Origin of the sequence: Sphingomonas sp., from assembly GCF_050725575.1 — a bacterium.
GTDB lineage: Bacteria > Pseudomonadota > Alphaproteobacteria > Sphingomonadales > Sphingomonadaceae > Sphingomonas.
The window spans coordinates 1-56,613 of sequence record NZ_JBOHHW010000030.1 but is presented as its reverse complement, the minus strand read 5'-3'; the positions used below and the strand labels follow the sequence as shown (position 1 = coordinate 56,613).

The window sequence follows — 56,613 nt, the reverse complement described above, 5'->3', positions numbered from 1 at the left end:
CTCTTTCGAGCGCGCGATAGAGGAGATCGGCGTCGATGCGCCGCTCTATCTCTCGCAGAATGACGGGACCTTGATTTCCGCAGCGCGCGCAGCCGCCTATCCGGTGCTGACCATCGGGTCGGGACCGACCAACTCGATGCGCGGCGCCGCCTTCCTCACCGGAGTGCGTGACGCGATCGTGCTCGACGTGGGTGGCACCACCACCGATCTGGGCGTACTCGCCAGCGGGTTCCCGCGCGAATCCTCGGTCGCGGTCGATATTGGCGGGGTGCGGATCAATTTTCGGATGCCCGATATCCTCGCGCTCGGCTTGGGCGGGGGCACACGCATCCATCTCGATCCGGCACGCTATGCGGCGGAGGGGATCGCTGAAGACGAACTTCGCATCGGGCCGGACTCGGTCGGGTTCCGCATCACCGAACAGGCGCGCCTGTTCGGCGGCGACACCCTTACCGCGAGCGATGTCGCCGTCGCCGCTGGGCGCGTTCGCTTCGGCGATCCGACCAAGCTACCGGCGCTCTCAGAGCCCGTGCGCGATGCGGTGTGGGCGCGGATGCAGGCAATGCTCGAGGAAGCGGTCGACCGGATGAAGACCAGCCGCGGCGACGTGGTGCTGCTCGCGGTCGGCGGCGGCAATTTCCTGGTGCCCGACACATTGCGCGGCGCCGCCCGGGTCGTGCGCCCGCCGCACGCCGCCGTCGCCAATGCCGTGGGTGCAGCGATTGCTCAGGTCGGTGCGCAGGTCGAGCAGGTCGTATCGTATGAGCGCGAGCCGCGAGAGGAAGCGCTCGATCGCCTCCGTGGTGAAGCGCGCGACCAGGCTATCGCGGCTGGCGGCATCGCCGGAAGCGTCGAAATCGTGGAGATGGACGAAGTGTATCTGAGTTATCTGCCCGGCCGCGCGGCGCAGATCCGCGTCCGCGCGGTCGCTGACCTTGCCGGCACCGCTGCCTTGGCCGCCCATGCGCATTGATCGCCAGGCACTGCTCGACCTCGCCACCGGCGCCGCCTTCCTCGGCTCGGGCGGCGGCGGCGATCCCTATTATTCGCAACTCCTCGGCGAGGCCGAGATCGCACGGCGTGGCTCGTTCGAACTGATTGCACTCGACGCGCTCGCCGACGATGCGCTGATCGCCCCGTGCGGCTGGATCGGTGCGCCCACCGTCTCGGCGGAGAAACTGCCCAATGGCCAGGAAGCGCTGCAGGGTCTGCGCGAATTGGAGCGGATATTGGGGCGCCAGATCGATGCGGTGATGGCAATCGAGATCGGCGGCGGTAACGGCCTGGCTCCACTGCTCGCCGCAGCCAAACTCGGCATCCCGGTGGTCGATGCCGACGGCATGGGCCGCGCCTTTCCCGAATCGCAAATGACCGTCTTCAGCATCGATGGGCTGTCCGCCTGCCCCTCGGTCGTCACCTCGGCCGGCGGTGCGCTGCGCCTGATCGAAGCCGTCGATAATCTCGAGCATGAGCGTCGGGCGCGCGCACTGTCGATCGAGTTCGGCGGCAACGCGCACATGGTCGAATATCCGTTGAGCGGCGCGGCAGCGAAGCGCCATGCAATCGGCGGCAGCGTCTCGGCCGCAATTGCGATCGGCGCGGCGATACGAATCGCGCGAGCCGAAGGCGAGGATCCCTTCGAGGCGCTCCATGCAGCGCTCAGAGCCAGCGGGCTCTATCCCTTTGCCGGCACGCTGTTCGACGGCAAGGTCGTCGATGTCGAGCGCGAGACCCGTGGGGGCTTCTCGGTCGGGCGCGTCGTGATCGAGGGCTTCGGCGGCGAAGGGCGGATGGACCTGGAATTCCAGAACGAGAACCTTATCGCCCGTGTCGGTGGTCAGGTCCGTGCGATGGTGCCCGATCTGATCACCGTGATGGACCGCGAGACCGCCGACAGCATCACCACTGAGCGGCTGAAATTCGGCCAGCGCGTCAAGGTGGTCGGCGCGGCCGCCCCCGCGATGCTGCGCACCGAGCGGGCGCTCACATTTGTCGGGCCCGCCGCCTTCGGTTTTACCAATACCTATCGTCCGATCGAGGATCTCAACGGCTGGAACCGCAGATGAGCAACGAAGCCGACGATGCCTATGCCCATTCACCCGTGCCCGAGGGGGTCACAGTCCCCGGCTGGCGCGTCGGGCTGATCGTCGCGAGCTTCTCGATCGGCCTGCCGGACTTCCTGAACGGATCGCACAATGCGCTGGCGCTGGGCTTTTCCGGCGCAGTGATCGCCGCGCTGCTCGCCGGGTTGATCCTGTGCGCTGGCGGATCGATGACTGCGATCGTCAGCGTACGCACGCGGCTTTCCACCTATCTCCTCGTCCGCCGCTCGTTCGGCACCGGCGGTGCGGCGCTGATCAACACGGTAATCGCGCTTATCCACTTCTGCTGGTTCGGCGTGAACGCGTCCTTCTTCGGCGAGGCGATGGTCGAAGCAGCCAGGGCGAACGGGTTACCCGGGAATTTCGCGGCGTTCGTGGTGCTGGGCTCCATCCTGATGATGGGCTCGACCGTGATCGGCTTCCGCGCGCTCGACCGGCTGGCGCTGGTCGCGGTGCCACTGCTCGCGGCGATCCTGCTCGCGGTGGTGGTGGTAACGCTGGAAACGCACGGCTTCGTCACCGCGCCTGATTCCAATCCACCCGAGCCGATGACACTCGGCATCGCGGTCTCGGCGCTGATCGGCGCTTATATGCTCGCGGTGGCGACGATGCCGGATCTGTCGCGCTATACCAGCAGCCAGCGCGGGGCGATCGCCAGCATGGCGCTCTCCTTCCCGATCGCGACGCCGCTGATGATGACCGCCGCCGCGATTCCTGCGCTGGCGACGCACGAAACCAGCGTGATGAAGCTGGTCACGGCGTACGGTTTCGGTACGCCGGTGCTGTTCCTGCTCGTGCTGCCGACCTGGACGGTCAACGCGCTCAACCTTTACTCGTCGAGCCTGTCGCTCGGCAGCACCTTTCCCAAGGTGCGCCAATTGGTGTTCACGCTCGCCGGCGGCACGATCGGTACGATCCTGGCACTGATGGGAATCCTCGAGGCGTTCATCCCCTTCGTGCTCTTCCTGGGGCTGATCATTCCGCCGATCGCCGCGATCTATGTGATCGACGCCTGGACGCGCTATCGCCGCGCCGACGCAGCGGAATCGCTACGCGGCCTGCCGCGCTTCGACTGGCGGGCGATCGCGACTTGGGCAATCTCGGTCGTGGTGGCGGTGCTGGGGACGTACAAGGGCTGGACAATCACGACCGTGCCAGCCCTTGATGCGACAATCATAGCCGGGCTGATCTACGCGGCACTCAGGGCCAGGTGAAAGCGAAGCGCAGCGTCGAGGTCACCGAACGACTCGGCACGGTGATGTGGACTTCGTCGGCATAGGCTTCGGAGCGCGTCCGCAATCCGAAAGCCGAAAGCGGTTCCATCCGCCTGACGAACGTCTCGGCATCCCAGCGCTCGAGCATGGTATCCTCGCGCTCGCCCCACACGACCATCAACCGGCTCACCTTCTGGATCCTGCCGGCCTGCAAGCCGGCTGCGAAGTCGCGCTCCTCCGTCTGCATCTCCCGGTCATGCCAGAACAATGAAGGGCTGGCGGCAATCAGAGCATGGAAGGCGGTGGGCCGCGTGAACAATGCATGGACTGCGAACAGGCCACCGAGCGAATGGCCGTACAGCGCCTGACGATCGCGATTGATCGTGTAGCGCCGGTCGAGTTCGGACCGCAGCTTGCCCGTCAGGAAATCGAGAAACTTGTCCCAGCCGCCGTTCGGCACCTTGCCGAGTTGGACATCCCAGGGCGGCGGCGGCGGCCCACCCGTGAGATCGAAGATGCGGCGGATGTCATAGGCCTTGTCCGTCCTGTAGCCGACGCCGACCACGATCGCCTTGCCGCTATCCGCCTTCATATATTCGTGCATGCGCCGCGTCTCGGCGAAACCGGCGAACATCGCATTGCCGTCGAGCACGGTGAGCACCGGATAGCCGCCTTCGGGCGCCGGCCCGGCCGGCCTGGAGACGAAGATTTGATAAGGATAGCCATCTTCGCCCTTGAGTTCCCAGGTTTCGGTATTGGGCAGCACATAGCCGGGCGCGGCGGGGGGTTGCGTCTGGGCGAACGCGGGCGATGCGCCCAGCAGGCAAAGCGCGAGCGCGCTGGTAGCAAGCAATCTGGACATTCTATCCTCTCCCGACGGCAAGGTGCGATTGAGCATTGTCCCGTGCGACCGCGCCATGCGGCCGGCGGGTAAGCTATGGGGATTTTCGGGTAGCTACGCGGCGACCACACCCGCCACGATGAGCGCATCGATCGCGGCATCGTCACAGCCAAAGTCTCGAAGTACCGCGCGGCTGTCCGCGCCGAGCGCATGTGGAGGCTGGTCCGGCATCTGGTCGATCCCGGTGAACAGCACCGGCTGCGGAATCGCGCGCTCCACACCCTCCGGGAAGCCTTCAGGCACATCGAAGAAGCCAATCTCGATCAGGTGCGGATCGCTGAGGATTTCCACCAGCGTCGCCACGCGCGAGCACGGCACGTCAATTGCCTCCAGTGCTTCGATCCACGTATCGGTACTGTGCGCTTCCAGACTTGCGGCGACGATCGCATAGAGCTCACCGATATGCGCCTGGCGCCGGGCGGGAGACCGGAACCACGCCGTCTCGCACACCTCACTCCGGTCGATCGCACTAAGGAAGCGCCGCCACTGCGCCTCGGTATAGGGCAGCACCGCGATCCATCCGTCGGCGGTGCGGAAAGGCCGGCGATCGGGCGACAGCAGGCGCGGATAGCCGGGCGCACCATCCGCAGCGAAGGTTGCGGCGGAGAGATGCTCGTTCATTGTGAAAGCGACCATCGCCTCGAACATCGGCGCTTCGACGCGGAACGGCCCGGCCCGCCCACGTTCGCGCGCGAACAGGGCTGCGAGAATGCCGTATACCGCGTGGAGCGCGGCCACCTTGTCCGCGACGATCGTCGGACCGAATTGCGGGATCCCATTTTGAAGCGCGGCGAGGCCGGCGAGGCCGCTTGCCGCCTGGATGATGTCGTCGAAAGCAGGACGGTCGCGATACTGCCCGCTGCGCCCGAAGCCGGTCGCCGCGCAATGGACAATGTTCGGGTTGATCGCCGCAACCTGCTCGAAGCCAAGCCCCAGCCGATCGGCAGCATCGAGCCGCATATTGTGGAACAGCACATCCGCGCCTTTCACCAGCTTCGCAAACGCCCCGCGCCCCTCCGGCCTTTTGAGATCGAGCGCCAGCATCCGCTTGTTGCGATTATTGTTCACAAACAGCGCGCCACCACCTGTTCCCTGGGGGTGCGCATGGCGGGCGATGTCACCTTCGAGCGGCTCGACCTTGATCACCTCGGCACCGAGATCGGCGAGAATCTGCCCTGCATAGGGTCCGAGCACCACCGCGCCGACTTCGATCACACGCACGCCTTTGAGCAACGGCAGCATCGCATTCCTCCATAAAATCCGTTGACTTCGATTTCCATATAGAGACAAGTTAGTCTAGCATAAGAAATCTAAGAGGCCGCTATGGATTATTGTTTCGACCGTCTCTTCATCGGCGGCGACTGGGTCGAGCCAATCGACGGGGGCGTTCGCGACAGTATCGATCCGGCTACCGGCAAGCCTTGGGGCGAGGTCGCTTTTGGCGGTGCCAAGGACGTGGATCGCGCCGTGACTGCAGCCCGCGAGGCCTTTGAAGGGCCGTGGCGCAAGATGGCACCTTGGGAGCGCGCGGCACTGATGCGGCGCTTCGCTGATCTCTACGCGACGCAGGTCGATACGCTCGCCCGCATCGAATCGCAGGACAATGGCCGCGCCATCCGCGAGTCGCGCGGCGACATCGGCATGCACGCTCAATATTATCACTGGTTCGCCTCGCTGGCGGACAAGCTGGGCGGCCGGACGATCCCGATGGGCGACAGTGTCCATGCCTTCACCACGCGATCGGCGGTGGGCGTGGTCGGCACGATCACCCCGTGGAACGTGCCGTTGATGGCCGCGGCGTGGAAGCTCGGGCCGGCGCTTGCCGCGGGCTGCACCGTCGTCCTCAAACCCGCCGAGCAGACCCCGGCTTCTTCGCTGGCGCTCGCCAAGCTGTTCGAGAAAGCGGGTTTCCCACCCGGCGTGGTCAATGTCGTACCGGGGGATGGCCCGGTCGCCGGCGCGCATCTCGTCTCGCATCCCGGCGTCGACAAGATCGCCTTCACCGGAGAGGGTGCGACCGCCAAGACGATTCTCAAGACCGGCGCGGATACGCTCAAGCGCTTCTCGTTCGAGTTGGGCGGCAAGGCGCCACACATCCTCTTCGCCGATTGCGACGTGGAGAATGCGCTCAACGCTGCGACCGGCTCAGCCTGGGCGCTGTGCGGCCAGAGCTGCGCGCTGGGCAGCCGCATCCTGGTCGAGCGACCGATCTACGATCAGGTGGTCGAGGGCTTCCGCCGCAACGCCGGGCGCGTCCGCGTCGGCAACCCGCTCGACCCCGCCACGCATATGGGCCCGCAGGCGCACCAGCAGCAGCTCGACAAGACGCTCTCCTATATCGCGATCGGCCGGGACGAAGGCGCCGAACTGGTGACCGGCGGCACACGGCTCGACGGCCCAAGTCTGGCAGCGGGCTATTTCGTCGAGCCCACCGTGTTCGCCGGCGTCGCGCCGGAGATGCGGATCGCGCAGGAAGAGATATTCGGCCCCGTCGCCTCGATCATCCAGTTCGATGGCGAGGAGGAGGCGATCGCGATCGCCAATGGCACGCCGTACGGTTTGGCCGCGGGCCTGTGGACCGGCGATGTCGGCCGCGCTCACCGTGTTGCCAGCCGGATCGAGGCGGGCATCGTCTGGGTCAACACCTACCGCTACATCCGCTGGTCCACGCCCTATGGCGGCGTGAAGACCAGCGGCTGGGGTCGAGAGAACGGGATCGAGGCGCTCGATTCCTATCTTGAGACCAAGACCACCGTGATCTCCACCACCGGCACGTTCGCCGATCCCTTCGCCAATTGAGGACCATCACCATGCGTTTGCAGGGCAAGCTTGCCATCGTCACCGCCGCCGCATCAGGCATGGGCCGCGCCGGTGTGGAGCGCTTCGTGCGCGAAGGTGCGCGCGTCGCCGCGATCGACATCAGCTCGGAGGCGCTGAACGCGCTGGTCACCGAGTTCGGGTCGGACAAGGTGACCCCGATCGTTGCCGATCTGCTTACGCCCGAAGGCGCGCGCTGCAGCATCGACCAGGCGGTGGAGGCGCTGGGCGGCGCCGACATCCTCTGGGCGCATGCCGGCATGCCCGGTCCCGCCTCAGTCGAGAATCTCGACATGGACGCGTATCGCAAGACGATAGATCTCAACATCACTTCCGCCGCACTCGGCGCCGGCCAGGTCGCGCCGCACATGCGGGTACGCGGCGGCGGCTCGATCATCTTCACGTCCTCGATCTCCGGGCTGGTCGGCTCGATGATGAGCCCGATCTACTCGGCAGCGAAATGGGGCGTGGTCGGTCTCGGCAAATCGCTGGCGTTGGCGCTGGCCGGCGACAATATCCGCGTCAACGTGGTATGCCCGGGACTTGCCGACACGCCGATGAAGATCGGCTTCACCGGGCGCAGCGGCGATCCGGCCGAGGCGGCGGCGAACGAGGCCAAAGTGGTCGGCGCGGTGCCGATGGGCCGGCTGGTCAAGCCCGGCGAAGTCGCCGATGCAGCCTTATGGCTCGCGTCGGACGAAGCCAGCTTCGTCACCGGCGTGGCGCTTCCGGTCGATGGCGGCTTCACGGCGCGCTGACCGTGGCATATCGCTTGTTCTCCTTCCCTTCAGCAGACGATGGCGATCATGATCGTGCGGCAAGCGGCGAACACGCTCCAGATCCTCGAATATTTCGCCGAGCGACGGCGGCCGGCGAGCGCGGCAGACGTGGCCGACGATCTCGGCTGGCCACGCTCCAGCACATTCAAGCTGCTGGGGACACTGGCGACGCTCGGCTACCTCTACGAGCCGCAGGGGCGTGGCGCCTATTATCCGAGTCCGCGCTGGCTGGAGCTGGCCGAACAGGTGGCGCAGGCCGATCCGCTGCCGCCCGAAGTGCAGCGGCTGCTGCAGTACGTGACCGCGGAAACCGGCGAGACCACGGCGATCTCGGCGCTCGCGGGGACTTTTGCGATGTTCGTCGCCGTGAAGGAATCGCGCCATGCGGTGCGCTACTTCGCGCAGGTGGGCGATCGCGTGCCGATCCATGCCAGTTCGGCGGGCCGCGCGCTGCTCGCGCAGATGCCGGTGGAGGAGCGTCAGGCGCTGTACCGCAAGATCGACTTCACCAGCTACTCAACCACCACGCCGATGAGTCCCGAGCGGATCGAGGCCGATCTGGCGGAAGCAGGGGCGCGCGGCTGGCACCAGAGCAATGCCGAATATACGCCGGACCTGGCGGGCGTCGCGCTTCCGCTGCCCTTGGGCGGCCGGCGGTTGTCGATCGTGGTGGTCGGCCCGGTTTCGCGCTGCCTCGGGCGGCGCCCGGAAATGGCGGCGGTGCTCAGAAAACAGACGAACAAGTTCGTCTAAGCCATCCGGCCGCAAGAGCCGGGCACGTTCAGAGAGAGGAATGTCGTGACGCACGATCCCCGCGCGGCGATCGCCGCTGAACCCATGCGCCTGGCGCAGATCGCCGTGGTCGCGGTCTGCATTAGCCTGAACGCGCTTGACGGCTTCGACGTGCTGGCAATCAGCTTCGCCGCGCCCGGTATCGCCAAGGAGTGGGGCGTCGACAAGGCTATGCTGGGCATTGTGCTCTCTATGGAATTGATCGGCATGGCGGCCGGCTCGGTGCTGCTCGGCAATCTCGCCGATCGGATCGGGCGGCGCCCGACAATCCTTGCCTGTCTGTGCGTGATGGCGGTGGGCATGTTCGCCGCTTCGCATGCGACGGGCGTCGGGATGCTGTCGGCGATCCGCCTGTTCACCGGGCTCGGCATCGGCGGCATGCTCTCGGCCACCAGTGCGATGGTCGCGGAATTCTCGAACAGCCGCCGCCGAGGACTGAACACGGTGCTCAACATCGCCGGCTATTCGACCGGCGCGATCCTCGGTGGGCTGGTCGCCTCCTCCTTGCTCGCAGGAAGCGGCGACTGGCGCACGGTCTTCCTGTTCGGCGGCATAATGACGCTGATCGCGCTGCCCCTCGCCTTCTTCCTGCTGCCGGAATCGATCGAGTCGCTGCTGGCCCGCCGCCCGGAGAACGCGCTCGCCGCGATCAACCGCACCCTCACCCGCCTGCGCAGCGCCCCAATCGAGGCGCTGCCGCCAATCGAGGTCGAGCTTACTCGTCCCTCGATCCTCGCCCTGTTCTTGCCTTGCTATCGCGCCACCACGATCCTGTTGACGACCGCCTATTTCGCCCAGATCACCTTCTTCTACTACATCCAGAAATGGGTACCGAAGATCGTCGTCGACATGGGATTCGATGCGGCGCAGGCGGGGCGCGTGCTGGTCGCGGCGAATGTCGGTAATTTGCTTGGCGCGCTGGCGATCGGACTTGCGACCCAGCGCCTGCCGCTCAGGTCGCTGATCTGCGGGGCGATGCTGGCCGGCGTGGTCGCGATCGGCGTGTTCGGGCTGGGCTTCCGCGACCTCGCCCTGCTCTCGCTGAGCGTCGCTGTGGCCGCCTTCTTCATCAATGCCGGCGTCGTCGGCATCTACCCGCTGCTTGCCCGCGTCTATCCGGCCGAACTGCGCGCGAGCGGCACGGGCTTCGTCATCGGGGTCGGACGTGGCGGGTCGGCACTCGGCCCCCTGCTCGCTGGCACGCTGTTCGCGAGCGGCTATGGGCTGCTTACCGTTTCGCTGGTGATGGGCCTGGGCGGCATCATCGCGGCGGCGGCGATCTATCTACTGAGACCGCTGGACTAAGCCTATTGCATCAGGCGGAGACTGGGGCTTTTTAATCTCATTAAGCATCTGATATATAATGTTTTTATGAAAGATTCTCGGCGAAGTTGTCGGCTGAGATACGCGACAGATCGGTGTCCCATATCTCAATCTTCCCGCGGAGACGGCCGCCTGAAATATGCGACATTCCGGTGTCCCATATCTGGTGAGCCAGTCCGATGGCCATTGGCGCGCCGCCGGCCGCAACACGGCGGCGAACATCACCAAAGATTCCCCGGCATGTTTCGTTCAAGATTGCGGTCAAGCGTATCGGCATCGAGGCCGCCCTTGAGATGGTCCGCCCAGATACGGCCCGCCGAGGTAAGCGTGCCCTTTTCGGGCCAACTATCGGGCTTCCAGAGCTGCGACCGCATCAGCGCCTTGGCACAATGCAGGAACATCTCCTCGACCCGGATCAGCAATCCGGTCTTGGGCAGCTTGCCATCCACGCCGTGCTTTCCGAGCAGTGCCGGATCACAGGTGATTCGCGCCATGCCGTTTACGCGCAAGGTCTGGCGGATCGACGGAACCAGGAACAGCAGGCCGATCGTCGGGCAGGCGAGGATGTTGACCAGACTATCCAGCCGGTTGTTGCCAGGTCGGTCGGGCAGCAACAAATGATGATCGTCGATCACTTCCACAAAGCCCGGAAAATCCCCGCGTGGCGAGCAATCCGTATTTCCACGCCCGTCATGGCTCGCCATGATCAGAAAGGGAGAAGCCGCGATGAAGGCGCGCGCGTGCCGATCGAGACGATCGAGGCATTTGCGTACGGCGAAATCTTCCGCCGCGCCATAGATCGCACGAAGCTGATCTTCATTCTCGATGAAATGCTCCAGGCCGGTCGACACTGTTGCCGTCATCCCTCCTCCTCCGAACGCTTCGCTGCGATGGGCGCGGTACCGGCCATCAGAACGCAACATGCCGTACGCGATCACCCACGCTGACTCCGAGCCGCTCCGCCGCCCCAGCATCGATCGCCAGTTCATGCCCGGCCGCGACGACATCGCCCCGTGTGCAGCGAAAGGCCCCACCCTCGCCGGTCGTCAGCAGATGGCCGCCGCCGCCCGGCGGCAGATCCGTCGCGGTGAGCAGGCCGACCCGGCTCTCACGCACACCGCGCAGCAGGTCGATGCCAATGGAGACCTGCGGACCACCGTCGAAAATGTCGATATAGCCTTCGTCGAGAAACCCTTCGGCAAGCAGCATCTCATAGGCCGCGCGACTATCATCATGTGGCTTGCCAAGTGCGCCTCGCGCCGCCGATGGCAGCATATCGGCGTAGATCGGATAGCGCGGCCCAAGCTCGGCGATGAACTGATTGCCATGGCGTCCGCCGAAGCGGTCGGCCATATCGAAATCCATGCCGTAAAAAGGGCGACCAATCCCTTCCCAGACCGGCGAGCGTCCCTTGCCATCCAGCCATCCGCGCAGCTCGGCCATGACTCGCGTTGGAAACCAGCTGCGGTGCTCGGCCATGAACAGATAACGACCCCGCGCGGCAATTCGCCCGGCCCGCATGCCGCGCGCCTGCGGTAACACGATCAGACCACCGACCTCCGCCGCGCCGTTGAAATCATTGTTGAGCGTCAGCGTCTCGATCGTCACCGACCGGTCGAGCGCCACCGACACGTTGACCAGCCGGTTGCGCTGATAGCTGTAGAACGGCCAGGTCATACCGACACTCGGGAAAATGGCGGCGGTGCCGATCACAGCGGCGTCCGCGATGAGCAGGAACCATAATGGCGTCGCGTTCAGCGCATCGCCGCCCTTCAGCAGCCGCGCCTCACTCGCCGCCAGCATGGCGCCGAGCGCGTCGCGGTCGGGCTGGAGATTGGTCATCCCCGGTCCGGCGGCACGCGCCATGGCCATCACGGCATCGACATCGTCCGGGCGTGCGGGCCGGAGCCATGGAAAAGCGGATGTCATTGTCTAGCTCTCGAAGCCGCGCAGCACGTTGACGACGAGCGCGCCGATATCGTCGATCGCATAACCACCCTCGAACAGCAGCACTGTCGGCAGGCCGATGCGCCCGAGTGCTGCGCCGATCCGGACATAGTCTTCCGCCTGCAGCCGGAAATGCGAAAGGGAATCGCGCTCGAACCCATCCAGCCCGAGCGAAACGATCAGCGCATCGGCGCCGAACGTCCGGACCGTGGCGATCGCGGCATCGAGCGCCGCGCTATAGGCTCTCCAGCCAATGCCTTGTGGCAGGGGCAGATTATGGTTGAACCCCTCCCCCGCCCCCTGTCCGCGCTCATCGGCATAACCGAGAAAATAGGGAAAATCGGTCGCCGGATCGGCATGGATCGACACGTACAGGACATCGGCGCGGTCGTAGAATATCTGCTGCGTGCCATTGCCGTGATGATAGTCGATATCAAGGATGGCGACCCGCGCTGCCCCCGCATCGCGCAGATATTGCGCGGCGATCGCTGCATTGTTGATGAAGCAATACCCGCCAAAGAAATCGATCCCGGCATGATGCCCGGGCGGGCGGCAAAGGCTGAAGACGGCACGATCATGCCCATCGGCGATCATTTGCGCGCCGGTCAGGGCGACATCGGCGGTGCGGCGGACTGCCGTCCAGGTGCCGGCGGTAATCGGCGTCGAGATGTCGAAGCTGTAATAGGAAAGGCGGCCGTCGAGCGATGCAGGAATGCGATCGCTACGGAAGCCCCGGATCGGCGAAGCGAGCGGAATCGCGTCGCCGGCGCGGCCCGCCGCCGCCCATTCGCCATGCGCGCGTGTGAGAAAATCGACATAATGTTCGGGATGAATCCGCAGAATCGCAGCGCGCGGAAAGGCCGCTGCGTCGTCGATCGGGCCGCACTTGGCGGCACGCACCGCATCGATCACGCCGGTCGCACGGCGCGGGCATTCATAGGGCGGCACGAGCGCACCGCGATTGATCTCGCCCAGCGGATCGTGAAGCAGCTGGTCCGGCGAATAGATCGTCCTCATGAGGCTTGCCCGCCGACGCTCATGTGCTTAGCCCATCAAGCAGGGCGCGGAATTCTGCATCGGGCAGCATGGCGCCGCCAGTGGTCCAGGCGATATGGGTCGCATCCGACGCGCCAGGCAGAATGCCGGTCGCTTCCGCCATGAAGGGCGCCACCGCCGCCAGCCCGGCCGCGCCGGAAAGTTCGAGCCGCAGGCCTGCCTCGCGCCAGGCGCGCCAGACCCATTGCCGCATCGTCGAGCGCCGCGACCGCGTGGAACCGGTCATGGGCTAACGCAAGAACGAGATTCGAGGCGCAGGGGACGGCCATGCCGTCCGCTTCGGTCAGGCCGGTAAGGCCAAAGGCCTGGACCGGAACGGGGCGACGGCCGATCATCGCCGCGATGATGCCGGGCGACGCGACCGGCTGAACCCAGACGCAAGACACGGCGTCGCCGAATATCTCGCTCAGCCCATAGCTGATCCCGCCCGGCGCACCGCCGACTCCGCAGGGAATATAGACGATGAGCGGTCGGTCCCGCGATACCGTCACGCCTTCGGCAACCAGCTGGTCCGCCAGTTCGCGCGCCGCGCCGACATAGCCCGCAAACAATGCCGGGGAATTCTCGTCGTCGACGAAATACGCAGCCCGTTCGGTTGCCGCTCGCCTGGCACGGGCGACCGTCTCGCTATAATCTGCCTGATGCTCCACCACGGTCGCGCCCAGCGCGCGCAACCTGGTCTTTTTCCAGTCTTTGGCATCCACCGACATATGGATTTCCGCCTGGAAGCCGAGCGCACGGGCAACCAGACCAACGCTGAAGCCGAGGTTGCCGGTGCTGGCGACCATGATCATGGTGTCCGAAAACAACGCTCGCGCCGCGTCATTCGCCAGAGCCGCGCAGGATTCGGCATCCTTGCCGATCAGGCCATGGGCGATCGCCAGGCGTTCGGCGACGCACAATATCTCGTACACGCCGCCGCGCGCCTTGACCGATCCAGTCATCGGCAGATCATGATCGCATTTGACATAGAGGCGATCGACCGGCGCGGTTGCCGGATAGCGGATCAGTGCCGAGCGCACATGGCCGTCCCACCCGTCCGCCGGAAACAGCGCCGCGAGCAACGGCGCCATGCGCCGCCAGCGCCGCGCCGCCGCCATGGTATCGACTGACGTCGGGATCGGTCCCGGCCATGCCGTTCGTCGGTCGTTGAACCATATCAGGCTTTCGCCGCGCGCGAGCCTTTCCAGCGCGCGGCCATCGGCGGGCGTCAGTGTTACTGCGTCGGCCATGTCAGGATCGGGAATCACTCGCACCGCCGTGATGGGGTGCGTGAGCGGAGAGCGCGAAGCGCGGCTCGACCCGACGCGTGCGGGTCACGAGATCGGCGACGTGACGGCCAACCGCCGGGCCATGTTTGAAGCCATGGCCGCTACCGCCGCCGACGATCCAGCCATTGCTCCATTGCGGGTGCCGGTCGATCAGCAGGTCGCCATTATCGCTGTTCTCATACTGGCAGAACCGCCCCTCGGCGAGCGGGCGGCGCGCCAGTGCGGGAAAGCGCCGCGTGAGATAGGCACGGACATCGGCCAGCGCCTGATCGGAGATGCGGCGGTCAGCGGTGTCGGGATCGATCAGCGGCCCATGCGCGTCGAGTGCGATCTTGAACCCGCGCGATTCGATATCCGGAAAACCATAATGAAAATCCTTGCTGCTCATATCGACCCAGGCGGGCATATGCGCACCCTCGAATCGGGTGTCGCCGGCTTGCGGCGCGAAGAAGAACACGTCCTGCCGGGTGGGCACGATCCGGGCGCCGATCACGTCCGAAAACAGCTTGGGCAGCCAGGGACCGCAGGCGAAGACATAATGTCCGGCACGCAGTTCCTCGCCATCGCCGGTACGCACCGCGTCAAGCGAAGCACCGCCCGATCGTGGCGGATCGATCGCGCATTGCCGATAGACGCCGCCGGCCGCCACGAACTCGCCGACCAGCGTCTGCACGCTCCGCCGCGCCATCAACGCGCCCATGGTGGGTTGCAGCACACCGACAGCGATGCCGTCGAAATCGATCTGCGGCCAGCGCCGCGCCATATCGGGCACGGTCAGCGTCTCGATCGGAATGCCGAGCGAACGCTGCAGAGCAACGCTGCGATCGATATCGGGCCCGGTTTCGGGATAGATGTAGAGAGCACCGACCTGATGAAAAATCGGATCATCGTGCCGCTGCGACAGTGCGCGCCATTCGACCAGCGAATCCCACGCCATGCGCGTATAGAGTGGGTCCCCGCCATACTCGGTGCGGATCAGCCGCGTCTCCCCGCCCGACGAAGCACGGTTATGCGCCGGCCCCCAGGCATCGACCAGCAGCACGCTGGCGCCACGACGGCGCAACGTCCAGGCGATCCAGGCGCCGAAGACACCGGCCCCGACCACGATATGATCCCAATGTCGGCCGGCCGGCATGGCCGCGGATGCCGCCGCGGCGACGGAAGCGCTCCCAGCCGCCGCCAATCCGCCCAACCCCATCCCGCCCAATACTGTCCGCCGGGACAGGTTGATATCATCTCCGATCATCGTGCGATTTCCTGCGAAAGATGTGGAACGGGCGTGGTCGGTGCCGGCCTGACCGGCCGACGGACGGCCGCGACAAGGACAATGAATGCGGTCAGCGCCAGCCCCGACCAGAGCTGCGGCCGAAGATCAGGCTGAAAAGCCATGGACAGCAGGATCGCGACGATTGCGGCCAGCACCGCATAGCTGCTCCACGGAAACAACCAGACGCGGAAGGTCAGACGATCGGGCGCACCGCGCTCGATCGCGCGGCGGTGGCGGATTTGCGCAAGCCCGAGCATCAGATAGATGATCAGCATGACCACACCCGATGCGTTGACCAGAAAGGAGAAAACCGCTTCGGGAAAGCCGATAGATCCAACCAGCGCACCGCAGGCAACCGTGCTGCCAACCAGTACCGCCCGGCTCGGCACGCCGCGCCCGTCGACGCGGACCATCCAGCCCGGCGCATCCCCTTTTGCCGCCAGCGCGAACAGCACTCGCGACGACACGTAGAAACCGGCGTTGAGGCAGGACAGCACCGCAACAAGCACAATCGCATTCATAATCTGCGCGACACCCGGAATGCCAATCCGCACCAGCGCCAACCCGAAGGGGGAGGTGCCGGGGCGAATCTCGGTCCACGGCACGATCGCCACCACGATCAGCATCGAGAGGATGAAGAACAGACTGAGCCGCACCACCAGAGTCGTGGTGAGCCGGGCGATCGCCCGAGCCGGCTCGCGCGATTCGACCGCCGCGACGGTGACGATTTCGGCGCCGACCAGCGCGAAGACAACGGTCGTGATGCCGGCGAATATCGCGCTGATCCCGAAGGGGGCGAACCCGCCATGACCGGACAACACATCGAGCGGTGCAGCGCCCGCTCCGGTTAGTCCGGTGAGGTAGGCACCGCCGAGCAGAATGAAGACAACCAGCGCCAACACCTTGACCGTCGACAACCAGAACTCCGCCTCGCCAAATGCCCGGGCCGAAAAGAGGTTGACCGCGGTCAGCAGGAACAGCAGCGCAAAGCCGATCTGCCAGGCCGGAAGATCGATCCACAAGCGCAGGATCGCCGCGCCGGACAGCGCCTCGAGCGCCAGCGCCAGGACCCAGAAATACCAATAGAGCCAGCCGGCGACGCACCCGGCTCGGTCGCCGAGACCAAGCCGGATATATTCAGTGAAGGAACCCGCCTCCGGCGAAGCCGCTGCCATTTCCGCCAGCATTCGCATCACAAAAAGAACCAGGACACCAGCGAGCACATAGCTGACGATGATCGCCGGTCCGACCGCGGCGATCGCCGCGCTGCTGCCGACGAATAACCCCGACCCGATGATCCCACCAATCGAGATCATCATTATATGACGCGATTCCAGATCTTTACGTAGCCTCAAATGATCCTGACTGCCGGTGTCGCCCATCGTCATGCCCCCATGCACGCGTGTCGAATTTGGCCGGATTAGAAGTGAATTTTCGTCGATCGTCAATGTGGAAAATATTTCTTATTGACGAATAATGTGGATTAATGTCGTATATCAAACATTCTCCATCTCACAATTGATTCACATAAAAGATGATAATCCTACATTTGATGGAGAGGCTGCAGGACGGGGTGGCGGGACCACGCACGCCAGGGGGCGTGGTGATCACCAAGAGGGGTAGAGAAGATGCGCATTTCCAGCCGGAGGATTCTCCGATCGACCACAGCGGCGGGCTTCGCCGCACTCATCGCCACTGCGGCGCACGCACAGACAGAGAGTCAGCAATCGGAGGCTCGAGCGCAGGAGGCCGGGCCATCGGGCGACGATATTGTCGTAACCGCCACCAAGCAGGGAGCAGTGCGACTGGGCGACGTACCGGTCAGCATCACCGCGATTGACCAGAAAATGATCGAACGCGCGGGCATGGATAGCTTCCTCGATTATGTCCGTCGCGTTCCGGGCCTCGGTTTCCAGTCGCTGTCGGCAGCGGGCGCTCGGGACGACATTCGTGGCGGCCGCCGCGTCAACCTGCGCGGTATCGAATCCGGTTTCGACGGCGTTCCGACCGTCGCCTATTATATCGATGACGCGCCCATTCCGGTGATGGACCCCAAGCTGTTCGATATCGCGCGCATCGAAGTGCTGCGTGGTCCGCAGGGCACGCTTTACGGCGCCAATTCGATGGGCGGGGCGATCCGCCTGGTGATGAACCGGCCGGAACAAAATCTGTTCGACTATCGCGGCGACGCGACGCTGAAAGTCACCGAACATGGCCAGGAAGGCTATGAGCTGAATTCGGTTGTCAACATTCCTGTCGTCAAGGATCTGCTGGCGGTCCGCGCCGTCGGTTATTACCGGTTCGAGGGCGGTTATATCGACAATATCCGTGCGCCGGACGCCTCGGGAAAATCGCAGCGCGACCGAGACATCAATGACGAGCGCAGTTGGGGCGTGCGCGTCGCGGCGGAGTTCACGCCGACGCCGGAGCTGACCATCACCCCGAGCGTCTTCCACCAGAACACCAAAATCCCTTTCGGCAGCGGCTATGACAGCGCCTATGGCGATCTGGTCGTCTACGACCGCAAGGTCGGCACGCCCGAGCGCAACCATTTCACGCTCTACAGCGGCGAAATCCGCTGGACGGACGACAATTGGGAAATCTTCTCCTCAACCGCCTATTTCAGGGCGAAATTCTCGTCGATCGAAGACAATACCAACAGCTATTATCATTATGGAGAAATCGAGGCCGGGCAGACCCAGCTCGCCTTGCAGGATATCAACAGCAAGCGCTTCTCCGAGGAATTCCGCGTTTCCTACAAAACGGATCGCTGGAGCGGTGTGGTAGGCGCCTTTTATCTCAAGGAAGATCGATTCTTCTGGCAGGATTTCCCGCGCGCCGACGGCGATCCCGATTTGCCTTCATTCTTCAACGGCACCCAGGCCAATACGGAGCAGCAGTTCGCGGTTTTCGGTGAAGGCACGTTCAACTTCACTGACACGCTCTCCGCTACTGCAGGGGTACGCTGGTTCACCGGCAAGCAGACCCAGGACACGCAATTCTATTATGACGGCGTGCTCGACCCGGTCGTGGGTAAGGGTTCCGCCTCCGCCCTCTCACCCAAGCTTCAGATTAGCTACAAGCCCGACAAGGAAAAGCTGTTCTACGTCTCTGCGACCAAGGGCTTCCGCCCCGGCGGCCCGGCGGGCGCAATCCCGACGCCCTTATGTTCGCCCGATCTGGCCGAACTGGGCCTGACCGCCGCACCGACCGAATTCCAGCCGGACAAGCTGTGGAGCTATGAAGCGGGCGCGAAAATGTCGTTCGGCCGCCGCGCCAGCGTGAATCTCGCCGCGTATCGGATCGACTGGACCAATGTGCAGCAGACCGTGTTGCTCGATCAATGCGGTTTCACCTTTATCGGCAATGTCGGCAAGGCGCGGAGCCAGGGCGTCGAGGCGGAACTCACCCTCAACCCCACCGACCGGCTGAGCCTGACTGGATCGCTCGGTTATACCGATGCCAAATTCACCCGCTCCAACCCGGACATTGGCGTACTCGCTGGTGATCGGCTGCCGCTAGTGCCCAGATGGACCCTGTCAGCGAGCGCGCAGTATAGCTTCCCGCTTCCTACCGGCCATGACGGCTATGTGCTGGCCGATTACTCGTTTCGCGACCGCTCGCTCAACGGATTCTCGAGCCATGAGCAAAAGTCCTATTCGCTCGTCAATGCCCGATTCGGCGCAAAGATGAGCGACAAGGTCGAAGTCGTCCTGTTCGTCGAGAACGTCTTCGATACGCGCGGGCAGCTCTATTATTATCGCATCGAGGACGAGGGCAATCTGCCGCCCAGCCTGCGCGACAACACCATCGCCACCCGACCTCGCACCTTTGGCCTCACATTGCGCTACGGGCTCTGAAATCATGCCCGTGGGCGGCTTCATCATCGCCGGCGCGCATCGGCGCCGGCACCCCCTCATTCGGAGAGATCATGCCTGAAGCTGCCCGCCGGCCGGCCTCATCAACGGACTGGCCCGATCCTGTCGAGTTGCTCAACATGACCGGCACATCGCCGATCGTGCTGATCTGCGAACATGCGTCACGCCATATTCCCGTCGAATATGCCGGATTGGGCCTGGGGCCGGCCGATCTTGAGCGTCACATCGCATGGGATATCGGGGCCGCCGCCCTCACCCGCCGGCTGTCAGCACTGCTCGACGCGCCGGCCTTTCTTGCCACCTATTCACGGCTGCTGATCGACCTCAATCGCCCGGTGGATGTGGCGAGCTCGATACCCGTGCTTTCGGAAGATACCGATATCCCGGGCAATCACGACTTGCCGCCGGCCGAGCGGGCGCGCCGGATCCAACGCATCTTCACGCCCTTTCACGATCGGATCGCCGCGTATCTCGATCAGCGCATGTCGATCGGGCAACCGACCCTGTTGCTCACCATCCATAGTTTCACGCCCGTCTATCTGGGCAAGGCGCGGCCCTGGCCTGCTGGCATATTGTTCGATGGCGCACGCGTGATCGGAGAACGGCTCGTCCAACGGCTGGAAGCCGACGGCGTGCCGGACGTGGGAACGAACGAGCCCTATCGTGTGAGCAAGCAAGCCGATTATGCCATACCGGTCCATGGCGACCAACGGGACATTCCCGCCATTCTGGTCGAGATCCGCAATAACGGCCTCGGCAGCGCCGACGATATCGCAGCTTGGGCCGACCGGCTTGTCCGGGTGATCGCACCGGAGACAGCGGAGATTGCATCGGGACTAGCACCGTGCTGCGATGCAAGGTTGACAAGCGGGGGGATAGCATGATGACCGACCGGCACACGCGGACATGGCGGATGCTGGCAGTCATCGCCGGCATGGTCGCATCGACCAGCGCACTGGCGGCCGGTGGTGACGGACTGGAGCGCCTGCCGGCCGATACCCGTCCCATCCACTATGCGATTTCGGTGACACCCGATCCCGCACGCGATACATTCGCAGCGCGGGGCACGCTCGATTTCGAGGTGCTGCAACCGACCCGCGAGGTTGTGCTCAACGCGGACGGCCTGGACGTCGGCAGTGCCCGGATTGAAGGAGGCGTGCGAGCGCGGGTCCGCTACGATCGGGTGCGACAGCGTGTTATCCTCGGTTTTGCCGCATCCTTGAAAAAAGGGACGCATCGGATCGCCCTGACATGGACCGGTGGCATCTCCCGCAATGTCGAAGGGCTGTACAAGGTCGATTATCCGACCCCGTCGGGCGAGACCAAGCAGATGCTGTTCACGCATCTCTGCTGCATTGCGACCGCGCGCAAATTCGCGCCGCTCTGGGATCAGCCTGACCTAAAGGCGACGTTCGCGATCGACCTGACCACAACCGGCGCCGTCGGTGCGGTGTCCAACATGCCGGTTTCCCGGCGGGAAGCACTGCCCGGCGGCCGGACGCGCGTCTCCTTCGCGCCGACGCCGAAGATGAGTTCCTATCTGCTGTTCTTCAGCGTTGGAGAGTTCGATCGGATCACTCGCCAAGCGGGGTCGACCGAACTCGGCATGATGCTTCAGCGCGGCAAAGCGGAAAAAGGGCGTTTTGCTCTCGACGCCTCGGCAGACGCGTTGAGTTATTACAATGACTATTTCGGCATTCCCTATCCGCTGCCCAAGCTGGATAGCGTCGTCATGCCCGGCGCCGGCAATTTTGGCGCGATGGAAAATTGGGGCGCGATCTTCTATTTCGAACCTTACATCGCGATCGACCCCGTCTTTTCCACCGAGCGCGATCGCCAGGTCGTCTATGAGATCGTCCTGCATGAAGTCGCCCATCAATGGTTCGGCAACCTGGTCACCATGCGTTGGTGGGACGATTTGTGGCTGAACGAAGGCTTTGCCTCATGGATGGCGAGCAAGACGGAGAATCACTTCCATCCCGAATGGCAGCCCTGGCTGCTCGCCGCGGACAGTCGGGGACGCGCCTTCCAGCTTGATGCCCGCAAAACCACTCACCCGATCGTCCGCCAGGTACACACGCTGGAGGAAGCCGAGCTCGCCTTCGACGAGATCACCTATGAAAAGGGCAGCCAGGTCATCCGCATGCTCGAGGCGTGGGTCGGCGAGGAGGCGTTTCGCACGGCGATCCGCGCCCATGTTCGCGACCATGCCTATGACAATGCGGTCACCGCCGATCTCTGGCGCGCGCTCGACGCCGCGTCGGATCTTCCCGTCACCCAGATCGCGCGCGACTTCACTGAACAAGGCGGGGTTCCGCTGATCGACGTGGTGTCGACGCACTGCGCACCGGGGTCCGGAACGACCCAGGTGACGCTGCGCCAGGATCGCTTCGGCCTCGATGTCCCATCCAGGAAGCCGCAACTGTGGCATGTCCCGGTCACCGCCAGCGTGATGGGGAGCGGCAGGATCACGCGCCAAATCGTGCACGGTCCGGCACCGGCTGTGATGGAGGTTGCCGGATGCGGCCCGGTAAAGGTCAATGTCGGTGAGACCGCCTATTTCCGCACACGGTACGATCCCGCCTCGCTGGCCGCGCTCAAACAGCGTTTCGCCGAACTGCCCGCCGCCGATCAGCTCGGCCTGCTCGACGACAGCTATGGGCTGGCGGAGGGCGGCTATCTTCCCTTTGCCGACTATCTCGACCTTGCCCGCCGTGTCGGCGCCACATCCGATCCGCTGGTGCTGCTGCGAAAGATCAACAATGCCCGGTCGCTCGACCGGCTCTATACGGGCTTGCCGGGTCAAACCCGCTTCCGAGCTTTCGTCCGAGCCGAGTTCGCCCCGCATTTGGCCAGGATCGGATGGTCTGCCCGGCCTGGCGAGCCGGCCAATACCGGCGTGCTGCGCGACGCACTGATCGAACTGCTGTCCGAAACCGACGACACGGCAACGATCGCCGAGGCCAGGCGACGTTTCCACGGCGCGGCGGCCGATCCAGCTCTCCTGCCCGGCGCTGTACGCAAGGCGGTGCTGATGGCGGTCGGTGCGGGTGCCGATGCGACGGTCTTCACCGAGCTTGCCGACCTCGCGGCCAAATCCAGGGACAGCGGCGAGCGGCGGCTCTATCTGCTTGCGCTGGCCAATGCCAATGACCCGGCGATCGTGGCGCGCGCGCTCGAACTCGCGCCGACCGATGCCGTACCGGCACAGATATTCACGACATTGCTCGTTACGATCGCCGAGCGGCACCCGGCGCAGGTATTCGATTTCGTCACCGAACGCTTCGACGCGCTCACGCCGAAATTCGGCTCGTACGAGCGCAGCGGCCTGGTATCGATGATTGCAGAGAAGGGCGCGGATGCCGCGCTCGCAGATCGCCTCGCCGCGTTCGTCGCCGCCAGGATCGGCGCGCCCGGCAAGGAAAGCGCGGCCCGGGCACGCTCGCTGATCCTCCACAGGGACGAAGTGCGCCGCACGGGGCTATCCCAGGTCGATACCTGGCTGGCTGGTGTAAAAACACAATGAGCGGGTCATCATTGTTCGAACGCGACGCGCGCGTCATCGCCAATATCGGCCGGCTGCGTTTCTCGCCGGTCACGGTGGCACGCGGTGAGGGATGCCGGTTGTTCGAGGAGGATGGCCGCGCCCTGCTCGACCTTTCCGCCTCGTGCGGCCCGGCAATCGCCGGATATGGCCATCCCGAGATCGTCGAGGCGGTTACCCGCGCCACTCGCGACATGGCGGGGGCAAGCCTGCTGGCCTATCCCAATGAGGAAGCCGTCTCGTTGGCCGAGGAGTTGCTGCGGATCACGCCAGGCACCGGCGAGCGTCGCGTGTGGTTCGGCCATTCGGGTTCGGACGCCAATGACTGTGCGGTACGCGTGCTTGCCGCCGCGACGAAGCGGCCGCGCTTCATCTCCTTCATCGGTTCCTATCACGGCAATATTTCTGGCTCGATGGGGATCAGCGGCCATACCGCAATGACTCACACGCTGCCGCGACCCGGCCTGGTCTTGCTGCCGTACCCCGATCCCTATCGACCGGACTTCACGCCCGATCAGGTGCTTGCGCTGCTCGATTATCAGTTCGCCACGACCTGTCCGCCGGAACAGGTGGCCGCGGTCTTCATCGAGCCGCTGATGTCCGATGGCGGATTGATCGTACCGCCGCCGGGTTTCCTCAAGGCGCTGCAGGATCGCTGCCGAGCGCATGACATCAAGATCGTGGTGGATGAAGTGAAGGTCGGCCTTGGGCGCAGCGGCCGGTTGCATTGCTTCGAACATGAGGGGCTGGAGCCCGATCTGGTCATCTTCGGCAAAGCACTGGGCGGCGGTCTGCCTCTGTCCGCAGTGGTCGGCCCGGCCGAGTTGATGGACCATGCCCCGGCCTTCGCGCTACAGACCACGGCAGGCAATCCAGTGGCGACCGCCGCCGGCCGCGCGGTGCTGCGGCTGATCGACCGCGAAGCACTGCCCGCACGGGCGACGCATGTCGGCGGCATCCTGCGGACAGCGCTCACGGCGCTCGCGGCGCGCCACGAGATGATCGGAGACGTGCGCGGTCGCGGGCTCGCCATCGGGATCGAGCTGGTGACGGATCGCGCGGCCAGGACCCCGGTGCCCGTCTCCACCACGGCCAAGGTGATCTACCGCGCGTGGCAATTGGGTGCGCTGTTCCTCTATGTCGGATTGAAGGGCAATGTCCTTGAACTGACGCCGCCGCTCACCTTGTCCGAAGAGGAATCGCGCGAGGGTGTGGCGATCATCGATCAGGCGCTCGCCGATGTCGCGGACGGTCGTGTGTCCGATGCCGCGGTCGCCCCGTTCATGATGTGGTGATCCGATGACCGGCAAGCCTCTGCTCATCCTCGAATGCGACGACCTGGCGACCGGTCAGCCGGATCTTCATGCCGTGCGGGGCGGCATGGCCGATTTCTTCATCCGTGCGGCCGGGCAGGTGTTCGACCCGGATTCGCTTGTCGTGACTCGCGTCTGGGATGGAGAAGCGCCGCCTGACCCCGGAAATATTGGCGGTGTCATCATCACCGGAGCGGCGGCGATGGTCGCCGATCCGGAACCGTGGATCGACGCGACACGCGACTGGCTGCGGCGTGCCGCCGATCACGGCCTGCCGATATTGGGTGTGTGCTTTGGCCATCAGCTCCTTGCCGACCTGTTCGGCGGCATCGTCGCATCCACGCCCGGCGGTCCCGAATATGGCACGATCGCAGTCCAGCTCACGCCGGCGGGTCTGGACGATCCGCTGACCGCTCAATTGCCGGCTAATTTCACCGCGCAATCGGCGCATTTCGAGAGCGTCGTGCGGGCGCCGGAGGGCGCCCTTATCCTGGCCGAAAGCAAGCTGGCGATTCAGGCGATACGCTATACCCCCACCATCTGGGGCGTTCAGTTCCACCCCGAATTCGAGGCCGATGACGTCGCCATGATCGCCCGTTCGATCGCACCGAGCCTGTTGGCTGCCGGCTGCGAGGTCTCGTCGCTTCTTGCCGGCCTGGAACCCGCTCCAGCATCGGCCTCGCTCATCCAGCGCTTCATAACACTCGTCGAGAAGGAACCAGTCGCATGAGGACAGGATCGACATTGATGGCGCTGGGGCTGCTGCTTATCGGCTCAGGGTTGCTGGCCGCCCCGGCGGCGGCGCAACAATCGCTGCCAAGCGAAATACCGGCCCATTTCGCGCCCAAGGCCGACCTGTTCGATTATGAGAAGCAGGAAGTGATGATTCCGATGCGGGACGGCGTGAAGCTGTTCACCGTCATCTGGCGGCCGAAACATGCCGCCGGGCCAATGCCGATCGTGCTCACCCGCACCCCGTATGACGCGGCCAATCGCCCCGCCTGGACGCAGCGCCCCAACAGCCCGAACGGCGCGGCGGCAGTGCCGCTGCCCGACGCGCCGCTGATCGAGCATGGCTATGTCCGCGTCTATCAGGACGTGCGCGGCAAATATGGTTCCGAAGGCAATTATGTGATGAGCCTGCCGCCGCGCGGTCCGCTCAATCCCGGCCCGGTCGACCAGACGACCGACGCCTGGGATACGATCGACTGGCTGGTCAAGAACGTGCCGGGCAATAATGGCCGCGTCGGCATCATCGGCGTGTCCTATGAAGGCTGGACCAGCCTGATGGCGCTATTGGAGCCGCATCCCGCGCTCAAGGCCGCGATCCCGATGAACGCGATGGTCGATGGCTGGATCGGCGACGATTGGTATCACAATGGCGCGTTCCGCCAGTTCAGCCTCGAATATGTCTATCGCCAGACGACCGTGAAAGGCGCGAGCGAATTCCCCTTCGGATCGCGCGATGCCTATTCCGCCTATCTGAAGGCGGGATCGGCGAATGCGATGGCCGCCTCGCGCGGGATGGATCAGCTGCCCGCCTGGAAAAAGCTGATCGACAATCCCGCCTATACCGAATTCTGGCAGGAACAGGCGGTCGACAAACTGCTGGCGCGCAAAGCCATGTCGGTGCCCACGCTCACCGTCCATGGCCTGTTCGATCAGGAGGATATTTACGGCCCGACCGCCAGCTATCGCGCGATGGAAGCACAGGACCGTGCCAATGACCGCAACTATCTGATCATCGGCCCCTGGTTCCACGGCCAGCAGGACCCCTGGTTCCATGGCGATAGCGGATCACATCTCGGGCCGATCCAATGGGGATCGGACACCACCCGCTATTTCCTCGACCAGGTGATGCTGCCTTTCTTCGATCGCTATCTCAAGGATATCGCACCGGCCCAGCCGATCCCGCCGGTGCGCGCATTCGAAACCGGCAGCAATGTCTGGCGGACCTATGACGCCTGGCCGGCCCCGAGCGCCAAGGCCAAGCGGCTGTATCTGACCGGCAATGCCGGCCTGGCCTTTGGCGACACGCCGGGCGATCGCGGCTTCGATCAATATAACTCCGATCCGGCCAAGCCCGTGCCCTATCGCGTGCCGCCGATCGTTCCCAATGACGCGCCGGATACGAGCTGGAAGCGCTGGCTGATCGATGATCAGCGGCCCTTTACCTCGCGCCCCGACGTGCTGAGCTACACCAGCGCGCCGCTCACCGCGCCAGTCACCGTCTCGGGCGAAGTCATCGCCCACCTCGTTGCATCGACGACGGGCAGCGACAGCGACTGGGTGGTCAAGCTGATCGACGTCTATCCGGACGAATATCCGATGCAGCCCGATCTCGGCGGCTATGAGCTGATGGTCTCCGCCGACATCTTCCGCGGCCGCTACCGCGAAAGCTTCGAGCTCGCCAAGCCGATCCTATCGGGCAAGCCCCTGCCCTATCGAATCCGTATGCCCAACGCGAACCATGTCTTCCAGCCCGGCCATCGCATCATGGTGCAAGTCCAGTCGAGCTGGTTCCCGCTTTATGACCGCAACCCGCAAAGCTTCGTGCCGAACATCGCCTATGCCCCGGCCCAGGCCTATCGCCCGGCGACGCAACGCATCTACCACGACAGCTATATCGAGCTGCCGATCCAATGAAGACCTGCAAGGAGAGGGCATGCCCATGACAGCCGATGGAAAAAGCGCGGCACCAGGTTCGGTACGCGAAATCCTGGGCAGCGCCGAGAATACGCTGACACCATCGGAATCGAAGATCGTCCAGGTGTTGCTGGCGGATTATCCCGGCGCCGGTCTCGGCAGCGCCTCCGGCCTCGCCCGGCGCGCCGGGGTCAGCGACCCAACCGTCGTGCGGCTGGTCAACAAGCTGGGGTTCGACAGCTTTCCCGCCTTTCAGGCGCGCCTGCTCGAGGAAGTCGAGGAGCGGTTGCGCTCGCCGCTGATGATGCTCGAAACGCGTGCATCCGGCGGGGGCGGCAGCGTGGTCGCCGATTATCTGATGTCGGTGACGCACCGGTTGCGCGACGCAACGGAAGCGGCCGTCGCCGAACCCTATGAACGCGCGGTCGATCTGGTGATGGGCGCACGCGGCAGGGTGCAGATCGTCGGCGGGCGCTTCAGCCGGCACGTCGCCGGCATGCTGGCGGGTTATCTGCTGCAATTCCGCCAGGGTGTCGGACTGTTGGGTCCGCTCTCGGCGGAAAGCGTCGATGGGCTGCTCGACATGGGGCGCAAAGACGTGCTGATCGTCTTTGATTATCGCCGCTACCAAACCGACGTGGTCGATTTCGTGCGGCAGGCGGCGGCACGCGGCGTGCGCATCATCCTGTTCACCGACCCCTGGCTGTCGCCACTCGCCGACGTTGCAGAGGTCGTGTTCATCGCCTCTGTCGAGGTCGACTCTCCTTATGATTCACTCGCGCCCGCGGTTGCCCAGATGGAGGCGTTGGTCGCCCATCTGGTCGCACGGGAGAAGGAGGTGATGGAGCATCGTGTCGCCGGCCTGGAGAAGCTGCGTGATCACAATGCCGTGACGATCGACACGCCCGGCCCCGCTCCATTGCCCGGCCGCCCCGGCCCCGGAAAATCCTGATGGCCGTGATACCCTCCCGCGACGCGCCCTTCCCGCCCGGTGGCACTGCGCTGCTGCTGGTCGATATGCAGCGTATCTGGCTCGAACCTGGCCGCAATCCGGGCCATCCCGACTGGACCGCCGAGCATTATTTCCATCGCGAGACGCGCGAGCGCGCCATCCCCAACCAGCAGCGCATGATCGAGGCGGCGCGATCCGCCGGCGTGGAGGTGATCCACACCATCATCCGCAGCCTGACGCGCGACGGGCGCGACCGTTCGCTGGATCACAAGCTGACCCCGATCCATGTCGCACCCGACGATCCGCTGGCCTTGCCGGTGCCCGCGCTCACGTCCGGCCCCGATGAGATGCTGTTGCCCAAGACATCGTCGGGCGTGTTCAATTCGACCAATATCGATTATTTGTTGCGCAACATCGGCATCAGCCATGTGGTGGTCGCCGGCATCATGACCGATCAATGTATCGACATGGCGATCCGCGACGGCGCGGACCGCGGTTTCGCCATGACCTGCGTCGCCGACGCCTGTGCCGCGACCACGCCGGATCGCCACACCAATGCATTGGCGGCCTTTGGCGGCTATTGCTGGACCACCGACACCGATACCGTGGTCGATCGGTTCCGCGCGATGGGCTCCGCCGCATGACCGTCGCCCCCTATCCGTTGACCGCGATCGTCACCACCGACCTTGCCGGGATCACCCGCGGCCGCTTCGTCATTGCCGACCGGATCGAACAACACATGCAGACCGGCATTGGCTGGCTGCCGGCCAATCTGGCGCTGACCGCTTTCGGGACCATCGCCGAGGCCAACCCCTGGGGTTCGGCCGGCGACTTGCGCCTGCTGCCCGATCCGGCGGCGCGTTACCGGACCGACGCGACCGGCGCGGCGACACCGTTCGACATGGTGATCGGCGACATTGTCGAACTGGACGGCACGCCCTGGTCCTGTTGCCCGCGCACCATCCTGAAAGCGGCGGTGGCCGAGTTGAAAGCGGCAACCGGATTGTCGTTGCGCGTCGCGTTCGAGCAGGAATTCCAGGTCTTCGGCGCGGATTTCCCCGCCGCCCATCCGCTGTCGGTGGGCGCGCTGCGCCGGGCCGATCCGTTTGCGCCGCGCCTCGCCGCCGCACTGGATGAGGCCGGGGTCGAACCCGAGGTGCTGATCGCGGAATTCGGTGCCGACCAGTTCGAACTGACCTGTGCCCCGGCCGATCCGCTACGGGCGGCCGACCGCGCCGTCGCGATCCGCGAGATCGTCCGCGAGACCGCACGCGTGGCGGGGTGGAGCGCGAGCTTCGCGCCCAAGACCGCGCCCCAGGCGGTGGGCAATGGCGTTCATATCCATTTCAGCCTGCTCGACGATGCAGGCAACCCGGTTACCTATGATCCGGCTGCGTCCGCCGGCCTGTCCGCCAGAGCGGCCTCGTTTTGCGCGGGTATGCTGCGCCATTTGCCGGCGCTGCTGTTGCTGAGCGCGCCGAGCATTCCCTCCTATTACCGGCTGCGGCCGCATAGCTGGAGCGCGTCCTGGACCTGGCTCGCCGACCGCGACCGCGAGGCGACGCTGCGGATCTGTCCGGTGACGACAGCGCATGGCCGTGATCCAGCGCCGCAATATAATATCGAATATCGCGCCGCCGATGCGACCGCCAATCCTTATCTGGCGCTTGCGGCGATCATCCGTGCCGGGCTCGCCGGACTGACCGGCGCATTGCCGCCGCCCGCGATCATCGCCGAACATCCCGACACGCTGGACGAGACGCGGCGAGCCGCGCTCGGCCTCTATCGGCTGCCCGACAGTCTCGAGGCGGCAATCGCCGCCTGGATGGCGGACGACGTCGCTTCGAGCTGGTTCGCGCCTGCCTTTGTCGAAACGATGCTCTGTGTCCGGCGCGCGGAAATGGCGCGGCTCGCCGACCTGGCGGATGCGGACATCTGCCACCTCTATCGTGACCTTTATTGATGTTTGGAGTCGGCATGCCGAAAGTCACATCCCGATCATTGCTCACCGCTTTGCTGCTCGCGACCGCCGCGCCGGCAATCGCCGCACCCGATGCGGTCTATCTGCACGGCAAGATATGGACCGGCGATGACGACGGCCGGTTCGTGCAGGCGCTGGCCGTCGAGGACGGCCGGATCGTCGCGGTCGGCGACGATAAAACGGTCGCCGCGCTGGCGGATAGCGCGACCCGGCGGGTCGATCTGGCGGGACGGCTGGTGACGCCGGGTTTCATCGACAACCATACCCATTTCCTTCAGGCGTCACTGGCGCTGTCCGCCGTCGATCTGCGCGATGCCGCGTCGCCGGCCGAATTCACCCGCCGGATCGGCCAACGCGCGAAGGGCAAGCCGGGCGAATGGATCCTGGAGGGCAATTGGGATCACGAACTATGGAACGGCGTGCTACCGACGCGCGACTGGATCGATGCGGTCACTGGCGCCACGCCGGTCTTTGTGCGGCGGCTCGACGGCCATATGGGCCTGGCCAATTCGGCCGCGCTGAAGCTGGCCGGGATTGGCGCGACCACAGCTGACCCGCCCGGCGGGACGATCGTGCGCGATGCGATGGGCAAGCCGACCGGGCTGCTCAAGGATACGGCGATGGACGCGGTCTTCCGCATCCTCCCGGCGCCGGACGACGCACAGGTCGATGCCGCCCTGCAGCGCGGCTTTCAGGAGGCGCTGTCGCATGGCGTCACTCAGATCCACGATATGAGCGACGGCGACTGGCGGACGCTGGACGCGTTGCGGCGGGCGCAGGCGCAAGGGCGGCTGCTGATCCGCGCCTATGCCTTTGTGCCGATCGCGGATTGGGAGAAGCTCGCGGCGTTCATCCGCAAGAACGGGCGCGGCGATAGCTGGCTGCGCTGGGGCGGTGTCAAAGGCTTTGTCGATGGATCGCTGGGCTCGACCACGGCATGGTTCTACCGTCCCTACGACGACGCGCCGCAGACGAGCGGGCTGACCATGGCCGATCCCGCCATTCTCGCCAGCCAGATCCAGGCGGCGGACCGGGCCGGGCTGCAGGTTGCCGTCCACGCCATAGGCGACCGCGCCAATGACTGGCTGCTCGATACCTATCAGCGCATCACGCGCGAAGACGGGGCGAAGGATCGGCGCTTCCGCATCGAACATGCCCAGCATTTGAGCCCCGCCGCGATAGGCCGTTTCAGCACGCTCGGCGTGATCCCGTCGATGCAGCCTTATCATGCGATCGACGACGGCCGTTGGGCGGAAAAGCGCATCGGCGCAGAGCGACTGAAGGGAACCTATGCCTTTCACTCGCTGCTCGCCGCCGGCGCTCCACTGACTTTCGGATCCGACTGGCCGGTCGCGCCGCTCGATCCGCTGACCGGCATCGACGCCGCCGTCACCCGCCGCACCATTGACGGTCGCCACCCCAATGGCTGGCAGCCGCAGGAGCGTGTCACCGTTGCCCAATCGGTCCGCGCTTATACCAACGCCAACGCGTTCGCGGGTTTCCAGGACAAGCAAGCCGGCCGGATCGCGCCGGGTATGCTGGCGGACTTCGTCATTCTCTCGGACGACGTCTTCACAATCACGCCGGCCCGCATTTCATCGGTCAGGGTGCTGCGCACGATCATCAACGGGAAGGAGGGTTATGTCGCGCCGAACCTGCCGCGCAACTGAGGCCGCGCCGATTGATGGCAACCAAAGCGCGACCGAGCCATCCTGATCGGCCTTGGCTCCACATTTGTCGATTTAACGTTGCTCAATTCCGGACAGGCCGGCACGGCCACCCCGTGAATGAATGGGGCGGGCGCAACTGGTTCACAGCGCATCGGGTGCCCGGCAGGGTCGGGAGGAAAGGCCCCCTTCTCCGCAACGCTCTCAGGCCGCCGCGCGGTTCGAACCGCGGCGAGCGTCGCTCACCGTCAGCCAGATTGCGGATATCAGAAAATAGAAGGCACCGAACGCTGCGTACGGGGCAATGTCAGTGATGCTGACCGCCTCGGGCCCGCCAGCCATCTTGACGAAGAAGATGCCCGCGAGCGCGGACTGGACGCCGCTGAGAATCATCGCCCATTGCGCACCGGACTTCCAGCGGCGGACGCCGGTCACCAGCTGAAACAGGCCAGCAAGTGCGGCCCATGCGCCGAACACGACAAGCACCGCATTCATGCTCTTGCCGAGCGCGACAATGACGGCGACCGCGGTAACCGTACTGACGACGAAATTCAGCATCTGACTCCGGTTGCGACCCAGGCCGCCGCTCCGGCCGGCGTCGATGACGTTCGCGAGCGCGTCCCATGCTGGATAGGCGACCAGCATGACGGCGGCGAGCGCCGGCATGCTCTTCGCGACCGTGAAGGCAAGCGCGACCCAGATCGCAGAAACCGCGAAGCGGATGAAATAATAGCTCTTGAGCCAGCTGGAAGACGCGTTTGCGGGATGCTGGTCGATGGGTTGAGTTGACATGGTGATTTCTCCGATTGGTTGACTACCTACTAGAAGGTAGGCATCAACTAATCAACCGGATTCATCACCCATCCGCACCAGCGCTCGGGCGGCAGCCGGATGTGACGGCGACGTTATGCGATGAGGGTCGCCGCCTGGCTCTTCGGCTTGCAATCATTTGGTCGTGAAATATATCGACCTATCAGAAGGTAGGTAACATGAGTGCGGTTTTGGGCGAAACGGCAGGAAAATTGGTGGCTGGTGCTGCCCAGCTGATCATGCAGGGCGGGTATAACGGCTTCAGCTATGCCGACCTGGCGAAGCGCTTCGGCATTCGCAACGCAAGCATACACCACCACTTCCCTTCCAAGGTCGATCTGGTCGTCGCCGTCGTGGAGCAGGCGCGCACCGGGATTCAGGGGCTGATCGCCGCGCTCGACCAGGGCTCGCCCGACGCCATGGAGCAGCTCCTGATGTACACCGGCTATTGGGAGCGCTGCATCAAGGACCAGACCGCGCCATTCTGCCTTGCCGCGATCCTCGCCGCGGAGCTGCCGAGCCTGCCGCAGGAGATCGTTGGGTCGGTCCGTGGGCACTTTGTCGACCTCGCCAAATGGCTCGAGCTGGTGCTTGCGCTCGGCGTCAAGCAGGGCACGATGAAACTTACCGCGTCGCCGGCGATGGAAGCGGAGACGTTCATGGCGGCGGTGTACGGCGCGATGCTCGCTGCGCGCGCCTTCGACGACCCCCGGCGGTTCAGCGTAATCGTCGAGGCATTCATCCACCGCATCCGCGCCTAGGCGCCGGTCCAATGTAGCGCGCCGATCAGCGCCCGCCGCGCAGGCGTGACCTGAGGGTTCGGATAGCAGAGATGGCATCCGGGGAGCGCCACTCGTCGAGCACCTGAGCCAAACCTCGATCCGCACGACACCGAGAGCGACCGAGTAAGTTTTTATTTTAAGTATCTGATATATATTTATATATTAGCCATCCATCCAAACGGCGGCGGAAAAAGATACGGTACATTCGGTGTAACATATCTCCCGACGTCGTTCCTTCCAGCTCCGTCGCCAGTGGCGATTCAACCACGACAGAGGATCGGGCATCAAAGCAGACGGTCTGCCGGCGACCCACTAGCGGACCTTCTGATTAGGGCTATGAATCGTGGGATGAGATCTATGCTGAACTTGCTGGCACTGATTCTTGCTCTGGGCGTTGCCCCGAGCGCGGGAGCACGCGGCGACGCCAAGGCGAATGACCTTGTCTTGTTCGGCACAATAGAGAAAAACTTGGATTATCAGGCGCTCGACCAGCTCGGATACCAGGGCCTGATGACCGCCCGCCTTCGCGTGACGCGCATTGTGAGCGGACATGTCTCGTCGCCGGTTCTGACGGTTAAATATATCGCGCATGGCTATTTGCCCGAGGACAGCGAGCGCCGCTTCCATCTTCGCCGCTTGGACGATGGCGCCTACCGTGTGTGCGGTGACGGCGGGCACGGTTATGTGTGTCGATGACGGCGGCATGGCGCGCTTCAGAAAGGGAGTATTTTCACCATCACCGAAACGCGGGGAATGGCCATATGAAAAAACCAACTCTGTTTGACGACCTACGGGAAATAAAAGAAGGTTGGCACGATCCAGCATTCCGGAAAGGTTTCATCTCCAGCTTCTGGCCGGCGTTTCTCAAAAGCTTTCTTCTAAATGGTTTTGCAGGTGTATTAATCGGCTATACTATCGCGCGCTTGCTCTCATGATCGGCCCCACTTCCCCCTTTGCGCGACCGCTTTCTACCATGCGGCAACCTAGAGCGGTCAGCGTGAAATAGGAATCGGTTTTGGGATTCCTTCATTCCTGGAAATATGATTCATCCTGGTGAGGAGGTGGATCATGGGGAAGTTCTATTCGAGCGATCTACGGGACCGGATATTCGAGCATGTCTCGGCTGGTCATTCACGTCGTGACGCGGCGCGACGTTTCGGTGTGAGTCCGAGTTGCGCGATCAAGCTTTTCCAGCGTGTAACGAAGACCGGGTCGGCGTCTCCGGCGCGCCAAGGGCGCCCACCGGGGGCGGGCAAGCTTGCGCCGCATATGGCCAAGCTGATCCGCTGGGTCGAGGCGACACCGGACATCAGCATGTTGGAACTCGCGGCAAAGCTCGAAGCAGAGACAAGGACGGTGGCGCATCCGGCTTCGCTCTCGCGGGCGCTGCTTGGCGCCGGCTTCAGATATAAAAAAAGCCCTGATGGCATCGGAGTGCGGACGCGATGATGTCTGCGAGGCACGGCGGCGATGGCGGCTGCATCGCCAGCCGCGCATGCGTGAGCAGGCGCACCGGCTGGTCTTCATCGATGAGACGGCGACTACGACGAAAATGACGCGCCTGCGCGGCCGGGCGCTTCAAGGGCAACGCCTGAAAGCCCGCGCGCCGTTCGGGCACTGGAAAACGCAGACCTTCATCGCAGGCTTACGCTGCGACGGCCTGACCGCCCCCTGGATCATTGACCGGCCGATGACCAAGGATATCTTCGAGATTTATGTCGAGACGCAGCTCGCACCGACACTGGACACGGGCGATGTCGTCATCCTCGATAACCTGCCAAGCCATAAGAGCGACAAGGCCAAGGCAATCCTCAGGGGCCGTGGTGCCTGGTTCCTCTTCCTCCCGCCATACAGCCCCGATCTCAACCCGATCGAGATGGCCTTCTCAAAGCTCAAAGCCCATCTCAGGCGCATCGGCGCCAGAACCATCGACGATCTCTGGCGAGCCGTAGGCAGCATCTGCGACCTCTATTCACAAGAAGAATGCCGAAACTACTTCGCAGCCGCAGGATATGGGTACGATTAAACGCTCAACGCTCTAGCGCGCATGCAGCCACGCCGATCGCTATTCCACTTTTCCGTAAGCGCGGCCGCTTGATTTAGACGGCCAACCGAGGAAAGAGGGACGGCACCCGGTCGCGGCGTCGTCCGACCTGGGCACCATTTTCGAAGGGCGGCGTTCCCTACCTGCATGATCCCAAACCGCCCCATAAAAGTCGCCAGCTACAATATGCGCAAAGGGGTGGGCACTGACCGCCGCCGCAGCCCCGAGCGTATCCTGGAGGTACTGCGCGAAATCGATGCCGATGTGATCGCGCTGCAGGAATGCGACCGGCGCTTCGGCAGCAAGGCCGCGGTGATCAGCGCGCACCTGCTCCACGAACACAGCCCGTGGAAAGCGGTCTCGTTCGGCATTCGCGCGGCGAGCATGGGCTGGCACGGCAATGGCCTGCTGGTGCGCAAGGACGCGCTGGTGATGGATTGCGAGGCGATCCACTTGCCGACCCTCGAACCGCGCGGCGCGGTGATGGCGGATGTGCGAGTCGATGGTGCGCCGATTAGGATCGTCGGCATGCATCTCGATCTGTCGGGGTTGTGGCGCCGGCGCCAGGCGCATGCGATCCTGAGCCATGTCGAGTCTTCCGCCACCAAACGGCCGACCATCATGATGGGCGACCTCAACGACTGGAGCGCGGGATCGGGCTGCCTGCGCGACTTCGCGCATCATTTCAGCTTCGCCGCGACCGGTCCGAGTTTTCACGCCCGCCGCCCGGTCGGCCGGCTCGACAAGATCATGGTGTCGCGCGAGCTGCGCATCATGGATTGCGGCGTCCATCACAGCGCAGCGGCGCGCAAGGCATCCGATCATCTGCCGGTCTGGGCATTGATCGAAGTCGGGCCCGCCTGATGCGCGAAAAGGAACTCCGCCTTGCCCTGATCTGCTATGGCGGCATCAGTCTTGCGGTCTACATGCACGGCATCTCCAAGGAGATCTGGCGGCTTGCCCGCGCCAGCCGCGCCTTTCTCGACGGCCAGGCCCCGACCAGCGGCAGCCAGGGCATCTATCGCGCCTTGTTGCAGGAAATCGAGGACGAGACCGGGATTCGCCTGCGCGTGCTGGTCGATATCATCGCCGGGGCCAGCGCGGGCGGCCTGAACGGCGTGTTCCTCGCCCAGGCGATCACCACTGGCCAGAGCCTCGAGCCGCTCACTCAGCTCTGGCTCGATTCCGCCGATGTCGAGGCACTGATCGCGGAGGATGCCGCACCGGCATCGAAACTGACCAAGGTCTGGGCACTGCCGATCGCATGGATGGCGGGACGGCGCAGTGGCGACAAGATCGACGAGACGGTCGAGGCCGGCGCGCGCGATGAGGTTCGGGCGAAACTGTCGCACTTCATCCGCTCACGCTGGTTCGCCCCGCCCTTTGGCGGCGAACGCTTCACCAATCTGATCCTCGACGCGCTCGACGCGATGGAAAAAGGGCCGAAAGGCGAACGCCTGTTACCGATCGGCCAGCCGCTCGACCTGTTCGTCACCGTGACCGATTTTCGCGGTCACCCGGAACGGCTGAGCCTCAACTCGCCATCCGAAGTGATGGAGACCGAGCACCGGCTGGTGGTGAATTTCACCGATCACGGCGTGGCCGGCGAAACGCTTGCCCATCCGGCCGAGCTCGCCTTTGCCGGCCGCGCCACGTCGAGTTTCCCCGGTGCCTTCCCCCCCTTCACGGTCAAGGAAATGGACCGCGTGTTGAAGCAGCGCGGCATGGACTGGCCCAGCCGCAAGGAATTTCTCAAGCGCATCCTGCCGCGCCAGGCCGCGATCGGGGCGGAGGAAGATGCGGTGCTGATCGACGGGTCGGTGCTTGCCAATGCGCCGTTCAAGCCGGCAATCGATGCGCTGCGCGAACGTCCCGCGCGCCGCCAGATTGACCGCCGCTTCGTCTATATCGATCCCTCACCCGGCATGAAGCTCAACCTTGGCGCAAAGGCTCAGGCTGCGCCGAGCTTCTTCCAGACCATCCTCGGCGCGGTTTCCGAACTGCCGCGCCAGCAGCCGATCCGCGACAATCTCGAGGCGATCGAGGGGCGCTCGCGCCGGATCGAGCGGATGCGGATGATCGTCGAGGCAATTCGCCCGGAGGTCGAGGCCCAGGTCGAATCGTTGTTCGACTATACCCTGTTTCTCGATTCGCCGACGCCCGCGCGGCTCGGCCATTGGCGCCGTCGCGCTCAGGCCGCCGCGGCAAGCAAGGCCGGTTATGGCTATGTCGCTTATGGCCATCTCAAGATCACCGGCGTGATCGAGCTGATCACTGACCTGCTCTACCATGTCGGCAGCGAGCCCGGCCCACAGCGCTGGGCAACGATCCGCGGCCATATCGCGACCGCAGTACGCGAACGCGGATTCGACGACATGACCCCGTCGTTCAGCGACGGCGCGAGCGCGACGACGATCGATTTCCTGCGCACCTATGATCTCGGCTTCCGCATTCGCCGGCTGCGCCTGATGGCGCGCCGCCTGACCAGGCTGGAGGAGGAGAATGCCGACGCCGATATCGGCCAGCTGCGTGAGGCGATCTATATCTCGCTGTCCGCCTATCTCGACGTGAAGCGCACTGAGCATCACGGCGTGCTGCGCCGCGACGTGCGGCAATTGCGCGGCGATGCCGGGCCGTTGCTCGACAAGCTCGCCGCGTCGCTCGACCTCAAAACGCTCGACGAGCAGACCGAACAGCGGCTTGCCGATGCCTTTGCCGGCCTGCAGCGCGAGGTAAAGCGGCCAATGCTCCTGACCTATCTCGGCTTTCCCTATTTCGATGTCGCGACCCTGCCGCTACTACAGGGTGAAGGGCTGGACGAGTTCGACCCGGTCAAGGTCGACCGCATCGCACCCGACGACGCCAGATCGATCCGCGGCGGTGGCGCCGAAGCGACGTTGAAGGGCATTCAGTTCAATGCGTTCGGCGCGTTTTTCAGCCGCGCTTACCGCGAGAATGATTATCTCTGGGGCCGCCTCCATGGGTCGGAACGGGTAATCGACATCGTCGTATCGTCGCTGCCCGACGCGACCCGTATGAAGCCCGGCCGTATCGCCGCGATCAAGCGCGCCGTGTTCCACGCGATCCTCGATGAGGAAGCCCCCAAGCTCACCGCGATCACTGCGCTGATCGAAAGCTTGCGAAAAGAGATCGGTTAACCGCACCGATATGGCACCGTAACGATCCGCATGGGCTGGCCAATCGCCGCCGCCCGCGTTAGCGTAGCATTATGCAATTCCTGAAAATCCTCTTCTGGTGTCTGCTCGCCTTCATCGCGGCGATCTTCACGATTGGGAACTGGACCACCGTGCCGCTCAAATTGTGGGGCGGGCTGATCGCCGAGGTGAACCTGCCGCTGCTGCTGCTCGTCACCTTCCTGATCGGCTTCCTGCCCGCCATGATCTATTACCGTGCGGTGCTCTGGCGCTTACGCAATCGTCTTTCCACCTCACAGCGGACGATGACCGATCTGCGCGACGCGACCGCGGCACCACCGCCGCCGGTCCTGACTCCCGATCCTGAACCGGTGTCGCCGGCACCTTCAGTGCCGCCCGCTTCCGTCCCCACCGCCGTGCCGCCGGGCGTCGCATGAGCAGCCGCATCTTCGCCGCGCTCGACACGCCCGACATGGCAAAGGCGCATGCGCTTGCCAACAGGATCCGTCACCATGTCGGCGGCATCAAGCTCGGCCTGGAATTCTTCATGGCCAATGGCCGCGCCGGCGTGCGCGAAATGGCAGAGCTCGACCTGCCGATCTTCCTCGACCTGAAATTCCACGACATCCCCAATACCGTGGCCAAGGCGATCATGGCGCTGCGCCCGCTTGAGCCCGCGATCCTCACCGTCCACGCCGCCGGCGGCCGCGCGATGCTTGAGGATGCCAAGGCGGCCGCACCGACCGGCACCAAGGTCGTCGCAGTGACCATGCTGACCAGCCTTGATGACAGCGACCTGCGCTCGATCGGCTATGTCGGCGATCCGCATGAGCAGGTGATGCGCCTGACCGAACTCGCCATGTCGGCGGGCGTCGACGGCGTGGTCTGTTCGGGCGCCGAAGTGGCCGCCGCCAAGGCGCTGTGGCCAAAGGGGTTCTTCGTCGTCCCTGGCGTTCGCCCGGCCAATGGCAGCGTGGGCGACCAGAAGCGCGTCGTCACGCCGCGCGAGGCAATCGATGCCGGCGCCTCGATCCTGGTGGTCGGGCGGCCGATCACTCAGGCGGAAGACCCCGACCAGGCAGCACGAGACATCGGCGCAACCCTCTGATCCCGACCTCGCTGCTTTTTCTTCTCTCCCGCAAAGCCCAAACGGGAGTCACGTTTTCGCGCGAATGACGCTAGAGGGCGGGGATGCCCATCACTGCCAAAATCTGCGGCCTGTCGACGCCGGAAGCCCTTGATGCCGCGATCAAGGGCGCAGCGAGCCATGTCGGTTTCGTCTTTTTCCCACCCTCACCGCGGCATCTGTCGCGCAAACGCGCGGCACAGCTCGCCGCGCGCGTACCCGATCATGTCACCCGGGTTGGCGTCTTCGTCGATCCCGACAATGCCCAGATCGAATCCGCGATTGACGCCGGCCGGCTCGACGCATTGCAACTCCACAAGACCAGCCCGACGCGAGTGGCCGAGATCAAGGCTCGCACCGGCCTCGAAATATGGGCCGCGGTCGCGGTGAAGACGCGTACCGACCTGGACGCCGCGCGGACCTACACGGCGGCCGCGGACCGCATCCTTTACGACGCAAAAACGCCGGATGGCGCAGCACTCCCCGGCGGAATGGGCGTGCGGTTCGACTGGAGTCTGCTCGAAGGTTTCAGGCATCCGATGCCCTGGGCGCTGTCAGGTGGCCTCGATCCGAAGAATGTCACCGAGGCGATCCGCCGCACGCGAGCGACGCTGGTCGACGTCTCGTCCGGTGTGGAAAGCGCGTCGGGCATCAAGGACGAGACAAAGATTGCCGCCTTCCTGAAGGCTGTGGCAACCCTCTAACGCGCTCGACACCAACGACGAGGGTGGTAAAGCCCGCCACGATGAACGCTTCTCAACCCCTCACGCCCAATTCGTTCAGGGCTCAGCCCGACGAACGCGGCCATTTCGGCGATTTCGGCGGCCGCTATGTCGCGGAAACGCTGATGCCTTTGGTCCTCGATCTCGACAAGGCATACCGCGCCGCCAAGGCCGACCCGGCCTTCACGGCGCAGTTCGAGCATCTGCTCGAACATTATGTCGGCCGCCCGAGCCCGCTTTACCATGCCGAGCGCCTGACCGAGGCGCTGCGCGAATCCGCGCCCGAAGGAAAAGGGGCGGAAATCTGGTTCAAACGCGACGAGCTCAATCACACCGGCGCGCACAAGATCAATAACTGCATCGGGCAAATCCTGCTCGCGATGCGCATGGGCAAGACCCGGATCATCGCCGAGACCGGCGCGGGCCAGCACGGTGTGGCCACCGCCACGGTCTGCGCGCGTTTCGGCCTTCCTTGCGTGATCTATATGGGCGCCAAGGACGTCGAGCGTCAGGCGCCGAACGTGTTTCGCATGAAGCTGCTTGGTGCCGAAGTCCGCCCGGTGAAGAGCGGCGCGCATACCTTGAAGGATGCGATGAACGAGGCGATGCGCGACTGGGTCGCCAACGTCCATGACACATTCTACATCATCGGCACCGCCGCCGGCCCGCATCCCTATCCGGAGCTGGTGCGCGATTTCCAGAGCGTGATCGGCCGCGAGGCGCGGGCGCAAATGCTCAGCCGGATCAACCGCCTGCCCGACCTGCTGGTCGCGGCGATCGGCGGCGGGTCCAATGCGATCGGCCTGTTCCACCCGTTCCTCGACGATCCCGATGTCGCAATGCTTGGCGTCGAGGCGGCCGGCCATGGCCTGGACAAGGAACATGCCGCCAGCCTCGCCGGCGGAGCGCCCGGCATTCTGCACGGTAACAAGACCTATTTGCTGCAGGATGAGGACGGCCAGATCACCGAGGCGCATTCGATCTCGGCCGGGCTCGACTATCCCGGCATCGGGCCGGAGCATAGCTGGCTGCATTCGATCGGCCGGGTCGAATATACCAGCGCGACCGATGTCGAAGCGCTCGACGCGTTCCAGCTGCTGTGCCGCACCGAAGGCATCATCCCCGCGCTCGAACCGTCGCACGCGATTGCCGCCGTCGCGAAGCGCGCGCGCGACATGGACCGCGACCAGATCATCCTCGCCAATCTGTGCGGGCGTGGCGACAAGGATATCTTCACCGTCGCCGAAGCGCTGGGAGTGTCGATGTGAAGCGGACGCTCGCCCGAATTGCCTTTGTCGCAACAATCCTGCTTGTCCTGACCGCAATATCCGTTGCGATCTCAATGCGCTTTCCGGGGCATCTGGTTGGTGGATTGAGCGGCAGCGTGGCAGTCTTGATACTGTTGAGGATGCCGAAGCTGTTCGACAAAATTTGGCCCAAGCCGATGCAGGGGTGGGCCGAATGACTCGCCTCTCCAATGCCTTCGCCAAGGGCCACCCCGCGCTCGTGACCTTCGTCACCGCCGGCGATCCTACACCCGCTGCCACCGCCGCGATTCTTGACGCATTGGTCGCGGGCGGCGCGGACGTGATCGAGCTCGGCATGCCGTTCACGGACCCGATGGCCGATGGTCCGGCGATTCAGGCCGCGAATCTGCGCAGCCTGGGTGCCGGCACCAAGACCGCCGATATCCTCGCCATCGCCCGGGCCTTCCGCGCGCGCCATCCAGACACGCCACTGGTGCTGATGGGCTATGCCAATCCGATGACCATTCGCGGTGCCGACTGGTTCGCCGCTGCGGCAAAGGATGCCGGCGTGGACGGCGTGATCTGCGTCGATATCCCGCCCGAAGAGGATGAGGAACTCGGCCCCGCACTACGCGCCGCCGGGATCGACCCGATCCGCCTCGCCACCCCGACCACCGATGCGGCACGCCTGCCCCAGGTACTCGATGGCGCGAGCGGCTTCCTCTATTATGTCTCGGTCGCCGGCATCACTGGCCTGCAACAGGCAGCGCAGGTCTCGATCGACGAGGCGGTCGCGCGGCTCAAGGCATCGACTGACCTGCCGGTTGCGGTCGGCTTCGGCATCCGGACGCCCGAGCAGGCAGCGGCGATCGCCAAAGTCGCGGACGGCGTCGTGGTCGGCTCGGCGATCGTCGATCTCATCGCCGAACATGGCGAGGCTGCGCCCGGCCCGGTTCGCGCCTATATAGAAAGTCTGTCGACGGCGATCCGCGCCGCACGGAAGGAATTAGCATGAGCTGGCTCACCAGCGTCCGTAACGCGCTCTCGTTCGTGGTTCCGGCCAAGAAGGACACGCCCGACAATCTCTGGCACAAGTGCAAGGGATGCGGGACGATGACCTTCGTCAAGGAACTGGAGGAGAATCTCCATGTCTGCCCGCATTGCGACCATCATGATCGCATCGGGCCGATCCTCCGCTTCTCCTATGTCTTCGACGAGGGCAGCTACACGATCATCCCGCTGCCCAAGGTGCCGGACGATCCGCTGAAGTTCCGCGACACCAAGCGCTATGTCGACCGCATCAAGGCGGCGCGCATCGCAACGTCCGAAGGCGACGCGCTGATCAATGCTCGCGGCACGATCCACGGTCACAAGGCCGTGGTCGGGGTGCAGGATTTCGCCTTCATGGGCGGGTCGATGGGCCTGGCGGTGGGCGAAGCGTTCGTGCGCGGTGTCGAAAACGCGATCGAGGATAATTGCCCCTATATCATCTTCACCGCGGCAGGCGGCGCGCGCATGCAGGAAGGCATTCTCAGCCTGATGCAGATGCCGCGCGCGACCGTGGCGATCGCGATGCTGCACGATGCCGGCCTACCCTATATCGTTGTGCTTACTGATCCGACCACCGGCGGCGTCACTGCCAGCTACGCAATGCTCGGCGATATCCAGATTGCCGAGCCCGGCGCCCTGATCGGCTTCGCCGGCCAGCGCGTGATCGAACAGACGATCCGCGAAAAACTCCCCGAAGGGTTCCAGCGCGCCGAATATCTGCTCGAGCACGGGATGCTCGACATGGTGAAGCACCGCAAGGACCTGCGCGAGACGCTCGCCAGCGTGATCGACTATCTCTGCGTGAAGAAGGCGGCATAGCCTTCGTCCATCTATCATCGATGCCGGAGGGGAATTGATGCCCGACCATGCCACCTCCGCCTCTCCGGCGGTGCAGATCCAGCTCGACCGTCTCTGGTCGCTTTCGCCCGGTGCCGATATCCTAGGCCTCGGCCGCGTCACCGAACTGCTCGGCCGCATCGGCAACCCGCAGGACAGGCTGCCGCCAGTCTTCCATGTCGCCGGCACCAACGGCAAGGGGTCGACCTGCGCCTTTCTGCGCGCCACGATCGAGGCCGCTGGACTGACCGCGCATGTCTATACCAGCCCGCATCTCGTGCGCTTCAACGAGCGGATCCGGATCGCCGGAAAATTGATCGAGGATGATGCGCTTGCCGCGTTGCTCAGCGAAGTGCTCGATCATGCCGACGGCATCGGCGCCAGCTTCTTCGAGGTCACCACCGCTGCCGCGTTCCTCGCCTTTTCGCGCACCCCGGCCGATGCCTGCGTCATCGAGGTTGGATTGGGCGGCCGGCTCGACGCGACCAATGTCATCGCCAACCCCGCCGCAACCGGTATCGCGCAGCTCGGGGTCGATCATCAATCCTTTCTCGGCAACACTGCGGAAGAGATTGCCGGCGAGAAAGCCGGCATCGCCAAGGCCGGCGTGCCGCTCGTCACCATGCGCTATCCGGCATCGGTCGCGCAGCGCGTCGCCGGCGTCGCACAGGCGGCCGGCACGTCCGTATCGGCGGCTGGAGGTGTCTGGCAGTTCAGCGCCGACGAACGGAACCTAACCTATCAGGATGCGGCTGGCAGCATTGAGGCGCCGCTTCCCGCGCTCACCGGCCCGCATCAACCCGAAAACCTCGCTCTCGCCATCGCCCTGCTGCGTCATCAGCATCAGCTGACGATCCCCCTCAAGGCCTATCGAGCAGCGGCCAAGGCGGCGCGCTGGCCTGCGCGCATGCAGCGTCTGGGCAAGGGGCCGCTCACCACGCTCCTGCCGGAGGGCAGCCAGCTCTGGCTCGACGGCGGGCATAATCCGGCGGCAGGAATCGCGGTGGCAGCGGCGCTTCGCGAGATCATCGGTGACGGCCCCCGCATTCATCTTGTCCTTGGCATGCTTGCCAACAAGGATCCCGAAGGGCTGCTCGCCCCGATCCGGGAATTCGTCGCATCGCTTCATGCGGTGCCGGTCCCCGATCATGATTGCCATGCGCCGGACGATCTCGCGGCCATCGCGCGCGCCATGGATATCCCGGCCTTTATCGCGCCGGATCCCGCTGCCGCGCTGGCCGCCATCGTGGCCGATTTCACTGCTCCGGCCACCATTCTCGTCCTCGGCTCGCTCTATCTGGCCGGTGAAGTGCTCGCCGAAAACGATGAAGCACCGGATTAGATCTTATTGCTATTGACTTGCAATAACGGACGCGCGACGATCATGGGGTTCTCAACGGAGTCCCCCCATGACCCCCGCTCCAATGTCGTCTCCCAATCCGGCCCTGACCCATGCGACATTGCTACCGCACGCGGTGCCGCCCTGCCCCAACGCCCGGCTTGCCTTGTTCGCGATGCGCCGGATGGGTGCGCGTGGCCTGTCCGATGCACCGGCCACGCACGCGATGATCACTGGCTTCGGTGAGAGTTTTCGCCGGCCGCTGGTGCTGATGCGCGCGTTCATGGCGGATCTCGCCAGCGCCGCGCAGTGTCCGATTGCGATCGCACCGTGTTGCTGCGGGCGGATGACGCCAGCCGAGAGCATATTGCTGACTGTCCTGGCCCGTACCGAAACCGCCCCGGAAACGGCGCATTTCCTGCTCGCCGACCTGCTCGGGTTGCGCCATGCCGACGGCGTGCTGGCCAGCGCGACCGCGGTGACCCAGGCATTCGCCGATGCGGGCCGGCCGATCGCGGCTTAGAGTTTGATCCCGCTCCGCTGAAGCGCGGCACCGGCCAGTGCTGGCCTGCCGCCGAGTATAGGATGCCCCCGGCATCCTATAGATCATGCCGGGGCATGATCGACCCGGCGGCCGGCCAATACTGGCCGGTGCCGTCTTACTGGATCAAACCCTAACCCCGCGCGCGTAACGCCGCGAGTTTCTCCGTCGCCCAGCGATACATGTCCGCCTCGGCCGCGCGTTGCTGCCGGTCGAGGCGTTTCATCCGCCCCTCGACTTCCTCCAGCACGGCGCGGGCCTTTTTCTCCCATCCCTGATCGAGCAGCAGCGCGGCATAACGGCAGCGGCCTTCCTCGCCCGGCAGGCGCGTGACCAGATCGGCATAGAGCGCCAGCGCTTCTTCCTTGCGCCCCAGCGCCTCGAAGATGCGCGCCCGGAGCAGGCCGTGCCGGTCGCGGTCGCTTTGCGTGCTCGGCGCGGGATTGGCATCGAGCGTCGCCAATGCCTCAGCCGCCGCGCCGGTCTCGAACTGCGCGCGCGCCAGCTTCTCGCCGGTTCGCATGTCGAGCGGACCGCGCTGGATTGCTTCAAGGTACAAAGGCAACGCGTCGTCATAGCGACCCAGCTCGGCCAGTGCATCGGCCAGCCGGATGCGATTGGCGGCGGTGTCGGCGAGGTCGAGCGCATCGCGTGCCGCCCGTACCTCCCGTTCGGGATCGAGTTTCGCGACGACGGACGCGCGCGCGGTGCGGACATGGCGATTGCCCTGCAGCCGCGGATAGACCTCGATCACCAGATAGGCGATCGTGCTCGGCCCCGGCAGGAACATCAGCGCCATGATCCACAACTGGTTCCGCCCGTTGCGGATCACATCGATGATCAGCATCACCTGAATGGCGAGGATCGCGAGATAGATGATCATTCGGCGGCTTCTGCCCGCGCGCCCTCGCGCGCTTTTCGCACGCTTTCGACCACGAAGCCGCGTTGCCACAGCAGCCACAGCAGGATCATGCCAGGCAAGGCGATGACCATCGTCATGATCCAGAAACCGGGCCAGCCGAATTGCTCCGCGGCATAGCCTGCCGGCACCGACAGCCAGGTTCGCCCGACCGACGCAAGCGAGGATAGCAGCGCGAATTGCGTCGCGGTATAAGCCAGGTTCGATAGGCCCGAGAGATAGGTCACGAACACGGTTAAACCGATCCCGCTGGTCACCTGCTCGGTCGCGACGGCGATGATCAGCCAGGTATTGGAATGGCCGTGGAGCGCGAGGATAACGAACATCAAATTGCTGAACATCATCAGCAAGCCGGAGACGAACAGCGCCCGCCCCATGCCCAGCCAGGCCATGAACGGCGCAGCCAGCGCGATGCCGACGATCAGTCCCCAGAAACCGATCAGCTTGTTGATCGCGATGAATTCCGTGTCGGAAAAGCCCAGCTCGACGATCATCGGGTTGAGCATCGACTGCCCCATCGCATCGCCCAGCTTGTAGACCAGCACGAACAGCAAGATCAGCAGCGCACCCCGACGCTTGAGGAACTCGGCGAACGGGCCGATCAACGTGTCCTGCAGCCATTGGCCGACCGATTGACGTTCCTTCGGGATGACGCGGTCATGGCTGCCGGGCCCGGCCCAGAACGCGGCGATGATGCCGGGGATGATGCACAGGCCGGTCAATCCATAGGCCATCGCCCAGCCGAGATTGAGCCCCTCGGGCGAGGCCAGTGCGATCGTGCCGACGCCGGCGAAAAAGGCACCGAGACGATAGCCGAACTGATTGTTCGCAGTCCCGTGCGGCAATTCGTCCTCGGGCAGGATTTCGATACGATAGGCGTCGATGATGATATCCTGCGTCGCGCCGAGGAATGCGGTGGTGATCGCCCAGAAGGCGAATATGCCAAGATGCATTTCGGGCTGGCTCGCGCCCAGCATCCAGACCGATCCGAACAGCAATGCCTGAACGAAAAACAGCCAGGCGCGGCGCTGCCCGAACAGTCCGGTTAGGATCGGCAGCTTCAGCCGATCGACCAGCGGCGCCCAGAGGAATTTGAGCGCATAGGGTGTGGTCAGGCCGATCGCGAAACCGATCGTCTTCTTATCGATCCCGACCTTGGCGAGCCAAAAGGTCATCGTCCCGAGTAACAACGCGAGCGGGAAGCCGCTCGAAATGCCAAGCAATAAGGCCGCCAGTGGACGGGGTCTCAGATAGGGCGCCATCGTCGCGAGCACGCCCTTGCGTTCGCTTTCAACCCCAGCAACCATCAAACTCTTGCTCCCCGCGCTCAAGACGCAGAGACTAGCGGGAAAAGCTGGGAGAGGAAGCGTCGATGAACGCACCCGTGAAGATCGTACGACCAACCGAAGGACAACTCGCACTCGCCGCGATATTGGCGAATGGCGGCACGCGCCCCAACCGGGGCATCACCCATATCGATGCGGCCGCCTATACCGATCCTGCGCGCCATGCGGCCGAGCAGGAACGGATCTTCTCGAAACTGCCCTTGGTCATCGCGCCCTCCGCGCTATTGCCGCAACCAAACATGGCCGTGCCGCATGATGGATTCGGCAAGCCGCTGCTCATCACCCGTGACAAAAGTGGTATGGCGCACGTCTTCCTCAACGTCTGCCAGCATCGCGGCACGCGCCTGGTCGAAGGCGGCGAAGCCGTCTGCGCGCCGCGCCTGATCTGCCCCTATCACGCCTGGAGCTATACGCTCGACGGTGCGCTTTCCGGCCTGCCGCGGCCCGATGCCTTCCCGGGCCTGGACAAGACCCAATTCGGCCTCAGGCGCTTGCCGACATGCGAAGCGGGCGGGCTGATCTGGTTCGCGTTCGACGAACAGGCCGATTTCGCCGAAGCCGAGGCGCTGGGCCATGATTTCGACGCTTTCGACATGGCCGGCCAGTATCTGTTCCGTCGCCGCACGCATGATGTCGCGGCGAACTGGAAGCTGATCATGGATGCGTTCCTCGAAAGCTATCACGTGCAGCGACTCCATGCTGCGACGATCGGCCCGTTCTTCAAGGACGGCGTCTCGACCGGCGATCGCATCGGCCCGCATCAGCGATCGGTGGTCGGGCGCGAAGCCGCGCTCGCCGCGGCGCAATCGGACGACTGGCCGACGCTGCGCGCGGCGATGACCTATACCTATCAGATGTTCCCCGGCACGGTGCTGATCGTCAGCCCCGACTACATGAACCTGATGACGCTGATGCCGCAGTCGGAAGGCCGTGTGCTGATCGAAGATTTCATGCTGATCCCCGAGGCGCCCGCGACCGAAAGGGCGCTGGCGCATTGGGAGAAGAGCTGGAACCTGCTCGACGGCGGCGTGTTCGCCTCGGAGGATTTCCGTGCTGCCGCGCTTGGTCAGGAAGGGCTCAGCTCAGGCGCGATCGATCGGCTGACGCTGGGGACGCTGGAAACCGGGATGCGGTACTTCCATGACGAAGTGGAAGCGCGGCTTTAGCCTCTAGGCAACCTTGGCGAACAGGGTCAGCCCATGCGGCAGCCGCTTGGTCTTCTTGCCCTCGAGCACGGCCTCGATCACCTCGATCGCGGTGAGCAGGTCGCGCGGCATATAGGGTTTGGCCAGGCATCCGGCCGCGACATCCTGCCCGCCCGCCGGGCAATCGCCGGTCACGAACAGCACTGGCAGGGCGTGCGCATGCGCTTCACGCGCAACATCGATTCCGCTGCCGTCGGCCAGGCTGATATCGACCAGGACCAGGTCGATATCGTGCCCGCCGCGAATCACCGTCATCGCATCAACGACACGATCGACCGTGGCGACGATCTCGAATTCGGCTTCACGCAGGAAATGTTCCGTGTCGAACGCAACCAAAGGGTCGTCTTCCACGATCAACAGCATGCAAATTCGCCGTTTTTTCTTGCCGAACAACATCGTCCGGGGGTCCGCCTCTACACATTGGTCCGGGAAGAATTCCCTACTACCTCGTTACGCCTGCGTCCCTTAACGCGCCGCATCGCGATCTGCCGCAACATTTTTTTCGGGTCACCCCGCATTTTGCCTGTATCAGCCGGAATGTGACCCTGAATAAGCCATCAAAAGACGTAGCCAGGGAGTCGTCGAAAGACTCCCAGCGCATTGCCAAGCTGCTCGCCCGCGCGGGCATCGCCTCGCGGCGCGAAGTCGAACGCATGATCGCGGAAGGCCGCGTCGCGCTGAACGGCGTCGCGATCGATACGCCGGCAACGATCCTGACCTCGCTCGCCGGCGTGACGGTCGATGGCAATCCGGTCCAGGCCGCCGCGCCCGCGCGCCTATTCCTCTATCACAAGCCATCCGGCCTGCTGGTGACCGAACGCGATCCGGGCGGACGACCAACCATCTATGACAAGCTACCCAAGGATCTCCCGCGCCTGGTGCCGGTCGGCCGGCTCGATCTCAATACCGAAGGGCTGTTGCTGCTCACCACCGATGGCGAGCTGAAGCGTCAGCTTGAACTGCCCGCGACCGGAGTCGAGCGCGCCTATCGCGCGCGCGCCTATGGTGCTGTGACTCAGGCGCAACTTGAGGATTTGATCCACGGCGTCGAGATCGAGGGCGTGCGCTACGGCTCGATCAACGCCAATCTCGAACGGCGTACCGGCGCCAATGTGTGGATCGAGATGATCCTGACCGAAGGCAAGAATCGCGAAGTCCGCCGCGTGCTCGAATATCTCGGGCTCAAGGTCTCGCGCCTGATCCGCACGCGCTATGGCCCGTTCGTACTCGGCGACCTCCCGCCGGGCGACATCGGCGAAGTGCGCCAGCATGACGTTGTCGTGTTCCGCAAGAACCCGACGCGCAATCCGCCGCCCGAGCGGCTGAAGCAGGACGAGAAATACAGCGCCCGGCCTAAACCGACGCCGGTCGTCGCCGGTGCGCGCCGTGCGCCCTCGCCCGCACCGCGCCGCGCAGAGGCGCCCGGCGACCGACGCGCGCCATCGGCCGGTCCAAGGGCGCCGCGCCCGGAGCCGGTCGCGATCGGCGACAAGCGCCCGGCGCGGCCCAAGGCCCCCGCACCGCGCATTGATCGTGCTGCCGCGTCGCGTGCCGATCGCGAATCCTTCACTGACGCACGGCCACCGCGCACCCCCCGGGGCCAGAAGCCGAGCGGGTGGACGCCCGATACGACCCCGGGCCCTGGCGAGCGCCCGGCACGCGAGGCGCGCCCGACCAGCGGCGCGGCGCCTAAGCCGAAGCGCTTCTACGACGCCAAACCCAAACAGGGCGCCCGCAGCGAAAACGGTGACCGGCCGAAGCGCGTGTTCAACGCCGAGCTCGGCCGCAACGTCCGCGCCAAGCCCGATGCGCACGCGCCGCGCGGCGATCGCCCGGCCCGACCGCCGCGGGACGATGCCCGTCCCTCCTCGCGCCCGACCAAACCGCGCAGCGGCGGCAAGCCCGGTGGCCCGGCGCGCCCACCAAAAACCCGGAAGTAAAGCATGCGGATCATTGCCGGCACCTGGCGCGGCCGCCAGATTATCGCGCCCAAGGGCGACGCCACCCGCCCCACTGCCGATCGTACTCGCGAGGCACTGTTCTCGATGCTGACCAGCCGCCTTGGCAGTTTCGAGGAACTGGCAGTGGCCGACCTGTTCGCCGGCTCGGGCGCGCTTGGCCTGGAGGCATTGTCGCGCGGTGCGGCGAGCTGCGTGTTCGTCGAGCAGGACAAGGCCGCGCTCGACGCCTTGCGCGCCAATCTCGCCAAGCTCGAGACCAAGGGCGATGTCCGCCCGCAATCGGTGCTCGCTTTGGCGCGGGTCACGAAACCGCTCGACCTGATCCTGATGGACCCGCCCTATGGCACCGGCGCCGGCGCAGTGGCGCTCGACAAGCTGTCGCGCCTCGGCTGGACCGGCCCGGCGACCTGGATCAGCATCGAAACCGCGCGCGACGAAACGGTTGCGGTCGACGGCTTCGCGATCGATGTCGAGCGAGTGCATGGCAAGGCCAAGCTGACGATCCTGCGGGCGGCCTAAACACTCTTTTCGCGAGCGCGAGGGGAATTGAGCAGCATCAATCCGCCCAGGCTGAGCACGCCCGCCGCCACCAGATAGGCACCGACGAGGTTCAGCCCACCCCGATCGGCCAGCATCTGCGCGAAGATCGGCGCCAGCGCCCCGCCCACGATCCCGCCGAGATTGAATGCCACCGACACGCCGGTATAGCGTACCCCCGGCTCGAACAGCGACGGCAGCCACCCGCCCAGCGGTCCATAGGCAAAGCCCATCACGAACAGCGAGAAGGCGAGCCACGCGAACACCACGACCAGCGATGCCGCGCCGAGCATCGGCCCCATCAGCAGGCCGGCGATCACACACCCCGCAAAACCGAGCTTCAGCATCGCCGTCGCGCCGCGGCGATCGGCCCAGACGCACGACACGATCACGCCGAGCGCAAGGAACAGCACCGCGCCGATCTCCAGCCCGAGAAACGCCTGGCGGCCATGCCCCAGCGTGGTCGTGCCGTAGCTCAGCGCAAAGGCAGTGGTCAGGTAGAATAGCGCAAAGCACGCGATCACGCCGACCGTGCCGGCGATCGTCGGGCGCAGATGGGTGCGCAGCAGCGTCGCCATCGGTACCTTGGGCACAGTCTCATGCGCGACGGCATCGAGGAATGCCGGCGTCTCGGTCAGCTTCAGCCGCACCCACAGGCCCAGCCCGACCAGGATCGCGCTGGCCAGGAACGGCACCCGCCAGCCCCAGTCGCGGAACTGCGCGTCGGTCAGCAGCACGCCGAGCAGCAGGAAGAAGCCATTGGCGGCGATGAACCCGATCGGCGCGCCGAGCGGCGGGAACATGCCGTAACGATTCTCCCAGCCGCGCGGCGCATTCTCCACCGCGAGCAGGCTCGCCCCGCCCCATTCGCCGCCCAGCCCCAGCCCCTGCCCGAAGCGCAGCACGCACAGGATCAACGGCGCGACCCAGCCGATCTGCGCATAGCCGGGCAGGAAAGCGATCAGCACGGTCGATCCGCCCATCAGCATCAGCGAGGCGACCAGCGTCGACTTGCGCCCAAGCCGGTCGCCGAAATGCCCGAACACCGCCGCCCCCAGCGGCCGCGCGAAAAAGGCCAGCCCGAAACTGGCATAGGACAGCATCAGCTGCGCCGACATACTCTCCGACGGGAAGAAAAGCGGCCCGAACACCAGCGCCGCCGCGGTCGCATAGATATAGAAATCATAGAACTCGACCGAGGTGCCGATCAGGCTGGCGAGCAGCACGCGGCGGTGCCCTATCATGGGGCGCGCATTCATGGGGCTAGTCATGCCGCAGCGTTCGCGCGGCGCACCGCGCCGGTCAAGCCCGGCGACCGCCCAGCCGACCATTCAGCGGATCCCGCCAGAGGCGATTTGCTGGCTGTTCCTGGCTGTTATTTTGAGATATTTTTTTCTGACCACCAAATCGACTTTCAAGGCCTCTATTTTCGGTTAATTATCAGTAGCTTGATCCTGGCTGGCTGTTATTGAATAACAGCCAGGTAACAGCCAAAGAACAGCCAGCTTTTCTGGCTGTTAATCGCCGGAACAGCCAGCAAGGCCATTCACCATTATCCAGTCATGAGAAAGAGCGCGCCGGAGGCTTGAGCGGCTCCCGTCCAAACGCTTACTGCCATGTGCCACGCCAACCTTGAATCGGGAAACGCGCCCGCCGCCGAAGGTCGAACCGGCCTAGGCCGCCTCGCCCTGAAGCACCGCCGCCATCAGCGGGATCACTGTGTTCAATGCCTTTAGCGGCCGCAGCATCACCTTGAATTCAGTGATCAGCCCGGCCTCGTTCCAGCGGATCATGTCGACGCCTTCGATCTCGATCCCGTCGATGCTCAGCGCGAACTCAAGCACCGCCGAGCCTTCGCCATGCCATTCATCGACATAGCGGAAGCTGTCATTGTTGAGCACAACCATCGCCGCGCGGAGGTAATGCATCACCAGCGCCTTGCCCGCCTGCGGCCGGTGCACCGCGGGCGACAGGAACACCGCATCCGTGGCGATCAGCGCGTCGAGCTTGGCCGGGTCATTGCTCTCGATATAGTCGTGCCAGCGTTTGACGACGTCCATTGCTATGCCCTCTGCGTGTGTCCAGCGGGCAAGCTAGCGTTCACGCGCGGACAAGTCACTCACGGCACCGCCAGAATCATTGCGCCGGATAGCGCTCGAACGCGGGCAGATCGGCAATGCCGTCGACCCAGCCAAGCTTGTCCGCCACCTGCACATGAATCGCCGGCGCATGGCTCCCCGCATCGTCGAGCGTCGCCGACTGGATATCGATGATCCCCGGCAGCACCTGCGCATTGGTGTAGAACAGCCCCGTCCCGCACCTGCCGCAGAATTGCCGCCGGCCATGTTCGGACGAGGCATAGGTGACCGTTTCTCCGGTGATCGTCACCTGCCCGTCGAGCAAGGCCATCCACCCGACCATCGGCGCGCCCGCCGCGCGGCGGCAATCGTCGCAGTGGCACAGCGCATGATAGACCGGCTCGCCCGTCGTCTCATAGGTCACCGCGCCGCAATGGCATTGTCCGGTCGGCATCGTCGATTCCCTCATTGTTTCCTGTTTTGTTCCACACTCGCCGCCGCCATGCAAGTCCTTCCGGCTTGCTCTCTTTGCGCGCGTTCCCTACCTGTTCACCGATGAGTCTTCCCGCGCCTTCCCCCGATGATCCGCCCTATCTGTCGGGCCTCAACGCGCCGCAGCGCGAGGCCGTGCTGACCACTGAAGGGCCGGCCCTCGTCCTGGCCGGCGCCGGCACCGGCAAGACCGCGGCGCTGACCGCGCGGCTCGCGCATCTGCTCTACACCAAGCGCGCTTGGCCGTCGGAGATCCTCAGCGTCACCTTCACCAACAAGGCGGCGCGCGAGATGCGCCACCGCGTCGGGCGGCTGGTCGGCGATGTGGTCGAGGGCATGCCGTGGCTCGGCACCTTCCACGCGATCGGCGCGAAGATGCTGCGCCGCCATGCCGAGCTGGTCGGACTGCAGTCCAACTTCACCATCCTCGACACCGACGACCAGCTGCGCCTGCTCAAGCAATTGATCACCGCCGCCGATCTCGACGAGAAACGCTGGCCGGCGCGCGCGCTGGGCGGCCTGATCGACGGGTGGAAGAACAAGGGCCTGACCCCGGCCGATCTCGATGCCGGCGAAAGCGAGCTCTACGCCAATGGCCGTGGCAAGGAACTCTACGCCGCCTATCAGGCACGGCTGATCGCGCTCAACGCATGCGATTTCGGCGACCTGCTGCTGCATATGCTGGTCATATTGAAACGCGACCGCGCGGTGCTGGCCGATTATCAGCGCCGCTTCAAATATATCATGGTCGATGAGTATCAGGACACCAACAGCGTCCAGTATCTCTGGCTCCGTCTGCTCGCGCAGGAGCGCAAGAATATCTGCTGCGTCGGCGATGACGATCAGTCGATCTATTCCTGGCGCGGCGCGCAGGTCGAGAATATCCTGAAGTTCGAGAAGGACTTTCCCGGCGCGGCGATCATCCGGCTGGAACAGAATTACCGTTCCACCCCGCACATCCTCGGCGCCGCGTCGGGCGTGATCGCCAATAATAGCGGCCGGCTCGGCAAGACCTTGTGGACCGACGAGCCCGACGGCGAGAAGGTCAAGGTGATCGGCGTATGGGACGGGCCGGAAGAGGCACGCCGCGTCGGCGAGGAAATCGAAAGCTGCCAGCGTGCCGGCAAGTCGATCGACGACATCGCCATCCTGGTCCGCGCGCAGCACCAGACGCGCGAGTTCGAGGACCGCTTCATCTCGATCGGCATGCCGTACCGCATCGTCGGCGGTTTCCGCTTCTACGAACGCGCCGAAATCCGCGATGCGCTCGCTTATCTCCGCGTCGTCGCGCAACCGGCCGACGACCTCGCCTTTGAACGCATCGTCAACGTGCCCAAGCGCGGCCTTGGCGACAAGGCGGTGCAGAAAGTGCACCAGCTGGCCCGCGCCGAGCAGATCCCGCTCGCCACCGCCGCCGCGCGCATCCTCGATACGGACGAACTGACCCCGCAGGCGCGGCGCGCCTTTGCCAATCTGGTCGGCGACATGGCGCGCTGGCGTGCGCTTGCCAACGACACGCCGCACCCCGAACTGGCGCGCCAGATCCTCGACGAAAGCGGCTATACCGCGATGTGGCAGGCGGAAAAATCCGCCGAGGCCGCCGGCCGGCTTGAGAACCTCACCGAACTGGTCCGCGCGATGGAGGAATATGACAGCCTGACCGCGTTCCTCGAACATGTCAGCCTGGTGATGGACAATGAGGCCGCGGCGGAAGAGGCCAAGGTGACGATCATGACGATCCACGCCGCCAAGGGCCTGGAGTACGACACCGTCTTCCTGGTCGGCTGGGAAGAAGGGCTGTTCCCCTCGCAGCGCTCACTCGACGAAGGCGGCCTCGCCAGCCTGGAGGAGGAACGCCGCCTCGCCTATGTCGCGATCACCCGCGCCCGGCGCCGCGCGGTGATCATCCACGCCGCCAATCGCCGCATCTATGGCCAATGGACCAGCAGCATCCCGTCGCGCTTCGTCGCCGAACTTCCGCAAGCGCATACCGAGAGCGAAAGCAGCATGTCGGGCGGCGAAAGCCTGTGGCGCGCCAACTGGTCTGAACGCGCCGACCCCTTCGCCGATGTCGCACGCGGCACGGGGAGAGGCCCGGGCTGGCAGCGCGCAGCAGGGGTAAACCCGGGCGGCAGCTTCACCAGCCGCACCTTTACGCGCGAGCCGTCGCGGGTGGTGGAAAGCCGCGCGAGCGCGGTAAGTATTGGGAATAAGGGCCGCAGCGATGTCGCAGTCGGGATGCGCGTGTTTCACCAGAAGTTCGGTTATGGCGAGATTGCCGAGATTGAGGGCAACAAGCTGGAGATTGATTTCGAAGCGGCCGGGCGCAAGCGGGTAATGGATAGTTTTGTTACTGTGGGGTGAGGCACTGGCTTCAACTTTCCTCAACTCTTCCCTCTCAAGTTGAGAAAAAACGGGAGCGAGCCATGTCGAAAGCCACTGCAGCGACCGCTATGCTCCTTCTGGCCGGAGTTACTTCCGCCAGCCAAAGACCGCATCCTGTCTTACCCAAAGGACAAATTTGCCGCGGAGATGGATCACAAAACGATAAGCTGATCGAAACTGCGCGGGCAGCGAGCCAGATTCGTGTCATCACAGCAGTCCGCGCTCAGCGTCCCGATCCGGCCGGTGATGCGACGCTGGCCGCGCAACGCGGCGACTGGGGGCTTATTCGCGCGGCAGGAATGGACGGTAGCAGTCCGGCCTATGGTATCGTGTGCGCCGAGGACCAAATGAGTCGGTACAACCAACCGCTGACGCTCGCCTATCGTATCGTCAGCGACGTTCCTGGGTCATGTGAAACGCCCGGATCAAACAAGGATTGTGTAGTCGATGCGCTTATCGAGGGACTGTCAGGAATTTTGTGCGTGAGGTCATATAGATGGAAGAGAAAGGACCATCGATATGGCAATCGACAAGGACGTTTTGGACCAGCTTCTGGCTGGTCGTGACCCGCAGGAACTGTTTGCCAA

Annotated in this window: 53 protein-coding genes (1 of these 53 only partly in view); 38 read left to right on the top strand and 15 right to left on the bottom strand. The window is 64.5% G+C overall.

The genetic code is table 11. The features are described 5' to 3' along the window. The 3 genes in view from ACRECS_RS18270 to ACRECS_RS18260 are tightly spaced (each overlapping or abutting the next) and all read left to right on the top strand, a layout consistent with a single transcriptional unit that may run on beyond the window. Window positions 1-973, top strand: the 3' portion of a protein-coding gene (locus ACRECS_RS18270) for a hydantoinase/oxoprolinase N-terminal domain-containing protein (protein ID WP_431584373.1). The gene continues 629 nt to the left of window position 1, outside the view; the window shows 973 of its 1,602 coding nt (coding positions 630-1,602); its start codon lies off the left edge, out of view; the stop codon is at window positions 971-973. Continuing rightward, window positions 963-2,066, top strand: a complete 1,104-nt coding sequence (locus tag ACRECS_RS18265) for a DUF917 domain-containing protein (RefSeq protein WP_431584372.1) — start codon at window positions 963-965, stop codon at window positions 2,064-2,066. The genes ACRECS_RS18270 and ACRECS_RS18265 overlap by 11 nt, the downstream gene beginning before the upstream one ends. Beyond that, complete coding sequence (locus ACRECS_RS18260) at window positions 2,063-3,316, top strand: purine-cytosine permease family protein (protein ID WP_431584371.1); 1,254 nt, start codon at window positions 2,063-2,065, stop codon at window positions 3,314-3,316. Before ACRECS_RS18265 ends, ACRECS_RS18260 begins: the two co-directional genes overlap by 4 nt. Here ACRECS_RS18260 and ACRECS_RS18255 read toward each other — a convergent pair. Beyond that, window positions 3,303-4,178, bottom strand: coding sequence for an alpha/beta hydrolase-fold protein (locus ACRECS_RS18255; protein WP_431584370.1), 876 nt, complete (start codon window positions 4,176-4,178; stop codon window positions 3,303-3,305). The genes ACRECS_RS18260 and ACRECS_RS18255 overlap by 14 nt on opposite strands. Window positions 4,179-4,271: 93 nt before the next feature. Further along, window positions 4,272-5,459, bottom strand: coding sequence for a CaiB/BaiF CoA transferase family protein (locus ACRECS_RS18250; RefSeq protein ID WP_431584369.1), 1,188 nt, complete (start codon window positions 5,457-5,459; stop codon window positions 4,272-4,274). Between the two features lie 81 nt (window positions 5,460-5,540). Here ACRECS_RS18250 and ACRECS_RS18245 point away from each other — a divergent pair, with 81 nt between their 5' ends. From ACRECS_RS18245 to ACRECS_RS18230, 4 genes are all read left to right on the top strand, one after another. Then, window positions 5,541-7,016, top strand: coding sequence for an aldehyde dehydrogenase (locus ACRECS_RS18245; protein WP_431584368.1), 1,476 nt, complete (start codon window positions 5,541-5,543; stop codon window positions 7,014-7,016). A gap of 11 nt (window positions 7,017-7,027) precedes the next feature. Further along, window positions 7,028-7,792 carry an SDR family NAD(P)-dependent oxidoreductase gene (locus ACRECS_RS18240; RefSeq protein WP_431584367.1) on the top strand — a complete coding sequence of 255 codons (765 nt, stop codon included), beginning with the start codon at window positions 7,028-7,030 and terminating at the stop codon, window positions 7,790-7,792. Between the two features lie 39 nt (window positions 7,793-7,831). Further along, window positions 7,832-8,566, top strand: coding sequence for an IclR family transcriptional regulator (locus tag ACRECS_RS18235; protein ID WP_431584366.1), 735 nt, complete (start codon window positions 7,832-7,834; stop codon window positions 8,564-8,566). 84 nt (window positions 8,567-8,650) lie between these two features. Continuing rightward, the gene (locus ACRECS_RS18230) at window positions 8,651-9,910 is read left to right on the top strand and encodes an MFS transporter (RefSeq protein WP_431584379.1); all 1,260 of its coding nucleotides are present in this window, start codon (window positions 8,651-8,653) and stop codon (window positions 9,908-9,910) included. 239 nt (window positions 9,911-10,149) lie between these two features. Here ACRECS_RS18230 and ACRECS_RS18225 read toward each other — a convergent pair whose 3' ends face one another. Genes ACRECS_RS18225 through ACRECS_RS18200 form a run of 6 tightly spaced genes read right to left on the bottom strand, consistent with a single transcriptional unit; the run spans window position 10,150 to window position 16,788 of the window. Next, the gene (locus tag ACRECS_RS18225) at window positions 10,150-10,791 is read right to left on the bottom strand and encodes a pyridoxamine 5'-phosphate oxidase family protein (RefSeq protein WP_431584365.1); all 642 of its coding nucleotides are present in this window, start codon (window positions 10,789-10,791) and stop codon (window positions 10,150-10,152) included. Between the two features lie 46 nt (window positions 10,792-10,837). Then, window positions 10,838-11,857 carry an arginine N-succinyltransferase gene (locus ACRECS_RS18220; protein WP_431584364.1) on the bottom strand — a complete coding sequence of 340 codons (1,020 nt, stop codon included), beginning with the start codon at window positions 11,855-11,857 and terminating at the stop codon, window positions 10,838-10,840. A 3-nt stretch (window positions 11,858-11,860) separates the two neighbouring features. Then, the gene (locus ACRECS_RS18215; RefSeq protein WP_431584363.1) at window positions 11,861-12,892 is read right to left on the bottom strand and encodes a histone deacetylase family protein; all 1,032 of its coding nucleotides are present in this window, start codon (window positions 12,890-12,892) and stop codon (window positions 11,861-11,863) included. A gap of 35 nt (window positions 12,893-12,927) precedes the next feature. Further along, window positions 12,928-14,163 (bottom strand): D-serine ammonia-lyase, encoded by a 1,236-nt coding sequence (locus ACRECS_RS18210; protein WP_431584362.1) that lies wholly within the window; start codon window positions 14,161-14,163, stop codon window positions 12,928-12,930. 1 nt (window position 14,164) lies between these two features. Continuing rightward, window positions 14,165-15,448 carry an FAD-dependent oxidoreductase gene (locus tag ACRECS_RS18205; RefSeq protein ID WP_431584361.1) on the bottom strand — a complete coding sequence of 428 codons (1,284 nt, stop codon included), beginning with the start codon at window positions 15,446-15,448 and terminating at the stop codon, window positions 14,165-14,167. After that, window positions 15,445-16,788 (bottom strand): amino acid permease, encoded by a 1,344-nt coding sequence (locus ACRECS_RS18200; RefSeq protein WP_431584360.1) that lies wholly within the window; start codon window positions 16,786-16,788, stop codon window positions 15,445-15,447. The genes ACRECS_RS18205 and ACRECS_RS18200 overlap by 4 nt, the downstream gene beginning before the upstream one ends. A 309-nt stretch (window positions 16,789-17,097) precedes the next feature. Between ACRECS_RS18200 and ACRECS_RS18195 the strand changes: the two genes are divergently transcribed. The 10 genes from ACRECS_RS18195 to ACRECS_RS18150 all read left to right on the top strand — a co-directional run bounded on the left by ACRECS_RS18195 (window position 17,098) and on the right by ACRECS_RS18150 (window position 31,453). After that, window positions 17,098-19,329 (top strand): TonB-dependent receptor, encoded by a 2,232-nt coding sequence (locus ACRECS_RS18195; protein ID WP_431584359.1) that lies wholly within the window; start codon window positions 17,098-17,100, stop codon window positions 19,327-19,329. Window positions 19,330-19,400: 71 nt separating this feature from the next. Further along, window positions 19,401-20,231 carry an N-formylglutamate amidohydrolase gene (locus ACRECS_RS18190; RefSeq protein WP_431584358.1) on the top strand — a complete coding sequence of 277 codons (831 nt, stop codon included), beginning with the start codon at window positions 19,401-19,403 and terminating at the stop codon, window positions 20,229-20,231. Further along, a complete protein-coding gene (locus tag ACRECS_RS18185; RefSeq protein ID WP_431584357.1) occupies window positions 20,231-22,873 on the top strand; it encodes a M1 family metallopeptidase in 2,643 nt (880 codons plus the stop codon). The genes ACRECS_RS18190 and ACRECS_RS18185 overlap by 1 nt, the downstream gene beginning before the upstream one ends. Continuing rightward, complete coding sequence (locus tag ACRECS_RS18180; RefSeq protein WP_431584356.1) at window positions 22,870-24,186, top strand: aspartate aminotransferase family protein; 1,317 nt, start codon at window positions 22,870-22,872, stop codon at window positions 24,184-24,186. Before ACRECS_RS18185 ends, ACRECS_RS18180 begins: the two co-directional genes overlap by 4 nt. Window positions 24,187-24,190: 4 nt before the next feature. Beyond that, window positions 24,191-24,934: a glutamine amidotransferase gene (locus tag ACRECS_RS18175; protein WP_431584355.1), complete on the top strand. Its 744-nt coding sequence runs from the start codon at window positions 24,191-24,193 to the stop codon at window positions 24,932-24,934. After that, a complete protein-coding gene (locus tag ACRECS_RS18170; protein ID WP_431584354.1) occupies window positions 24,931-26,850 on the top strand; it encodes a CocE/NonD family hydrolase in 1,920 nt (639 codons plus the stop codon). The genes ACRECS_RS18175 and ACRECS_RS18170 overlap by 4 nt, the downstream gene beginning before the upstream one ends. Before the next feature lie 19 nt (window positions 26,851-26,869). Then, a complete protein-coding gene (locus ACRECS_RS18165; RefSeq protein WP_431584353.1) occupies window positions 26,870-27,802 on the top strand; it encodes a MurR/RpiR family transcriptional regulator in 933 nt (310 codons plus the stop codon). Next, complete coding sequence (locus ACRECS_RS18160; protein WP_431584352.1) at window positions 27,802-28,446, top strand: cysteine hydrolase family protein; 645 nt, start codon at window positions 27,802-27,804, stop codon at window positions 28,444-28,446. The genes ACRECS_RS18165 and ACRECS_RS18160 overlap by 1 nt, the downstream gene beginning before the upstream one ends. Continuing rightward, complete coding sequence (locus ACRECS_RS18155) at window positions 28,443-29,765, top strand: hypothetical protein (RefSeq protein ID WP_431584351.1); 1,323 nt, start codon at window positions 28,443-28,445, stop codon at window positions 29,763-29,765. The genes ACRECS_RS18160 and ACRECS_RS18155 overlap by 4 nt, the downstream gene beginning before the upstream one ends. A gap of 14 nt (window positions 29,766-29,779) precedes the next feature. Further along, window positions 29,780-31,453 carry an amidohydrolase gene (locus ACRECS_RS18150; RefSeq protein WP_431584350.1) on the top strand — a complete coding sequence of 558 codons (1,674 nt, stop codon included), beginning with the start codon at window positions 29,780-29,782 and terminating at the stop codon, window positions 31,451-31,453. 201 nt (window positions 31,454-31,654) lie between these two features. On the opposite strand, the gene ACRECS_RS18145 is transcribed toward ACRECS_RS18150, so the two are convergent. Continuing rightward, window positions 31,655-32,242: a DUF308 domain-containing protein gene (locus ACRECS_RS18145; RefSeq protein WP_431584349.1), complete on the bottom strand. Its 588-nt coding sequence runs from the start codon at window positions 32,240-32,242 to the stop codon at window positions 31,655-31,657. A 233-nt stretch (window positions 32,243-32,475) separates the two neighbouring features. On the opposite strand from ACRECS_RS18145, the gene ACRECS_RS18140 reads away from it, so the two are divergent. The 15 genes from ACRECS_RS18140 (at window position 32,476) to ACRECS_RS18070 (ending at window position 45,085) form a co-directional block, all read left to right on the top strand. Further along, window positions 32,476-33,021 (top strand): TetR/AcrR family transcriptional regulator, encoded by a 546-nt coding sequence (locus tag ACRECS_RS18140; RefSeq protein WP_431584348.1) that lies wholly within the window; start codon window positions 32,476-32,478, stop codon window positions 33,019-33,021. 378 nt (window positions 33,022-33,399) lie between these two features. Further along, window positions 33,400-33,738 (top strand): hypothetical protein, encoded by a 339-nt coding sequence (locus tag ACRECS_RS18135; RefSeq protein ID WP_431584347.1) that lies wholly within the window; start codon window positions 33,400-33,402, stop codon window positions 33,736-33,738. Between the two features lie 65 nt (window positions 33,739-33,803). Next, window positions 33,804-33,977 carry a hypothetical protein gene (locus ACRECS_RS18130; RefSeq protein WP_431584346.1) on the top strand — a complete coding sequence of 58 codons (174 nt, stop codon included), beginning with the start codon at window positions 33,804-33,806 and terminating at the stop codon, window positions 33,975-33,977. Window positions 33,978-34,110: 133 nt separating this feature from the next. Then, window positions 34,111-35,068 (top strand): IS630 family transposase gene (locus tag ACRECS_RS18125; RefSeq protein WP_431584345.1). Its coding sequence is split into 2 segments (ribosomal slippage): window positions 34,111-34,461 and window positions 34,463-35,068, totalling 957 coding nucleotides; the frame shifts between segments, so codons are not numbered across the junction. 204 nt (window positions 35,069-35,272) lie between these two features. Next, window positions 35,273-35,950 (top strand): endonuclease/exonuclease/phosphatase family protein, encoded by a 678-nt coding sequence (locus ACRECS_RS18120; protein ID WP_431584344.1) that lies wholly within the window; start codon window positions 35,273-35,275, stop codon window positions 35,948-35,950. Continuing rightward, window positions 35,950-38,244 carry a patatin-like protein gene (locus ACRECS_RS18115; protein WP_431584343.1) on the top strand — a complete coding sequence of 765 codons (2,295 nt, stop codon included), beginning with the start codon at window positions 35,950-35,952 and terminating at the stop codon, window positions 38,242-38,244. The genes ACRECS_RS18120 and ACRECS_RS18115 overlap by 1 nt, the downstream gene beginning before the upstream one ends. 71 nt (window positions 38,245-38,315) lie before the next feature. Next, window positions 38,316-38,678, top strand: a complete 363-nt coding sequence (locus tag ACRECS_RS18110) for a lipopolysaccharide assembly protein LapA domain-containing protein (protein ID WP_431584342.1) — start codon at window positions 38,316-38,318, stop codon at window positions 38,676-38,678. Continuing rightward, window positions 38,675-39,349: an orotidine-5'-phosphate decarboxylase gene (gene pyrF, locus ACRECS_RS18105; protein ID WP_431584341.1), complete on the top strand. Its 675-nt coding sequence runs from the start codon at window positions 38,675-38,677 to the stop codon at window positions 39,347-39,349. The genes ACRECS_RS18110 and pyrF overlap by 4 nt, the downstream gene beginning before the upstream one ends. Window positions 39,350-39,432: 83 nt before the next feature. Further along, entirely contained in the window at window positions 39,433-40,071 is a 639-nt protein-coding gene (locus ACRECS_RS18100) for a phosphoribosylanthranilate isomerase (RefSeq protein ID WP_431584340.1), read from the top strand. A gap of 41 nt (window positions 40,072-40,112) precedes the next feature. Beyond that, the gene (gene trpB, locus ACRECS_RS18095; protein WP_431584339.1) at window positions 40,113-41,357 is read left to right on the top strand and encodes a tryptophan synthase subunit beta; all 1,245 of its coding nucleotides are present in this window, start codon (window positions 40,113-40,115) and stop codon (window positions 41,355-41,357) included. Further along, complete coding sequence (locus tag ACRECS_RS18090) at window positions 41,354-41,554, top strand: hypothetical protein (RefSeq protein ID WP_431584338.1); 201 nt, start codon at window positions 41,354-41,356, stop codon at window positions 41,552-41,554. The genes trpB and ACRECS_RS18090 overlap by 4 nt, the downstream gene beginning before the upstream one ends. Then, the gene (gene trpA, locus ACRECS_RS18085; RefSeq protein WP_431584337.1) at window positions 41,551-42,351 is read left to right on the top strand and encodes a tryptophan synthase subunit alpha; all 801 of its coding nucleotides are present in this window, start codon (window positions 41,551-41,553) and stop codon (window positions 42,349-42,351) included. The genes ACRECS_RS18090 and trpA overlap by 4 nt, the downstream gene beginning before the upstream one ends. Further along, entirely contained in the window at window positions 42,348-43,205 is an 858-nt protein-coding gene (gene accD, locus ACRECS_RS18080) for an acetyl-CoA carboxylase, carboxyltransferase subunit beta (protein ID WP_431584336.1), read from the top strand. The genes trpA and accD overlap by 4 nt, the downstream gene beginning before the upstream one ends. 37 nt (window positions 43,206-43,242) lie before the next feature. Further along, window positions 43,243-44,565, top strand: coding sequence for a bifunctional folylpolyglutamate synthase/dihydrofolate synthase (locus ACRECS_RS18075; protein WP_431584335.1), 1,323 nt, complete (start codon window positions 43,243-43,245; stop codon window positions 44,563-44,565). Between the two features lie 67 nt (window positions 44,566-44,632). Further along, window positions 44,633-45,085: a DUF6628 family protein gene (locus ACRECS_RS18070; protein ID WP_229727013.1), complete on the top strand. Its 453-nt coding sequence runs from the start codon at window positions 44,633-44,635 to the stop codon at window positions 45,083-45,085. Window positions 45,086-45,236: 151 nt separating this feature from the next. Here the strand turns inward: ACRECS_RS18070 and ACRECS_RS18065 are convergent, their stop codons facing one another. Continuing rightward, window positions 45,237-45,986, bottom strand: a complete 750-nt coding sequence (locus ACRECS_RS18065) for a BTAD domain-containing putative transcriptional regulator (RefSeq protein ID WP_431584334.1) — start codon at window positions 45,984-45,986, stop codon at window positions 45,237-45,239. Further along, on the bottom strand, window positions 45,983-47,329 hold the full coding sequence (locus ACRECS_RS18060) for an AmpG family muropeptide MFS transporter (protein ID WP_431584333.1): 1,347 nt from the start codon (window positions 47,327-47,329) through the stop codon (window positions 45,983-45,985). Before ACRECS_RS18060 ends, ACRECS_RS18065 begins: the two co-directional genes overlap by 4 nt. A 65-nt stretch (window positions 47,330-47,394) precedes the next feature. Here ACRECS_RS18060 and ACRECS_RS18055 point away from each other — a divergent pair, with 65 nt between their 5' ends. Continuing rightward, entirely contained in the window at window positions 47,395-48,534 is a 1,140-nt protein-coding gene (locus tag ACRECS_RS18055) for an aromatic ring-hydroxylating oxygenase subunit alpha (RefSeq protein ID WP_431584332.1), read from the top strand. 3 nt (window positions 48,535-48,537) lie between these two features. Here ACRECS_RS18055 and ACRECS_RS18050 read toward each other — a convergent pair whose 3' ends face one another. Next, a complete protein-coding gene (locus ACRECS_RS18050) occupies window positions 48,538-48,969 on the bottom strand; it encodes a response regulator (RefSeq protein ID WP_431584331.1) in 432 nt (143 codons plus the stop codon). A 257-nt stretch (window positions 48,970-49,226) separates the two neighbouring features. Here ACRECS_RS18050 and ACRECS_RS18045 point away from each other — a divergent pair, with 257 nt between their 5' ends. Both ACRECS_RS18045 and rsmD read left to right on the top strand, forming a co-directional pair. Beyond that, window positions 49,227-50,513: a pseudouridine synthase gene (locus ACRECS_RS18045; RefSeq protein WP_431584378.1), complete on the top strand. Its 1,287-nt coding sequence runs from the start codon at window positions 49,227-49,229 to the stop codon at window positions 50,511-50,513. Window positions 50,514-50,516: 3 nt separating this feature from the next. Beyond that, window positions 50,517-51,053, top strand: coding sequence for a 16S rRNA (guanine(966)-N(2))-methyltransferase RsmD (rsmD, locus tag ACRECS_RS18040; protein ID WP_431584330.1), 537 nt, complete (start codon window positions 50,517-50,519; stop codon window positions 51,051-51,053). On the opposite strand, the gene ACRECS_RS18035 is transcribed toward rsmD, so the two are convergent. Next, complete coding sequence (locus tag ACRECS_RS18035; RefSeq protein WP_431584329.1) at window positions 51,050-52,315, bottom strand: MFS transporter; 1,266 nt, start codon at window positions 52,313-52,315, stop codon at window positions 51,050-51,052. The genes rsmD and ACRECS_RS18035 overlap by 4 nt on opposite strands. Before the next feature lie 25 nt (window positions 52,316-52,340). Between ACRECS_RS18035 and ACRECS_RS18030 the strand changes: the two genes are divergently transcribed. Further along, window positions 52,341-52,508 (top strand): hypothetical protein, encoded by a 168-nt coding sequence (locus ACRECS_RS18030; RefSeq protein WP_431584328.1) that lies wholly within the window; start codon window positions 52,341-52,343, stop codon window positions 52,506-52,508. Between the two features lie 236 nt (window positions 52,509-52,744). Here the strand turns inward: ACRECS_RS18030 and ACRECS_RS18025 are convergent, their stop codons facing one another. Together ACRECS_RS18025 and ACRECS_RS18020 are read right to left on the bottom strand one after the other, a co-directional pair. Beyond that, on the bottom strand, window positions 52,745-53,131 hold the full coding sequence (locus ACRECS_RS18025; protein WP_431584327.1) for a nuclear transport factor 2 family protein: 387 nt from the start codon (window positions 53,129-53,131) through the stop codon (window positions 52,745-52,747). Between the two features lie 76 nt (window positions 53,132-53,207). Next, the gene (locus ACRECS_RS18020) at window positions 53,208-53,603 is read right to left on the bottom strand and encodes a GFA family protein (protein ID WP_431584326.1); all 396 of its coding nucleotides are present in this window, start codon (window positions 53,601-53,603) and stop codon (window positions 53,208-53,210) included. A gap of 101 nt (window positions 53,604-53,704) precedes the next feature. Between ACRECS_RS18020 and ACRECS_RS18015 the strand changes: the two genes are divergently transcribed. Both ACRECS_RS18015 and ACRECS_RS18010 read left to right on the top strand, forming a co-directional pair. Further along, window positions 53,705-56,005 carry an ATP-dependent helicase gene (locus ACRECS_RS18015; protein ID WP_431584325.1) on the top strand — a complete coding sequence of 767 codons (2,301 nt, stop codon included), beginning with the start codon at window positions 53,705-53,707 and terminating at the stop codon, window positions 56,003-56,005. Between the two features lie 62 nt (window positions 56,006-56,067). Further along, entirely contained in the window at window positions 56,068-56,592 is a 525-nt protein-coding gene (locus tag ACRECS_RS18010; RefSeq protein WP_431584324.1) for a hypothetical protein, read from the top strand. The last annotated feature ends 21 nt before the right edge of the window (window positions 56,593-56,613 follow it).

Coding starts and splice junctions, on each gene's coding strand:
- ACRECS_RS18265 (WP_431584372.1), top strand. CDS start 963: ATGCGCATTGATCGCCAGGCACTGCTCGACCTCGCCACCGGCGCCGCC.
- ACRECS_RS18260 (WP_431584371.1), top strand. CDS start 2,063: ATGAGCAACGAAGCCGACGATGCCTATGCCCATTCACCCGTGCCCGAG.
- ACRECS_RS18255 (WP_431584370.1), bottom strand. CDS start 4,178: ATGTCCAGATTGCTTGCTACCAGCGCGCTCGCGCTTTGCCTGCTGGGC.
- ACRECS_RS18250 (WP_431584369.1), bottom strand. CDS start 5,459: ATGCTGCCGTTGCTCAAAGGCGTGCGTGTGATCGAAGTCGGCGCGGTG.
- ACRECS_RS18245 (WP_431584368.1), top strand. CDS start 5,541: ATGGATTATTGTTTCGACCGTCTCTTCATCGGCGGCGACTGGGTCGAG.
- ACRECS_RS18240 (WP_431584367.1), top strand. CDS start 7,028: ATGCGTTTGCAGGGCAAGCTTGCCATCGTCACCGCCGCCGCATCAGGC.
- ACRECS_RS18235 (WP_431584366.1), top strand. CDS start 7,832: ATGGCGATCATGATCGTGCGGCAAGCGGCGAACACGCTCCAGATCCTC.
- ACRECS_RS18230 (WP_431584379.1), top strand. CDS start 8,651: ATGCGCCTGGCGCAGATCGCCGTGGTCGCGGTCTGCATTAGCCTGAAC.
- ACRECS_RS18225 (WP_431584365.1), bottom strand. CDS start 10,791: ATGACGGCAACAGTGTCGACCGGCCTGGAGCATTTCATCGAGAATGAA.
- ACRECS_RS18220 (WP_431584364.1), bottom strand. CDS start 11,857: ATGACATCCGCTTTTCCATGGCTCCGGCCCGCACGCCCGGACGATGTC.
- ACRECS_RS18215 (WP_431584363.1), bottom strand. CDS start 12,892: ATGAGGACGATCTATTCGCCGGACCAGCTGCTTCACGATCCGCTGGGC.
- ACRECS_RS18210 (WP_431584362.1), bottom strand. CDS start 14,163: ATGGCCGACGCAGTAACACTGACGCCCGCCGATGGCCGCGCGCTGGAA.
- ACRECS_RS18205 (WP_431584361.1), bottom strand. CDS start 15,448: ATGATCGGAGATGATATCAACCTGTCCCGGCGGACAGTATTGGGCGGG.
- ACRECS_RS18200 (WP_431584360.1), bottom strand. CDS start 16,788: ATGATGATCTCGATTGGTGGGATCATCGGGTCGGGGTTATTCGTCGGC.
- ACRECS_RS18195 (WP_431584359.1), top strand. CDS start 17,098: ATGCGCATTTCCAGCCGGAGGATTCTCCGATCGACCACAGCGGCGGGC.
- ACRECS_RS18190 (WP_431584358.1), top strand. CDS start 19,401: ATGCCTGAAGCTGCCCGCCGGCCGGCCTCATCAACGGACTGGCCCGAT.
- ACRECS_RS18185 (WP_431584357.1), top strand. CDS start 20,231: ATGACCGACCGGCACACGCGGACATGGCGGATGCTGGCAGTCATCGCC.
- ACRECS_RS18180 (WP_431584356.1), top strand. CDS start 22,870: ATGAGCGGGTCATCATTGTTCGAACGCGACGCGCGCGTCATCGCCAAT.
- ACRECS_RS18175 (WP_431584355.1), top strand. CDS start 24,191: ATGACCGGCAAGCCTCTGCTCATCCTCGAATGCGACGACCTGGCGACC.
- ACRECS_RS18170 (WP_431584354.1), top strand. CDS start 24,931: ATGAGGACAGGATCGACATTGATGGCGCTGGGGCTGCTGCTTATCGGC.
- ACRECS_RS18165 (WP_431584353.1), top strand. CDS start 26,870: ATGCCCATGACAGCCGATGGAAAAAGCGCGGCACCAGGTTCGGTACGC.
- ACRECS_RS18160 (WP_431584352.1), top strand. CDS start 27,802: ATGGCCGTGATACCCTCCCGCGACGCGCCCTTCCCGCCCGGTGGCACT.
- ACRECS_RS18155 (WP_431584351.1), top strand. CDS start 28,443: ATGACCGTCGCCCCCTATCCGTTGACCGCGATCGTCACCACCGACCTT.
- ACRECS_RS18150 (WP_431584350.1), top strand. CDS start 29,780: ATGCCGAAAGTCACATCCCGATCATTGCTCACCGCTTTGCTGCTCGCG.
- ACRECS_RS18145 (WP_431584349.1), bottom strand. CDS start 32,242: ATGTCAACTCAACCCATCGACCAGCATCCCGCAAACGCGTCTTCCAGC.
- ACRECS_RS18135 (WP_431584347.1), top strand. CDS start 33,400: ATGCTGAACTTGCTGGCACTGATTCTTGCTCTGGGCGTTGCCCCGAGC.
- ACRECS_RS18130 (WP_431584346.1), top strand. CDS start 33,804: ATGAAAAAACCAACTCTGTTTGACGACCTACGGGAAATAAAAGAAGGT.
- ACRECS_RS18120 (WP_431584344.1), top strand. CDS start 35,273: ATGCGCAAAGGGGTGGGCACTGACCGCCGCCGCAGCCCCGAGCGTATC.
- ACRECS_RS18115 (WP_431584343.1), top strand. CDS start 35,950: ATGCGCGAAAAGGAACTCCGCCTTGCCCTGATCTGCTATGGCGGCATC.
- ACRECS_RS18110 (WP_431584342.1), top strand. CDS start 38,316: ATGCAATTCCTGAAAATCCTCTTCTGGTGTCTGCTCGCCTTCATCGCG.
- pyrF (WP_431584341.1), top strand. CDS start 38,675: ATGAGCAGCCGCATCTTCGCCGCGCTCGACACGCCCGACATGGCAAAG.
- ACRECS_RS18100 (WP_431584340.1), top strand. CDS start 39,433: ATGCCCATCACTGCCAAAATCTGCGGCCTGTCGACGCCGGAAGCCCTT.
- trpB (WP_431584339.1), top strand. CDS start 40,113: ATGAACGCTTCTCAACCCCTCACGCCCAATTCGTTCAGGGCTCAGCCC.
- trpA (WP_431584337.1), top strand. CDS start 41,551: ATGACTCGCCTCTCCAATGCCTTCGCCAAGGGCCACCCCGCGCTCGTG.
- accD (WP_431584336.1), top strand. CDS start 42,348: ATGAGCTGGCTCACCAGCGTCCGTAACGCGCTCTCGTTCGTGGTTCCG.
- ACRECS_RS18075 (WP_431584335.1), top strand. CDS start 43,243: ATGCCCGACCATGCCACCTCCGCCTCTCCGGCGGTGCAGATCCAGCTC.
- ACRECS_RS18070 (WP_229727013.1), top strand. CDS start 44,633: ATGACCCCCGCTCCAATGTCGTCTCCCAATCCGGCCCTGACCCATGCG.
- ACRECS_RS18065 (WP_431584334.1), bottom strand. CDS start 45,986: ATGATCATCTATCTCGCGATCCTCGCCATTCAGGTGATGCTGATCATC.
- ACRECS_RS18060 (WP_431584333.1), bottom strand. CDS start 47,329: ATGGTTGCTGGGGTTGAAAGCGAACGCAAGGGCGTGCTCGCGACGATG.
- ACRECS_RS18055 (WP_431584332.1), top strand. CDS start 47,395: ATGAACGCACCCGTGAAGATCGTACGACCAACCGAAGGACAACTCGCA.
- ACRECS_RS18050 (WP_431584331.1), bottom strand. CDS start 48,969: ATGTTGTTCGGCAAGAAAAAACGGCGAATTTGCATGCTGTTGATCGTG.
- ACRECS_RS18045 (WP_431584378.1), top strand. CDS start 49,227: ATGATCGCGGAAGGCCGCGTCGCGCTGAACGGCGTCGCGATCGATACG.
- rsmD (WP_431584330.1), top strand. CDS start 50,517: ATGCGGATCATTGCCGGCACCTGGCGCGGCCGCCAGATTATCGCGCCC.
- ACRECS_RS18035 (WP_431584329.1), bottom strand. CDS start 52,315: ATGATAGGGCACCGCCGCGTGCTGCTCGCCAGCCTGATCGGCACCTCG.
- ACRECS_RS18030 (WP_431584328.1), top strand. CDS start 52,341: ATGCCGCAGCGTTCGCGCGGCGCACCGCGCCGGTCAAGCCCGGCGACC.
- ACRECS_RS18025 (WP_431584327.1), bottom strand. CDS start 53,131: ATGGACGTCGTCAAACGCTGGCACGACTATATCGAGAGCAATGACCCG.
- ACRECS_RS18020 (WP_431584326.1), bottom strand. CDS start 53,603: ATGCCGACCGGACAATGCCATTGCGGCGCGGTGACCTATGAGACGACG.
- ACRECS_RS18015 (WP_431584325.1), top strand. CDS start 53,705: ATGAGTCTTCCCGCGCCTTCCCCCGATGATCCGCCCTATCTGTCGGGC.
- ACRECS_RS18010 (WP_431584324.1), top strand. CDS start 56,068: ATGTCGAAAGCCACTGCAGCGACCGCTATGCTCCTTCTGGCCGGAGTT.